Below are 53,728 nucleotides of genomic sequence, written 5' to 3' on the forward strand. Positions count from 1 at the left end.
TCGGCATCGACCTCGAGGACATGGCGGCCTTTTCCGGGCTGTCTGTCCCGGACTTCATCGAGGCCCACGCGGCGCCGATCTACACGGTGATGATGATCGGTTTCCTGCCCGGGTTCTCCTATCTTGGCGGGCTCGACCCGCAGCTCCAACGCCCGCGCCGGGATGTTCCACGGCTCAAGGTGCCCGCTTCCTCGGTCAGCATCGGTGGCGCCCAGACTGCAATCGGGAGCATCGAGTGCCCGAGCGGCTGGCATCTGATCGGGCGGACGCCCGCAATTCCCTTTCTGCGCGGGCGCGATCCGGTCTTCCTGTTCGACGCGGGCGACGAGATCTGCCTGCGCCCGATGGCGGTCTCCGACTGGGACAGGCTCGCCGCCCGCGCGGCCGAGGGTGACGCCGTGGTGGAGCGGATCGCATGAGCCACCTCGTGATAGAACAGTGCGGGCCGGGTACCACCCTGCAGGATATCGGCCGCGAAGGATGGCGCCGGTTCGGGATATCGACGGCGGGGGCAATGGACCGGCTTTCGCTGGCGGTGGCGAACGTGCTGGTTGGCAACCCGGGGGGAACCGCCGCCATCGAGCTGACGCTCGCCGGAGCCCGTTTGCGGGCGGAGGGCGGCTCCGTCCTGATCGCCGCCGCGGGTCCGGGCGTCACTCTGAGTGTCGCTGGGCGCGAGATCCCGGAGGGCCAGTCTGTCCTGCTGGAAGAGGGAGCGGTGGCCCGGGTCTCGCCGGTTCGTGGTGGGGTCTATGGTTATGTCGCGGTTGCGGGCGGCTTCGACCTCGGGGCCGAGATGGGCAGCCTGTCGGCCCATGTCCGCTCCGGTGTCGGCGGCGCGCTGCTGCAGCCGGGCGCGTGCCTTTCCCTTGCCGGAGGAGGGGCCGAGCGCCCCCTTGCGATGCGTCCGCTTCCGGTGCCCGAACAAGGGCCGATCCGGGTGATGGCGGGCCCGCAGCAGGACTGGTTCACCGAGGATGCATTGGCGCGGCTTACCGCGACCGAGTGGACGGTCAGCCAGCGATCGGACCGGATGGGCCGATTTCTCGAGGGCGCCGAGGTGGCGCCGAACGAGGGGTCGATGGTGTCGGACGGCGTTCTGCCCGGCAGCATCCAGGTGCCACCGGCGGGCCAGCCGATCATCCTGATGCGGGATTGCCAGACGACAGGAGGCTATCCGAAACCCGCAACGGTCATCAGCGCTGACCTCGACCGGCTGGCGCAGATCCCGGCAGGCGCGCAATTGCGACTGGTTCAGGTGGACCGGGAGGAAGCGCTGGCCGCTCGAGCTGCCGCCGAACGGGTCCTGTCTGGGTTCGCGGCGGAACCCGTGGCAATGACGCCCGACACCAGCCTGCTACTGCGCGAGAACCTGATCAGCGGCGTCTGGTATCCGGGTGAAGATTAAGACTAGTCAGCGTCTTGCTGGGCGTATGTGATGTTCCGCGTGAGGAATGCCTTCGGCTGATCTACAGCCGCAGCATCCGGTCTTTGTCCGTCGGTAGGGCCCGCTTTCGTGGGGCGATCAGCCAATCGTCGAGGCGACTTCGAACCCGGCTTCCATCAGCCCCGCGCGGAGCTTGCGGGCGGTCTCAACCGCGGTCGGCCCGTCTCCGTGAACGCAGACCGAGTCCACGCGGCCTTCGAGGACCTTGCCCGAGGTCGAGACGATGCGGCCGGTGCGCGCCATCTCGCGGACACGGGTCAATGCCTCGTCCGGGTCGTGCACCATCGCGTCGGGCCGGCTGCGCGGGGTGAGGTTGAAGCTGTCTGCGTAGGTGCGGTCGGCGTAGATTTCGAAGATCGGCTGCAGCCCCAATTCTTCTGCGGCGTCTGCGGTGGGGCGGCCCGGCATGACCATGTAGGCAAGTCCGGGATCCACGGCACGGATCGCGCGGCCGACGGCCATCGCCATGTCGGCCTCGTCGTTGATCGCGTTCCCGAGCGCCCCATGCGCCTTCACATGGGTCATCGGATGCCCCTCCAGCGCGCAGATCCCCGCCAGCGCGCCAACCTGGTAGGCGACCAGGTTCTCGACCTCGCGCAGCGTGATGCCGGGCATCCGGCGCCGCCCGAACCCGTGCAGGTCGGCAAAGCCGGGGTGCGCGCCGACGGCAACGCCGCGGTCGCGCGCGGCGGCCACGGTGGAGCGCATGATTTCAGGGTCTCCGGCGTGAAACCCACAGGCAAGGTTGATGGTGCTGACGATCTCCAGCATGGCGGCGTCGTCGCCCATGCGCCAGGGCCCGTAGCCTTCTCCGAGGTCGGCGTTCAGATCGATGCGCATGGGGAGCCTCCGTGGTGAGCAGGGCTATCTGAACCCGCTCGTGTCCCGCTTGTCAAACCACCCTAGCGTCGGCGCCGCAGGGCGCCGGTCAGCGTCGTTGCGGCAAAGATCACGGCGGTCACGCAGACGATGCTGGGGCCGGTGGGCGTGTCGAAATGGTATGCGGCCCAGAGCCCGCCGAGCGCCGAGATCGCCCCGATGCCCGCAGCGACAAGGGCCATGGCCTCGGGCGTGCGCACCAGCGGACGCGCGGCGGCGGCAGGAATGACCAGCAGGGCCGTGATCAGCAGGATGCCGACGACCTTGATCGCGACCGCCACCACAAGGGCGAGGGCAAGCGTCAGTCCGAACTGCTCGCGGCGCGGGTCGATGCCGCTCGCGCGGGCGAGGTCGGGGTTGAGCGTCGCGGTCAGCAGGGGAGACCAGCGCCAAAGGGTCAGGGCAAGGACAACCGCGGCGCCGCCCCAGATCACCCCAAGGTCGCCCCGCGAGATCGCGAGGATGTCACCGAAGAGGAAGGACATCAGATCGAGGCGGACATCGGCAAGCAGGGTCACCGCGACCAGCCCCGCAGCAAGCGCGGTGTGCGCCAGCACGCCAAGGGCGGTGTCCATGCCGTAGCCGCGCCCGGTCAGGCCCGAGACCGCGCTCGCCATGACAAGGGCGGCGACCAGCACCATCGGCAGGACCGGAAGCGAGAAGGCCAGCGCCAGCGCGACGCCGAGGATCGCGGCATGGGCGGTGGCCTCGCCAAAATAGGCCATGCGCCGCCAGACCACGAAACAGCCGAGCGGAGCCGCAGCGATGGCGACACCTACGCCTGCAAGGGCGGCACGGACCAGAAAATCGTCGAGCATCAGGAGGCATTTTCCCGGGAGTGGTCGTGATGGTGGTGGTCATGCCCATGACCGTGGTCATGATTATGCCCATCGTGATCGTGATCGTGATCGTGATCGTGGCTATGGCTGTGCTGGTGCCGGTAAAGCGCCAGTGTCCCGCGCGTGCCAGAGCCGAAGAGGGCCCGGTACTCGGGTGCGCTGGCAACGATCTCGGGCGTTCCCTGACAGCAGATGTGCCCATTGACGCAGAGCACCCGGTCGGAGGCGGCCATGACGACGTGCAGGTCGTGGCTGACCATGACTACGGCGCAGCCCAGTTCGCTGCGAACTTCCTCGATCCGTTCGTAGAAGGCGGCAGAGCCGGGCTGATCAAGCCCCTGCGTGGCCTCGTCCAGCAACAGGACATGCGGACGCTCCAGCAGGGCGCGGGCCAGCAGCACCCTCTGGAACTGCCCGCCGGAGAGATCCGCCATCTGCCGGCCCGCAAGGTCGGGCACGCCGGCCTTGTCGAGCGCCGCCGCGCTCTCGGCCTGACCGACCCGGCTCGGCAGCGACAGGAAGCGGCGCACGGTCATCGGCAGGCTCGCGTCTATGGCAAGGCGCTGCGGGACGTAGCCGATCCGCAGCCCCGGCATCCTGCTGACCCGTCCCTCGGCCAGGGGAACGGCACCGATCAGGGCCTTGAGGAAGGTCGACTTGCCAGAGCCGTTGGGGCCGACGATGGTCACGATCTCGCCGGGTGCGATGGAGACGAACATGTCCCGCAGGATGGTGTGCCCATCCAGCCTGATGGTTACGCCCGTCGCGTCGATCAGCGGGGTCGTCATGCGGCCTCCGCGGCGCAGGCGGGGCAGAGGCCCTCGGCCTCGACCACCACCTTCTCAATGGTAAAGCCGGTGGCCTTGGCGGCCTGTCCCAGCTTGCCGTGCGACAGTTCCGCCTCGGATTCGGCCACGGCCTTGCAGGTGCGGCAGATCAGGAAGGCAGGAACGTGGTCGTGGTCGATGTGCACGCAGGCGGCATAGGCATTCAGCGCTTCGATCCGGTGCGCCAGCCCGTGTTTCACGAGGAAATCGAGCGCGCGATAGGCGACGGGCGGCTGCGAGCCGAGCCCTTCGGCCGCAAGCTGTTCGAGGATGTCGTAGGCGCCCATCGCCCGGTGATCTTCCAGCAGCAGTTCAAGGACGCGGCGGCGGATCGGGGTAAACTGCAGCCGCCGTTCGGCGCAGATCGCCTCGGCCGAACGCATCGCATCGCTGATGCAGCCCTTGTGATCATGGGTTTCGAACCCGTTCGCGGTCATGGCTGGCCTCCATGTGTCTTCAGGGGTTGATATGTTATAACATAGCAATTATCAAGCCCGGCATCACCTTCCGTTCTGGAGAAAATCATGCGTCTTGCAACCCTTTGTTCCGCCCTGCTGTTGGGGGCCGCTCCTGTTTGCGCCGAAACGCCGCGCATTGCCACGGATATCCTGCCGGTACAATCCCTGGTGGCGATGGTGACCGGGGATCTCGCCGAGCCGGAAGTGGTCGTAGCGCCGGGAGCCTCGCCGCACAGCTTTGCCCTGCGCCCCTCGCAGGCCCGGGCGCTGGAACAGGCGCAGCTCGTGGTCTGGGTCGGGCCCGAACTGACGCCCTGGCTGGAGAAGCCGGTGACGACATTGGCGACCGGGGCGCAGGACCTGCGACTGCTGCACGTGCCCGGCATCGAGACGCTGGCCTTCCGCGATATCCTTGCCGGTGAGGAGGAGGACGATCACGATGACCACGGCGAGGAGGGTCACGACGATCACGACCACGTGGGGCACGACGATCACGACCACGAAGCGCATGAAGGTCACGAGCATCACCACCATGTGGGCGATACAGATCCGCACGCATGGCTGGACCCGCGCAATGCCGCCGTCTGGGTCGGCGCGATCGCCGAGGCGCTGGCCGGAATCGACCCTGAACATGCAGAGACTTATCGCGCCAACGCCGAGGCCGCCGCTGCGGAGCTGACGGCGCTGGATGCAAGGCTGGCAGAGCAACTCGCCGGGGCCGCCGATGCACGCTTCATCTCGTTCCACGACGGGTTCCAGTACTTTGAACATCGCTATGGCCTGACCTCGGTCGGGACAGTGGCGCTGGGCGATGCGTCCGACCCGAGCCCGGCGCGCATTGCCGAACTGCGCGAGAGGGTTGCGGCAACCGGGGCAAGCTGCGCCTTTCGCGAACCGCAGTACAATGATCGCCTGCTGCAGACCGTGTCCGAGGGCCAGTCGCTCGGGTTCGCCGTGCTCGACCCGCTCGGAAGCGAACTGACGCCCGGCGCGACGCTCTATCCGGACCTGCTGGAGGCAATGGCGACGGCCGTCGCCGCCTGCGCCAAGTAATCCGCTGCGCGGTCGGCGGGGTGGGCGCCCTCAGGGGTGCCCGTCCGCGTCCTCTCCGCAGAACAGCTCGTAGACCACCTTGAGGATGCGGCGCGGCTTGTCATCGGCAAGGCGGTAATAGATCGCCTTGCCTTCGCGGCGGGAGGTCACCAGACCTTCAAGTCGCAGGCGCGACAGCTGCTGCGAGACGGCAGCCTGCCGCGCCGAAAGCAGGTCCTCCAGCTCGGTCACCGACTTTTCGCCCGAGACGAGATGGCAGAGGATCATCAGCCGCCCCTCATGGCTGATCGCCTTGAGGAAGTTCGACGCCGCAGTCGCCTTCTCGAACATCTGGTCGAGGTCACCATCTGCCGGATCTGTCGGAAAACGGGGTAGGGCGCTGGTCATGCGTGCTCCTCTGCGCGCAGTCGGAGATCGAGTTGGGCCTGTGGGAGTGCTGGTATCAAGCAATCCACAACGTAATTCGAATATCTGAATGTTTCAAGCTGCGCGGCGGGCCGGGGGTCACGCGTTGCCCGATCCGACCCTTCGCCGCCCGCATCTTGAAGTCATCCCGCAGGCACAATTTCGCGATCGCTCAAGGACTGTCGCTGGCGTGGCAACATCACCGGAGCCGGGAGGGACTTTCTCGTCTCGTGGTTAACCCCGGGCGGATGGATCGCCCGTGCCCCCCTTGCAGCCCCCTCGGCCCGATACTAAGATTCAGGAAACGCTTCCTCGGGTATCCTCCCACTACTCCAAAAAAGAGCAGGCCTGCCACATGTTCGATCCAGTAGAAACATATATGAACCTCGTTCCGATGGTGGTCGAGCAGACCAGCCGTGGTGAGCGCGCCTATGACATTTTCTCGCGCCTGCTGAAGGAACGGATCGTGTTCATCAACGGGCCGATTCACGACGGGATGAGCCACCTCGTGGTGGCGCAGTTGCTGCACCTCGAAGCCGAGAACCCCTCGAAAGAGATCAGCCTCTACATCAACTCGCCGGGTGGCGTGGTGACCTCGGGCCTTTCGATCTACGACACGATGCAGTACATTAAGCCCAAGGTTTCAACGCTTTGCATCGGTCAGGCCGCCTCGATGGGCTCTGTCCTGCTGGCAGGCGGTGCCCCGGGTATGCGCTTCTCGCTCCCCAACAGCCGCATCATGGTGCACCAGCCCTCGGGCGGCTACCAGGGGCAGGCGTCGGATATCATGATCCACGCCGCCGAGACCCAGAAGCTGAAGGACCGGCTGTACGATATCTACGTCAAGCACACCGGTCAGACCAAGGAAGCCGTCGAGAAGGCACTGGACCGCGACAACTTCATGTCGCCGGAAGAGGCCAAGGACTGGGGCCATATCGACGAGATCGTCTCGAGCCGCGACAAGGGCGACGACGACAAGAAGTAGGTCTGCTCGAAATAGGTCGCTTTCCGCAACTGTGATGGGCGGCGACCTATTTAGCGATTGTGGACCCCGGGTGGCTGTCTTAAGCTGGCCGGAAAGCAGGGATACCGGCCCCGTATATGGGGCGAAACGGGACATCGAAGCCGAAAGGTAGACTATGGCAACGAATTCAGGCGGTGACAGTAAGAACACCCTCTACTGCAGCTTCTGCGGCAAGAGTCAGCATGAAGTTCGCAAGCTCATTGCCGGCCCGACGGTGTTCATCTGTGATGAATGCGTCGAACTCTGCATGGATATCATCCGCGAAGAGACCAAGGCCTCCGGGCTGAAGTCCACCGACGGTGTGCCGACCCCGCGCGATATCTGCGACGTGCTGGACGATTACGTGATCGGCCAGTCCACCGCCAAGCGGGTGCTGTCGGTTGCCGTGCACAACCACTACAAGCGTCTCGACCACGCCCAGAAGGCGGGCGCGGACATCGAACTGGCCAAATCCAACATCCTGCTGATCGGCCCCACCGGCTGCGGCAAGACGCTGCTGGCCCAGACGCTTGCGCGGATCCTCGACGTGCCGTTCACCATGGCGGACGCCACCACGCTGACCGAGGCCGGTTACGTGGGCGAGGACGTTGAGAACATCATTCTCAAGCTCCTGCAGGCCAGCGAGTACAACGTCGAGCGGGCGCAGCGCGGCATCGTCTACATCGACGAAGTCGACAAGATCACCCGCAAGTCGGAGAACCCCTCGATCACCCGCGACGTGTCGGGCGAGGGCGTGCAGCAGGCATTGCTCAAGCTGATGGAAGGCACCGTGGCTTCTGTTCCGCCGCAGGGCGGTCGGAAGCACCCGCAGCAGGAATTCCTGCAGGTGGACACCACGAACATCCTCTTCATCTGCGGCGGCGCCTTCGCGGGCCTCGACAAGATCATCGCGCAGCGCGGCAAGGGCTCGGCGATGGGCTTTGGCGCCGATGTGCGTGACAACGACGAACGCGGCGTGGGCGAGATCTTCAAGGACCTCGAACCCGAGGATCTGCTGAAGTTCGGCCTGATCCCGGAATTCGTCGGCCGTCTGCCGGTTCTGGCCACGCTGGAAGATCTGGACGAAGAAGCTCTGGTCACCATCCTGACCGAGCCGAAGAACGCCCTGGTCAAGCAGTATCAGCGCCTGTTCGAACTGGAAGACACCGAGCTGACCTTCACCGACGACGCGCTCAAGGCGATTGCCCGCCGGGCAATCCAGCGCAAGACCGGTGCTCGGGGCCTGCGGTCGATCCTCGAGGATATCCTCCTCGACACCATGTTCGACCTGCCGAGCCTCGACAGCGTGACCGAAGTGGTCGTGAACGAAGAGGCCGTGACCTCCGACGCCGCGCCGCTGATGATCCACGCGGACAACGAAAAAGGGTCGGCCAGCGCAGGGTAATCCCGGCAACAGGCTGACGAAATGAGAGAGCGGCGCCCGAAAGGTCGCCGCTTTTTCGTTGGGTGAAGATCGCTGCGAGTGGATTTATGAAGCTATGTCGCTGGTCTGTTGCCGCGGCTATTCGAACACGCAATTGAAGTCGCGTCTCACCGCCAATTGGATAAAATGCTTGAGCATTTGCGCGGACCTGCAATGATCCAAACAATATATTCGCAGTGTGATAATCCGAAGGGCCAGGGAATTGAGGCGAATTACTTTATTGCCGCTTATTATTCTTTCTGGCGCTGGTCTCGGGTACTCCCTGTGCGGGGCACTAATGACCAGAACGGACCGGGTCGATGCCGCGGTAGAGCTTTTCGAGGAGAACTGCCTGACGCTCGTGACCTCTCCCGGTGCGCACCCAGCGCCAGAGATTCCACGCATCGAGAAGATCCCGGGGTACGATCTGTGGGGCGATCCGGAGTCGCAGTTCGTTCTCTACAGGGATCGGCGTGAATGCAGCATTACCGATACGATGAAGGCGCTTTCAGAGGAAGACCGGCAACGGTTTGACGCGAAGATGGCCGCGCTCATCGAAGAGCGGCTTCCCATGCTCGATCCGGACCAGAATTACAGCACCGCTCTTGCGAGTTGGGACATGGCGAAGTTCTGGGCGATCTATGAGTTCGGAGACCAACGACGCTGGGGCGTGGCGCTCAATCGGCCGGGCAAGGGGGGCGGCGATGAGGACACGTCCGTCGTTCTCTTTCTTCCGGGAAGTTCAGAGGTTTAGCTGCGTCTGACCGGAGACTCTTAGGGGATAGCGCGAGCCTACCTAATCCGCGCGAAATCGGAACTTTCTTCCTCTGGCCCATGCCCCCAGCAAGCCTGCGGATAGGCTCCCTGACAATGACAGTCCTTGCTTGGCTAGTCCCGCAGGGCCGCCACCGCGCGGATTTCAACCTTCAGCTCCGGACGGCTAAGCCCCGATATTCCGATGATCGACCAGGCCGGATAGGGGGCTTTGATATATTTGCGTTTCGCCTCCATGAAGTCCGGCATCGTATTCTCGATATCGACGTGGTAGCTGGTGACATCGACCAGATCCTCCAGCCCAAGCCCCGCGATCCGCAGAAGTTCTTCGACCCGTTTCAACGCCCATTCGGTCTGGTCGGCGACACTCTCAGGGGCGGTGCCATCCGGTCGAGCCCCGACCTGTCCGGAAATGAAGAGAAACCCCTTTGATTTGACGGCGGGCGAAAAGCCGTATTTCTCAAAGGCGGCGCGGTAGCCGTCGAACATTTCATTCCCGGGCGGTATTTCGAGAACTTCTGATGCCACGTGTCTGTCCTTCATCTTGAGTGCGGTCCGGCGAGCCGACACGCTATCCATTGGCCGGAGGTTCGGCAACCGCGACTGGCGCGCGAAGCGGCAGACGAATTGCCCGTTGTCCAGCCAAACCGTGCGCGTCCGGTCCGCGAGACCTCGCGCTCTCTTTACAGGTCCGCATGTTCCTTGGCATCACCTCTCCAGGAATTCCCCGCGAAACAGGAGCACGACCACGATGATCAGACGCATTCACTCCGGGGGCCCTTTCGAGGCCAAGATCGGTTACTGCCGAGCCGTCGTGGCCGGTGGCTTCGTCCACGTGGCGGGCACCGTGGGGCAGGGCGACGACGTGGTGAGCCAGTGCAAATCGGCACTCGAGATCATCGGCAAGGCGCTGGAGGAGGCGGGCGCGAGCTTTGCCGATGCGGTACGAGTGAACTACTACCTGCCGGATGCGGCCGAGTTCGAGCCCTGCTGGCCGATCCTTTCCGAAACCTTCGGGGCCAACCCGCCGGTTGCGACGATGATCGAGTGCAATCTCATCGACCCGAAGTTCCGCATCGAGATCGAACTCACCGTGCTGGCGCCGCAAACCTGATCCGGCGGGTATCTGCCGCTGCGGAACGCCGTTTCGCAAATTGACGTAGCGTCGATTCCCCAACTGCGTTTCCCCGCCCTAACGTGGCGTCACGTCCCGCGACTCTTTGGAGGAGGAGAGGTGGGGCGTGGAACTGGACAGTCGTGGGAGGAAACCATGTCCATATTGAACTACGCCGCGCGCGGCGCGTTGGCGCTTGCGCTGCTGGCGGCGCTCGGCGCGCCCCTGCGGGCCGAAGGCTACAAGGTCGAGGTGTTGGTGCCGGGATCGGATTTTCACGGTGTGCATGGCCTCGGTATTGGCCCGGACGGGCAGATCCTCGCAGGCAGCGTGATCGGCCAGACGCTCTACACCGTCGATCCTGCCAGTGGCACGGTCGGCATCGAGGTTGCCCCGCCGGACGGCATGGCTGATGACATCGCCTTTGCCCCTGATGGCACGATGGCCTGGACCGGCTTCCTGACCGGCGACCTCTTCGCGCGCAAGCCGGGGGGCGAGATCACCAAGCTGGCCTCAGGCCTGCCGGGCATCAACTCGCTGGCCTACCGCTCGGACGGGCGGCTCTACGCGACGCAGGTGTTCCTCGGCGATGCGCTCTACGAGATCGACACCACCGGTCAATCCGAGCCGCGCAAGATCATCGAAGGCATGGGCGGCCTCAACGGGTTCCAGTTTGGACCCGACGACAAGATCTATGGCCCGCTCTGGTTCAAGGGGCAGGTAGTCAAGGTCGACGTCGACAGTGGCGAGATCGAGGTGGTTGCCGATGGCTTCAAGGTCCCGGCTGCGGTCAACCTAGATTCCAAGGGCAACATCTGGGCGCTCGATACCGCGCAGGGGCAATTGGTCAAGATCGACCCACAGAGTGGCGAGAAGGAGACCGTGGCCCAGCTCAGCACGTCGCTCGACAACCTTGCGATCAACGACAAGGACGAGATCTTCGTGTCGAACATGGCCGACAACGGGATCCAGCAGGTGAACCCCGACACCGGCGAGATCCGGCAGATCGTCAAGGGTCAGCTTTCGATGCCCGGCGGGCTGGACCTCGTCGCGGACGAACAGGGCGAGACCCTCTACCTCGCGGATCTTTTCGCCTATCGCACCATCGACGTGGCCACCGGCGAAGTGACCGACGTGGCCCGAATGCATTCCGATCACCTCGAGTACCCGATCAACGCGCGCGCCAAGGGCGACCATGTCGTGCTGTCGAGCTGGTTCACCGGCACGGTGCAGGTCTTTGACCGCAAGACCGGCGAGAGCCTCAAGTTGCTCCACGGCTTCGCCGCGCCGGAGGACGCGATCGAACTGGAGGACGGCAGCCTTCTGGTGCTGGAGATCGCGACCGGCAAGCTGCTGCGGGTCAGCGGAGAGGAAGGGGAGACGCGCGACGTGGTGGCCGAGGGGCTGGTGGTGCCGGTCGGCATGGTGCTGGACGGTCCGTCGGGCGTCTTCGTGACCGAGGCCGGAGCAGGAAGCGTCAGCCGCATCGACCTTGCCACCGGCGAGAAGCTGACGCTCGCGTCGGGCCTCGCCATGCCCGAAGGGCTCGATACCGGGCCGGACGGCCTGCTCTACGTTGCCGAGGTCGGGAAGAAGCAGGTGATCTCGATCTCGCCCGAGAACGGGGCGGTCTCGGTGCTGGCGACGGACCTGCCGATCGGGGCCCCGGCGCCTGCGGGCATGCCGCCGACCTCGATGACCACGGGCATCGCCGTGGGCGGGGATGGGACCGTTTACGTGACCTCGGACATCGAGAATGCCGTCTACAAGCTCAGCCCGATGTAATTGAAAACACTTTGCGGTTCGTCGCCTGCGGGCGGCGGGCCGTACGCGCTGCGGGCTGGACGTTTCCCTGCAATTGGTCCATATCCGGTACAACGACTATCGGAGGCATTCATGGGAATCCTGAATACGTTGCTGCGTGGAGTCACCTGGTGGCACGGGCAGACCCTGAACACCCAGCTTTTCACCTGGCGCAAGGGTAAGAAGGTGGGCGAGGACACTCAGGGTAACGTGTTCTACCACAATGCCGACGACAGCAAGCGCTGGGTCATCTTCAACGGCGAGGTCGAGGCGAGCCGGATCGACCCCGACTGGCATGGCTGGCTGCACCGGACCTTCAAGGAGCCGCCGACCAGCAAGCCGCTGGCGCACAAGCCTTGGGAAAAGCCGCACCACGAGAACCTGACCGGGACGGCGATGGCCTATGCGCCCGCAGGCTCGCTGCGCATGGCGAAACCGGCCGACCGGGCCGACTACGAGGCATGGAGCCCGGAATAACTCCGGACCTGCCCTTATCCTTACACCTGAGACGAAATCGGAGCTGGCCTGATGGCGACTCACAACACCACCGAAGTTCTGGTTGGCGGTGCGGTCCTGGCCGCGGCGCTTGCCTTCGCATTCTATGCCACGCAGGTCACCGGGGTTACCCGCTCGACCGTGGGCTATGACCTCAACGCATCGTTCCGTTCGCTCGAAGGCGTGTCGGTCGGCACCGATGTGCGTCTGGCCGGGGTCAAGATCGGCACCGTTTCGGGCGTGGACCTGAACTCGCAGACCTACCGGGCCGAGACGCGGCTTTCGGTACAGCAGGGTATCGAGATCCCGGATGACAGCTCGGCGGTGATTTCTTCCGAGGGCCTGCTCGGCGGCAACTTCGTCGAGATCATGCCCGGTGGCTCCATGACCTATTTCGCACCGGGTGACGACATCGAGGACACCCAGGGCGCCGTGAGCCTGATTTCCCTGCTGGTTCAGTTCGTTGCCGGCAGCGGCGGGGACAAGGAACAGTGATCCGCGCGCTGGCAGCCGCTGCTGTCCTGCTGACCGCCCCGGCGGTGGCGCAGGACCAGGGTGCCGAGCGGGTGGCCTCGGGGCAGGGCGCCGTGCTGCGCGGCCTCGACAAGGTCAGCGGGCAGACGGTCGATGTCGAAATCTACTCCGGTGGCGGTGCCGCGGTTCTCGGGCTCGAGGTCGAGATGGCGGATTGCCGGTACCCGGTCGATAACCCGACCGGCGACGCCTTTGCCTTTGTTACCGTGCACGAGACCGAAAAGCCCGACATCCTGTTCCGCGGCTGGATGATTGCCTCGGCCCCGGCGCTGAACGCGCTGGACAACAGCCGCTACGATGTCTGGGTATTGCGCTGTATCACGTCCTGAGCTGTGGGGATGGCAGGGCCGGTAAAGTCGGCGCTGCGCCCGATCGCCTCGGCCAGGCGCTGACGATACTCTGACCGGCTGATCTCGACCGCCCCCAGCGACGCCAGATGCGCCGTGATGAACTGGGTGTCGAACAGCGTGAACCCTGCAAGCCTGAGCCGGTCCACGAGATAGGCGAGCGCGATCTTCGAGGCATCGGTGCGGCGCGAGAACATGCTCTCACCGAAGTAGGCGGCCCCGAGCACAACGCCGTAGACCCCGCCGACCAGTTCCTCCCCCTCCCAGACTTCGAGCGAATGGGCATGGCCCAGCCTCTGCAGCGCAAGGTAATGCGCCCGGATTTCGGCGTTGATCCATGTCTCGGCGCGATCCGCGCAGCCGTCGACCACCCCGGCAAAGTCCTCGTCGATGGAAATGCGGAAGGGCATGTGCCGCATCCGGCGCGCAAGCGAGCGGGAGATGCGGAAGCCGGTCAGGGGAAAGACCCCGCGGCGGCGGGGATCGACCCAGAAAATCTCGTCGTCGTCACGCCCCTCGGCCATCGGAAAGATGCCGTTGGCATAGGCGCGCAGGAGGATTTCAGGGGTCAGTTCGGTCATGGCACACGTGCGCCGGGCCGAGGCCCGGCGCGTCCGGTGCGACCCGGCAGCGGGGTCAGCCCTCTGCCAGGTTGGTTTCCAGCCAATGTTCCAGCCAGTGGATGTTGTAGTTGCCGGTCAGGATGTCCTGCTCCTGCAACAGCGCGTCGAACAGCGGTACAGTGGTCGATACGCCGGGCCCGTCCACGATCAGTTCGCCAAGGGCACGGCCCAGTCGGGCCAGCGCCTCGGGACGGTCGCGGCCATGCACGATCAGCTTGCCGATGAGGCTGTCGTAGTAGGGCGGGATGGTGTAGCCGTCATAGAGGGCGCTGTCCATCCGGACGCCAAGGCCGCCAGGGGCGTGATACTGGGTGATCTTGCCCGGGCTCGGAGCAAAGTTCGGCAGCCGCTCGGCGTTGATCCGGACCTCGATGGCGTGGCCGTTGATCTTGAGGTCGTCCTGCGTGAACGACATCGGCAGGCCTGCTGCCACGCGGATCTGCTCGCGTACCAGGTCCACACCGAAGATGCCTTCGGTCACCGGGTGCTCCACCTGAAGGCGGGTGTTCATCTCGATGAAGTAGAACTCGCCGTTCTCGTAGAGGAACTCGATGGTGCCCGCGCCGATGTAGTTGATCTTGGCCACGGCCTCCGCGCAGGTCTTGCCGATCCGCGCGCGTTCCTCGGGGGTGATGCAGGGGCCGGGAGCCTCCTCGAACACCTTCTGGTGTCGACGCTGGAGAGAGCAGTCGCGCTCGCCCAGGTGCACTGCATTGCCCTTGCCGTCACCAAAGACCTGTATCTCGATGTGGCGGGGCGTGGTCAGGTACTTCTCGATGTAGACTTCATCGTTGCCGAAGTTGGCCTTGGCCTCGGACCGGGCGGTCTGGAAGGCGCGTTCCATATCGGCTTCGGTCTTGGCGACCTTCATGCCCTTGCCGCCGCCGCCGGCGGTGGCCTTGATGATGACCGGGTAGCCGATCTCGGCGCCGACCGTCTTGGCGGTCGCAAGATCGGGCACGCCGCCGTCACTGCCCGGCACGCAGGGCACGCCGAGGGCCTTCATGGTGTCCTTGGCGGTGATCTTGTCGCCCATGATGCGGATGTGTTCCGCCGTGGGGCCGATGAAGGTGATGGCGTGATCCTCGACGATCTGCACGAAGTTCGCGTTCTCGGAGAGGAAGCCATAGCCCGGGTGGATCGCCTGTGCGCCGGTGATCTCGCAGGCCGACATGATCGCCGGGATCGAGAGATAGCTGCGCGGGCTCGGCGGGGGGCCGATACAGATCGACTCGTCAGCCATGCGGACGTGCATCGCGTCGGAATCGGCGGTGGAGTGCACGGCGACGGTCTGGATGCCCATCTCGCGCGCTGCGCGCACCACGCGAAGGGCGATTTCCCCGCGGTTGGCGATCAGGATTTTGTCAAACATCTGATGGCCTTACTCGATGATGACGAGGGGGGTGCCATATTCGACCGCGGCGCCGTCCTCGACCAGGATGCGCTTGATCTTGCCCGAGCGCGGTGCCGGGATGTGGTTCATCGTCTTCATGGCTTCGACGATCAGCAGGGTGTCGCCCTCGTTGATGCTGGCACCGACCGAGATGAAGGAGGGCGCGCCCGGTTCGGGCTGCATGTAGACCGTGCCGACCATCGGCGAGGTCACAGCGCCGGGATGGCTGGCCGGGTCTTCGCTGACGTCTGCGGCTGCGGCAGGCGCTGCCGCGGGGGCGGCGGCCGGTGCTGCGGCGGGAAGCGCGGCGGCGGCCATCTGGACCGGGGCCGCGACGGGGATGATCCGGCTGACGCGCACGTTCAGGCTGTCGTCTTCGCCGTAGTCCCGTTTGACCTGAAGTTCGGTCAGATCGTTTTCGCGCAGCAGTTCGGCCAGGGCCTTGATGAACGCCACATCCGAGTCGTGTTTCTTGTCCGTCATGATGTCCTCGACCGGTTCTGCTCGACCTATCTGGTGCAGGCCTTTCACTGGTTCCCGCTTATAGGGCAAGGAAACCCTTGTGAAAAGCATCGTTCCTCCTCCCAGATAAGGCGGATGGAGTGGATTGCGAGCGGCTTTGACCAGATCGCGCGGGAAAGGGCAACCACTCATTGAGTTGATCGCGGACCGCGAGAGGGCTTAGTCTCGCCTCCGGGGAGGACGAAACATGAATTTGAGCCATTGGCTGCACCGGCAGGCGGGGCGCGATCCGGGGCGCCCGGCGCTCTATCTTGGCCGCGAGCTGGTCGCCGACTACGGGACCTTTGCGGCGCGCGTCTCGGCGCTTGCCGAGTGGCTGCGGCGCGAAGGCGTAGGACCCGGCGACCGTGTGGGACTGTTCCTGCAGAACTGCCCCGAGTACCTCGTGATTTTCTACGGGATCCTGCACGCCGGGGCGGTCGCCGTGCCGATCAACGCCAAGCTGCACGGGCGCGAGGCCGGCTACATCCTCGGCGATGCGGGTGCGGCGCTGGTGTTCACATCGGGCAAGGAGGCCGACGTTCTGGCCGAGGCCGATGCACCGGGCCGCCGTGTCGACGTGAACGGTCCGGAGTTCGCGGCGGCGGTGTCCGGTCCGGCGGGGAGCGATCCGGTGGATCGGAACCGGGATGCGCTGGCATGGCTGTTCTACACCTCGGGCACCACAGGTCGGCCCAAGGGCGTGATGATCACGCATGGCATGCTGATGACCATGTCGCTGGCCTATCTCGCCGATGTGGATGCGGCGACCGGGGAGGATACCGCGCTCTACGCCGCTCCGATGAGCCACGGGGCCGGCATCTACAACATAGTGCATGTCCTTGTCGGCGCGCGCCACGTCTGCCCGCCGTCCGGGGGATTCGACCCCGCCGAGATCTTTGACCTCGCTCGCCATTTCGGCCGCGTTCACATGTTCGCGGCCCCGACCATGGTCAAGCGGATGACCGGGGCGGCGAAGGCCGCGGGCGTTAGGGGCGAGGGGCTGCGCACCGTGGTTTATGGCGGTGGGCCCATGTACCTCGCCGATATCGAGGAAGCCGTTGCGCACTTCGGTCCGGTCTTTGTTCAGATCTATGGTCAGGGCGAATGCCCGATGGGGATCTCGGCGCTCAGCCGGGCAGAGGTCGCCGACCGGAGTCATCCGAACTGGCGCGAAAGGCTCGCCAGCGTCGGGCGTGCGCAATCCCCGGTCGAGATCAGGATCGGAGATGCCGAAGGGCAGGCGCTGCCCGCAGGCGAGATTGGCGAGATCATGGTGCGCGGCGACGTGGTAATGCCGGGCTACTGGCGCAACGAAGCTGCCACCGCCAAGACGCTGGTCGATGGCTGGCTGATGACGGGCGACATGGGCCTGATGGACGCCGACGGCTATGTCACCATGCGCGACCGCTCCAAGGACATGATCATCTCGGGCGGGTCGAACGTCTATCCGCGCGAGGTGGAGGAGGTGCTGCTGACCCATCCCGGGGTGCGCGAAGTCTCTGTCGTCGGCAGGCCCCACGCCGACTGGGGCGAGGAGGTCGTCGCCTTCGTGGTGGGCGAGGCCGCCACGGGCGAACTGGACCGCCTGTGCCTGGACAATATCGCGCGCTTCAAGCGGCCCAAGGACTACGTCTTTGTCCCGGAACTGCCCAAGAACAACTATGGCAAGGTGCTCAAGACCGAGCTTCGGAAGCAACTGTCCGAGGGCATGCTGAGCGAAACGCCGGGCTGAGCGGGTCATATCGCTGCGGGCGGGGATGACACCGGCCTTCCGCTATCAGTGCTCCTCCAACTCCTTCGCCTGCCGCTCAAGGAGTTCCATGATCTTGCGCTGCATTGCCGTGGGCGGCGCCTCGACCGATTGCTCCTTGCCGAGGCCGAGGTCGAAGGAAAAGCCGTCCGCGCCCTCGGAGACGGTGGCAACCTGCCGTGCCGCGGTGTCCTGCATCATGTCCGCGGGTAGGGAGGCAGGATGGCCCGTGGTTTGCGGTGCCTGGATCGGCACGCCATAGGAAATGTTCATTCGTCTGCTCCATGTCGAATACCGGAGCCCACACCCGATCCGTAGTCTTGGGGCCAAGAGGTTAACAAAACGCGAAAAGGCGCAGCCCGCGCCGCGCCTTTTCCACCTCATTTTGCCTTAAAAGCAGGAGGCCGGAGCAGAGCCGTCAGATCGCCAGGTATTCCGCCCGCAACTCGGCATTCTGCAGGACTTCGGAGGCGGTCCCGTCGAACACCACGCTGCCGGTGTCGAGGATCACGGCGCGGTCGGCCAGTTCGAGCGCGCGGACGGCGTTCTGTTCGACAATGATCGTGGTGATGCCAAGTTCCTTGATGGTGACCAGCGTCTTCTCGATCTCGTCGACGATAACCGGCGCCAGCCCCTCGTAGGGCTCGTCCAGCAGCAGGACCTTGAGGTCACGGCACAGCGCCCGGCCGATGGCCAGCATCTGCTGCTCGCCGCCCGAGAGCGTCACGCCCTCCTGCTTGCGTCGCTCGCCAAGGCGCGGGAACAACTCGTAGATGCGCTCGATCGACCAGCCGATCGGCGGGGCGATCTGGGCAAGCTGGAGGTTTTCTTCGACCGTCAGCCCGGGAATGATGCGGCGGTCTTCGGGAACGAGACCAAGGCCCGCGGCAGAAGCCTGATGGCTCGCCATCGTGTGCAGCGGCTGGTGATCCAGCCAGATCTCGCCGTGCTTGAGTTCGGGGTCGCCCACCCGCGCGATGGCGCGCAAAGTCGAGGTCTTTCCGGCCCCGTTGCGCCCCAGCAGCGCGAGAATCTCGCCCTCGTGCACGTTGAAGTTCACGCCCTGCACGATGTAGCTCTCGCCGTAGTAGGCGTGGATATCCCAAACCGAGAGGAAGGCCGGGGCGGTCGCCGCCTGGTTCGAGTGCTTGGAAAAGTCTGGTTTGACATTCATGGTCTGTGCTCTCCCGCCCCGGACTTGCTCCGGGGCCTCGTGGTTTGGGTCGGGGCCCCGGCGCGGGGGCCGGGGCGGGGTTTGGTTTCGTCCCCGGCGCGGGAGCCGGGCCTAGCGTCAGGCGCTCTCGCCGAGATACGCTTCGCGCACCTTCGGGTGGCCCTTGATCTTTTCAGGCGTGTCCTCGACCAGCGGCGAGCCCTGGGCCAGCACGGTGATGCGCTCGGCCAGCGAGAACACCACGTGCATGTCGTGCTCGATGATCGCGATGGTGATGTCGCGGGTGTCCTTGATCTGCTTCAGCAGGTCGATGGTGTTGTTGGTGTCCGCCCGCGCCATCCCGGCGGTCGGTTCGTCGAGCAGCAGGAGCCGGGGCTCCTGGCTGAGGCACATGCCGATCTCGAGCCGCCGCTTGTCGCCGCGCGACATCGAGGCCGCGTGCATGTTGCGCTTGTCGATCATGTTCATGTCCTCGAGCATGTGCTCGGCGCGTTCGATGATGTCCTTCTGCTTCACGATCGAGGTCAGCGCGTTCAGCTCAAAGGCACCGTCCCGCTTGGCAAAGCAGGGGATCATCATGTTCTCCATCACCGTCAGGTCGCCGAAGATCTCCGGCGTCTGGAACACGCGGCTGATACCCATCTGGTTGATCTCGTAGGGCGCGCGGCCCAGCACCGACTGGCCATCGAACATGACCGAACCGGTGTCGGGGATCAGCTTGCCCACGAGGCAGTTCAGCAGGGTGGACTTGCCCGCGCCGTTCGGCCCGATGATGGCGTGCACCGAATGCTCGGCGATCGATAGGTTGACGTCGCTCAACGCCTTCAGCCCGCCGAACCGCTTGTTGACGTTCTTGACTTCGAGAATGCCCATCACGGTCTCCTTACTCGGCAGGGGTGGACTGGGTTTCGGTCTTGGCGTGCTCCTCCTTGCGGGACTTGCCCGCGAGGAGACGCCAGAGGTGCTGTCCGCCCTGCACGAGGCCACCGGGGAGGAAGGTCACCACGAGCATGAACAGCAGGCCGAGGGTCAGGTGCCAGCCGGGTCCGACGAAATGCTCAACTACCCAGATCACCGCGCTCTCCATCCCGTCGGGCAGGAAGCCGAACCACTGGTGCAGCACGCCCTCGTTGATCTTGGAGAAGATGTTCTCGAAGTACTTGATGAACCCTGCGCCCACGACCGGCCCGAGCAGGGTACCGGCGCCGCCGAGGATGGTCATCAGCACGACCTCGCCCGAGGCGGTCCACTGCATGCGCTCGGCGCCTGCCAGCGGGTCCATCGTCGAGAGGAGCCCACCGGCCAGACCGGCGTACATGCCCGAGATCACGAAGGCGGCCAGCGTATAGGGCCGGGTGTGGAGGCCCGTGTAGTTCATCCGCTGCTGGTTGGACTTCACCGCGCGCAGCATCATGCCAAAAGGCGAGCGGAAGATGCGGACCGAGACGTAGAACGACAGCATCAGGATCACCGCGCAGAGATAGTAGCCCGCGTTGAAGGTGAAGAGCCAGCTGCCCACCTCCAGCTGATAGCTCGAGCGCATGGCGACACCAAAGAGATGCGGCACCTCCGGCGCACTGGCAGAGGCGAGGATCTGCGGGTCGGAGGCATAGACCTGCAGCCCGGTCTCGCCGTTGGTCAGGTTGAAGTTGGAGCTCGGGTTGCCAAGCACCGAGTAGGCGAGGTTGTAGGACATCTGCGCAAAGGCCAGCGTCAGGATCGAGAAGTAGATGCCCGACCGGCGCAGCGAGATGAACCCGATCACCACCGAGAACAGCCCGGCGACGATCACCGAGAGGATGATGCCGGGGATCACGTTGTAGCTCAGCAGCTTGAACATCCAGACCGCCGAATAGGAGCCGACGCCGAGGAAGGCGGCGTGACCGAAGCTGAGATAGCCGGTCAGGCCGAAGAGGATGTTGAAGCCGATCGCGAGGATCCCGTAGATCGCAAAGCGCTGCATCAGGTCGGGATAGCCCGCGTTGAACTGCGCCATCGCGCTGCCTTCGGGGAAGGGGTTCAGGATGAAGGGCGCCAGCAGGGCCAGGGCCGCGACAACCAGCATGAGCGTGGTGTCTTTCTTGTCGAGTCCGAGCATGGGTTACTCCTCCATCACGCCCTTGCGACCCAACAGGCCGCGGGGCCGGGTCAGCAGGATGATGATTGCCACAAGGTAGATGATGATCTGGTCGATGCCGGGCAGGATCGACTTGATCTCGTTCATCGAGGCGAAGGCCTCGAGGATGCCCAGCAGGAAGCCTGCGGCGACGGCACCGGGCAGGGAGCCCATGCCGCCGACCACGACAACGACGAAGCTGAGGACCAGGAAGTCCATCCCCATGTGGTAGTTTGGTGAGTTGATCGGCGCGTACATCGCCCCGGCGAGGCCCGCCACCGCGGCGGCGAGGCCGAACATGATGGTAAAGCGGCGGTCGATGTTGATGCCCAGCAGGCCGACGGTCTCGCGGTCCGCCATACCGGCGCGCACGACCATCCCGAAGGTGGTGAACTGCAGGAAGGCAAAGACAGCGCCGATGATGACGGCGGCGAAGGCAAAGTAGACCATGCGCCAGTAGGGGTAGATGATCACGTTGGGATCAAAGCCCAGCAACTGGCCGAAATCGAAGGAGCCTCGGAACGCCGCGGGCGCGCCGGTGGGGATCGGGTTGGCGCCGTAGTAGTGCTTGACGATCTCCTGCAGCACGATGGCGAGGCCGAAGGTCACGAGGATCTGGTCGGCATGGGGGCGCTTGTAGAAGTGCTTGATCAGCCCGCGTTCCATCACGTAGCCGATGATCAGCATCACCGGGATCGCCAGAAGGATCGACAGCGGCACCGCCCAGTCGACGAGACTGGCGCCGACATCGGGGCCGAACCAGGCCTCCACGTAGTGCGTCTTGATCTTCATCGGCTTGCCGAGGAAGTCGGTCTTGGTCGGATCGACCGTTTCAAAGCTGAGGGTCAGCAGGCGCTGCATCGTGACCGCGCAGAAGGCGCCGATCATGAAGAGCGCCCCGTGGGCGAAGTTGACCACGCCGAGCGTGCCGAAGATCAGGGTCAGCCCGAGCGCGATCAGCGCATAGGCCGAACCCTTGTCGAGCCCGTTCAGGATTTGAAGGATGATTGCGTCCATCGGTCCCCACCTGGAATGTGAGTTGTCAGAGTCGGTCCGCCGCCCGCATCAGCCGGGGACGGTTGCAGGATGGGTTGGGCCCATCCTGCTCCGGGTCTCGTGGATGGGATGGGGCGGTGCCCCATCCGTGTTCTGGTTCAGGCGCCGGGGTTGCACTGGCCGAGTTCGCCACCGGCGAACATCGGGTGATCCGGTTCGTACCAGACCTGTGCCACCGGGGTGACCTCGACGATTTCCACCAGGTGGAATTCGTCCGAGGGGTTTTCGGCGCCGCGCACCACCAGAACGTCCTTGAAGCACTGGTGATCCGCGCTGCGGTAGAGGGTCTGGCCATTGCCGAGGCCGTCGAACAGGAAGCCCTTGTTCGAGTCCGAGCTGATGCCCGGCAGCGAGCTGTCGCCGGCAACCAGCGCCTCGCCCACGGCGCAGGGGTCGAACGAACCCGCCCGTTCCACGGCGTCCGCATAGAGCAGGGTCTGGGCATAGCAGGTCTGTGCGGCCTGGCTCGGCGGGAAGCCGTACTTGGTGCCGAAGGACTGCACGAAGGCCTTGGTGCCCTCGTCTTCCAGTTTCCAGTCCCAGTTCTGCGAGCCGACGATACCGGCGATGTTCTTGCCCGCACCCTTGGCCATCAGCTCGGAGTAGAGCGGCACGACGATTTCGAAGTTCTTGCCGTTCACCTGCTTTTCACGCAGGCCGAACTGCACGGCGTTGGTCAGCGAGTTGACCATGTTCCCGCCGTAGTGGTTCAGGACCAGCACGTCGGCGCCAGAGTTGATGACCGGCGCGATGTAGGAGCTGAAGTCGGTCTGGGCGAGCGGGGTCAGCACGTTGTTGACGGTCTGCCAGCCCATGGCCTCGGTCGCGGCCTGGATCGATTCCTGCTGCGTCCAGCCCCAGGTGTAGTCTGCGGTCAGGTGATAGGCGCGGCGCTCTTTCCCGTAGAGTTTTTCCAGCACGGGGGCGAGGGCGGCGGCGGACATGTAGGCGTTGAAGAAGTGGCGATAGCCGTTCGCTTTCTTGTCCTTGCCGGTGGTGTCGTTCGAGTGGGTGAGACCCGCCATGAAGATCACGCCGGCTTCCTGGCAGAGGCCCTGCACGGCCACGGCAACGCCCGAGGACGAGCCGCCGGTGATCATGATGGCACCGTCCTTTTCGATCATCGACTTGGCCGATGCGCGGGCGGCGTCCGACTTGGTCTGCGTGTCGCCGGTGACGTACTCGACCTTCTTGCCGAGGATCCCGTTCCCTTTCAGCGCCTTGGAGCTGAAGGTGTTCATCATGCCGCCGTCGCCTTCACCATTCAGGTGCTCGACGGCCAACTGGTACGCCCGCAGTTCGTCCGCGCCTTCGTCGGCATAGGGGCCGGTCTGGGGTACGTTGAAGCCGAGAGTAACGCTGCTGCCGGTCGGTTCGTTGGTATAGGCCGAGGCGGATGAGGCGGTGAAAATGGTTGGCAATGCGACACCGGCGCCCGCAATGGCACCGGTTTTCAGCATGCCACGCCGCGTGACATCTGTCTTGGACATGAAAATCCTCCCTTTTGTGAAACGCAAGGCGACGCTCCTCAACGACGCATTGCTGGCACTTCTGTGCAAATCGAAGTGTTGGGCAGGGTGGAAAATTTCGCAATAAGCTACTTGATTTTAACGATATTTCTGTAAACAAATAAACAGGGGAGAGAGGGTTTCTGTAAATACACTTATATCGCAGCGCAGAAAGCCTTTGAAATAAAAGGATAAGGAGGAGGAATGCCGCGTGACAGCCTCACCGGAAGCCGGATCCGCGAGCGGAGGCTGATCTCTGGCCTGCGCCAGGCCGACCTTGCAAAGCAGATAGGTATCTCGGCCTCCTACCTCAACCTGATCGAACACAACCGCCGCAGAATCGGCGGAAAACTACTGCTCAACATCGCCCGGGTGCTCGGGGTCGAGCCCTCCATGCTGACCGAGGGGGCGGAGGCGGCGCTGATCGCCACGCTGCGCGAGGCGGCGGCGGATGCGGGCGCGGTCCAGGCCGAGACCGATCGGGCCGACGAATTCGCCGGGCGCTTTCCGGGCTGGGCCGAAGTGCTGGCACTGGGCTATCGCCGCATCGCGACGCTGGAAAACACGGTGGAAACCCTGTCGGACCGGCTGACCCACGACCCACACCTTGCGTCGTCCTTGCACGAGGTCCTCTCGACCGCCGCCGCCATCCGGTCGACCGCGTCGATCCTTGCCGAGACCGGCGAACTGGAGGCCGAGTGGCGCGACAGGTTCCACCGCAACCTGAACGTCGATAGCCGGCGTCTGGCGGAGAGCAGCAAGGCGCTAGTCCGTTATCTCGACGACAGCGAAAGCGGCGAGGCGCGACGGGGCGTGCCACGGGAAGAGGCGGAGGCGCTTGTCGCGGCGCGCGGATACCATTTCCCCGAGCTCGAGACCGGAGCCGAGACCCCGGAGGAGGTCGTCGCGGCGGACCGGGGTCTTGCGTCGAATGCGGCGCGGCACATCGCGCGGGATTTTCTGATCCAGTATCAGAGCGATGCAACGGACCTGCCGCTTGCTCCCTTCAGCGAGGCGCTCGGTCGGCTGGGGCCGGACCCGCTGGCGCTCGCCGCAACGCTCGGCGCGGGCATCCCGCAGGTCATGCGGCGGCTCGGCGCCATGCCCGAGGCGCTGGTGCCGGGTGGCGTCGGTCTTGTGATCTGCGACGCTTCGGGCAGCGTGCTGTTCCGCCGGAACGTCAACGGCTTTGCCATGCCCCGGTTCGGGGCGCCATGCCCCCTCTGGCCTCTCTACCTCGCGCTGTCCCGCCCCTTGGTCCCGGTGCGCCGCCGCGTCGTGCAACTGGGCCGGTCCGCCGCGCAGTTCGACTGTGTGGCCTATGCCTGGCCACAGGGCGTGTCGGGTGCGACCGAGGACCCGCTCTATCAGGCAGGGATGCTGATCCTGCCCGTTGCCGCAGGTGACACGAACGAAAGCACACCGAGAGAGGTCGGCAGCAGCTGCCGGGTCTGCCCGCAGCAGGGCTGCCCGGCGCGGCGCGAGGCCTCGATCCTGCGGGCGGAGTTCTGAGACCGTACACCTTATGCTGCAGAGCGGCTCAATCGCGGAGCGCGGTACCAAAGAGTTTTGACAGGGCAAACGGCGCGGGTCTAGATTGCTCCGACCCCGGCACCGTCCGCCGGGGTCCTTGGGGGAGGAAGGACGAACATGGGCCGAAGCGTTCTGCTGATAGAGGACGAGCCGAACATCATAGAAGCAATCCGGTTCCTGCTGACGCGGGATGGCTGGGAGGTCGATACCCATTCCGACGGGACGGATGCGGTCGAGAAGGTGCGGGCGGGACGGCCCGACCTCGTGATACTGGACATGATGCTGCCGGGGCGGAGCGGCATGGACATCCTGCGCGACCTGCGCGGCATCGACGACCTGAAGACACTGCCAGTACTGATGCTGACCGCACGCGGGCAGGCCCGTGACCGCGAGATGGCGGAAAAGGCAGGCGTCAGCCGGTTCATGACCAAGCCGTTCTCCAACGCCGAGGTCATGACTGCCGTGCGGGATCTCGTGGCGCAGGCGTCAAAGTCATGAGCGAGGGCGCCGGGGAACCGCCGGGCGCCAAGGTGGTGTTCCTCGAACGCCAGAGCTATCGCCGTCGGCGCCTGATGGATGCGGCCCGGCTCTTGCCGCTGCTGGGCGCGGGTCTGTTCCTCGTACCCCTGCTCTGGCCCGAGGCGGAGGGCGGGCCGGAAGGCGAGGCGGTGACGATGTCGAGCGCCTTTCTCTACGTCTTTGGCTGCTGGGCCGCGCTGATCGCGGCGGCCGCCGTCTTCGGGCTGAGCGCCCGGCACTGGGGACGCTCCGAAGGCATGGGCGGCCAGGGGCGGGACTGATGGCCTCGCTGAACCTGCTCCTGCTGGTCTGCTTCGGTTACGTGGCCCTGCTGTTCGGGGTCGCCTTCGCGGCGGATCGAATGGCGGCGAAGGGGCGCAGTACATGGCTGCGCTCGCCATTGGTCTACACCCTGTCGCTGTCGATCTACTGCACTGCCTGGACCTTCTACGGGGCGGTTGGCTACGCCGCACGGTCGGGGCTCGAATTCGTCACCATCTACCTTGGCCCGACGCTGGTCATGGTCGGCTGGTGGTGGGGTCTGCGCAAACTGGTCCGCATCGGGCGCAGCCAGCGGATCACCTCCATCGCCGACCTGCTGTCGTCGCGCTATGGCAAATCCAACGTGCTGGCGATCGGGGTAACCATCCTCGCCGTGATCGGCGTAACCCCTTACATTTCCCTGCAACTCCAGTCCATTACGTTGTCTTTCTCAATCTTTGCAGAAGCTGACCCGACGCGCGGTTACCACGAGGATTCGAGCGTGATATGGGTTGCCGCCGGGCTGGCGGTCTTTGCCATCCTGTTCGGCACGCGCAACCTCGACGCCAACGAACGCCACCACGGCGTTGTCATGGCCATCGCGCTGGAGGCGGTGGTCAAGCTTGTGGCACTGCTGGCCGTCGGCATCTTCGTGGTCTGGGGGCTCTCGGGCGGCGTGGCCGGGACCCTGGCGCGCATCGACGCCTCGCCCATCGGCCACTGGCGCGTCGATGGCGGACGATGGACGGCGATCACCTTCCTTGCCGCCGCCGCCTTTGTCTGCCTGCCGCGCATGTTCCAGGTGATGGTGGTCGAGAATGACGACGAGCGCCACCTGCGCACGGCGGCATGGGCGTTCCCATTCTACCTGCTGCTGATGAGCCTTTTCGTAGTTCCCATCGCCGCGGTCGGGTTGGACCTGATGCCGGCCTGGGAGAACCCCGATCTCTTCGTGCTGACGGTGCCCCTGAGCCAGGGGCGCGAGGGGCTGGCGATGCTCTCCTTCATCGGCGGTTTCTCGTCGGCGACGTCCATGGTGATCGTGGCAGCGATGGCGCTGTCGACCATGCTTTCGAACCACGTGGTGATGCCGATCTGGCTCTCCTCCCGCAAGCAGGGCGCGTCGCAGTCAGGGGATGTGCGCAAGGTCGTCCTGCTGGCCCGCCGCGTGGCCATTGGCGGGATCATGGCGCTTGGCGTGCTCTACTTCCAGCTCTCGGGCGGCGGCGCTGCGCTGGCCGCCATCGGCCTGATCTCATTCGCCGGGGTGGCCCAGATCCTGCCCGCGCTGGTCGGCGGGCTTTACTGGCGCGGCGCGACCCGGACGGGGGCGCTGGCAGGGCTGGGCATCGGCTTTGCCATCTGGCTGTTTTCGCTGCTGCTGCCGGGGCTCGGCAACGGCCTCCTGTCCAGCAAAGTCATGGCAGAGGGGCTCTTCGGCCTCGGCTGGCTGCGCCCGCACGCACTGTTCGGGATCGAGGGGCTGGACCCGATCGTGCATTGCGTCCTCTGGAGCCTCACGCTCAACACGATGGTCTTCTGCATCGTCTCGCTGGCAAGTTTCCCAAGCCCGCTGGAGCGGCTGCAGGGCGCCCAGTTCGTCAACATCTACGACCACTCCGCCGGCCCGCGCGGCTGGACCGGTTCGGTGGCGCAGAGCGAGGACCTGATGGTCATGACCCAGCGTATCCTCGGCGCCAAGGACGCGCGCGCGCTGTTCCAGCGCGAGGCGGCGCTGCAGGGGGGGCGCGGCCATCTGCCCGAGCCCACGCCAGCTTTCCTCGAACGCCTCGAGCGCCAGCTCGCCGGATCGGTCGGGGCGGCCACGGCGCACGCCATGATCGGGCAAATCGTCGGCGGCAGCTCGGTCTCGGTGCAGGACCTGCTGGCGGTCGCCGATGAATCCGCGCAGATGCTGGAGTATTCCAGCAAGCTCGAAGCGCAGTCGGCCGAACTCAGCCGGACCGCCGGAAAGCTGCGCGAAGCCAACGAAAAGCTGACGCAGATCTCGTTGCAGAAGGATGCGTTCCTGAGCCAGGTCAGCCACGAACTCCGCACCCCCATGACCTCGATCCGGGCCTTCTCGGAGATCCTGCGCGATACCGAGGGGCTGTCGCAGGAGGAAAAACGCCGGTACGCGGCGATCATCCACGACGAAGCGGTGCGCCTGACCCGGCTGCTGAACGACCTGCTGGATCTCTCGGTTCTGGAAAGCGGGCAAGTGAGCCTGAACGTAAGTTCCGGCCCGCTGTCGCAGGTGCTCGACCACGCGGTGTCCTCGGCTCTGCCGGGCGATGGCCGCGCCCTCACCATCCATCGCAATCGCGAAGGCGAGGAGATGACCCTCCGGTCCGACCTCGACCGGCTGGCACAGGTTTTCATCAACCTCATCGCCAACGCGCAGAAATACTGCGATGCAGACAAGCCCGAACTGCGGATCGAGACAAGGGTCGAGCATGATCGACTGCTGGTCGATTTCATCGACAATGGCAGCGGTGTTCCCGTGGACTCGCAGGCGCTTGTCTTCGAAAAATTCGCCCGCGTCGGTGCCGAAAAGGCGGGCGGGGCGGGGCTCGGCCTCGCCATCTCGCGCGAGATCATGGAACGGCTGGGCGGCGATATCCGCTACCTGCCGGGGCAGGGTGGCGGCGCGTTCCGCGTGGTGCTGCCCGGACGGGGCAAAATGGCCGCCGAGTAGAGCGGGTGTAAAGCGGATCGTAACCATCGCCGCTTAGACCGGCCTGACAGGCAACCCCGGAGCCGGGCCGGAGGCGATGGCAGCGACAGGACCGATATCAGCGAAGCAGCGCAAGATGGCTGCGGGCCGCGAGGCTGCGCCATCGGGCGGTCGCTCGGCGCTGGCGGCGCTTCGGCTGGGTCTGGCGCGTGCCGCGCGGGACGAACTGGGGATGCCCGTCCTCGTCATCGGGGCGACCCGGTCGCGCGTCGCGCAGGACGGGCTGGAACAGGTGATGGGCGACGAACGTCTGCTGATCCTGCTGGACGGGCCGGAGGGGCGGGTCGGGGCGGCGGACCTTGACCGCAGCTGCATCGCCGCGCTGATCCAGCATCAGACCACCGGGCAAGTCACCTCGGCCGAACCGGCGGACCGGCCCTTCACCAACACCGATGCAGCCCTCGCAGCCCCATTGCTGGACGCGGCAATCGAACGGGCCTGCGCGCTGACGGAACTACCGGATGAAAAGCTGCTGCTGGGTGGCTTTCGCTTCGGTGCGCGGGCGGCCAACCTCAGGGCTCTCCAGCTGGCCGTCGATGCGGCCCGGTTCCGCCTGTTCGACCTGACGCTCGACTTTGCGGGCGGGGTCCGGCAGGGCAACCTCCGCCTGCTGCTGCCCGAACCCGAGGTTGCCGAGACGGGCGAACTGCCCGCCGGGGCGGACCGGATGGAGCGCGTGGTCGGCGCCGCGCGGGCCGAGCTCACGGTGAACATCGGCCGGCTCCAGCTCTCCCTGACGGAGCTGTCGCGGCTCGCGCCCGGGGCGCTGTTGCCGCTGGAGGAGCCGCTGCTCGACCGCGCCGAGGTGCTGACCATCGAGGGCAGGCAGGTCGCGGCGGCCCACCTCGGTCAGGCCGGCGGGTTCAAGGCGATCCGGCTCCTGTCGGCGCCAGTGGTCCGGGGGGGCGTGCCGCAGGGCTTCGAGCCCGGCGCGCCGCTGCCCGGTGCGGAAGATGGCGGGATGCCGCCAGGGGATTTCCCTGCGCTCGCGACGGACACGGCGGACTGGCCGGGCGACGAGGCCCCGGCGATGTCCTTGCCCATCAACGACGATCAGGATTTCGGGCTGGACGACCTCAGCCCGGAGGACGCGGCACAGGAAATCACCGAACTCGCAGGGCTCGGCGATGATGTTCTAACGGGAGAGGGGGGAGAGGCGGACTGGCCCGCGATGGGCGAGGGCCTGCCGGCCCTGCCCGAAGAGGAATGACCGCTCAGCCGAGGGTGGCGAACTGCTGGATCAGCGGCCGCAGGTGGTCGAGCTGGTAGCCCGCGTTCGCGGTGGTCTCCAGAATATCGTCCGCCGACATGCTCGGTGCCTGACCGAGTGCCCAGACCACCGAACAGCGGGTGCCGGAGGCGCAATAGGCAAGGACCGGACCTTCGGAGCCTTCGATCATCTCGCGCTGACGCGCCACGTTCTCGGGCGTCATGGTCTGATGGGTCAGTTCCAGCACCTCGAAGCGCAGACCCTGCGCCTCGGCGGCTTCGCGCATCGCGGCGGCCTGAAGGCTGGAGGGCACCTCGGCATCGGGCCGGTTGCAGATCACGGTGGTGAAACCCGCCTCGGCCGCTTCCCGAAAGTCGTCGGGAGCCAGTTGGGGCGAAACGAAATAGCGGGGGGTAAGCTGATGTGCGTTCATGGCAATTCCTTAAGCCGCCGCCGGGGTCCTGTCCAGCCGCGCCGTGATGGTCGGTGCGAGTCCCATGCCGATCAGCATGGCCGCGAGGAAGACGAAACCGCCCCAACCGCCGTAGGACAGCGAGGCGAGCGAGGGGCCGGGGCAGAGCCCGGCCAGCCCCCAGCCGACCCCGAACAGGACCGAGCCGATCACCAACCGATTGTCGATATCCGCGCGCGGTGCCTTCGGGAACTCTCCGCCCACCACCGGGCGACGGCCGATGGTCAGCCGCCAGGCGATGGCCATGGGGATCATCGCCCCGCCCATCACGAAGGCGAGTGTCGGGTCCCACTGGCCGAAAACGTCAAGCCAGCCCTGAACCTTGGTGGTGTCGGTCATGCCGGAGATGAACAGCCCGGCTCCGAAGAGGCCGCCGGAGAGCAGTGCAAGGAGAATGCGCATCAGATGATCCCCAACCCGTGACGGAACAGAACGATGCTGAGCCCGCCTGCAAGTATGTAGAAGACGGTCGCCACGATCCCGCGCAGCGACAGCCGCGATATGCCACAGACGCCGTGGCCCGAGGTGCAGCCGTTGGCGATCCGCGTCCCGATGCCCACGCAGAGCCCGGCAGCGACGAGGACCAGCCAATTGCCGGTGACATGGGTGGATTTGTCCGGCGCAAACAGCAGCATCAGCACCGCCGGCACCGCGATCAGCGCGGCGATAAAGGCGATGCGCTCGGCGGCATTGGCTCGGCCCGAGCCGTCGACCAGTCCGCCGATGATCCCGCTGGCACCCATCACGCGGCCATTGCCAAGGAGGAAGACCGCCCCGGCCAGCCCGATGATGAGGCCGCCGATCAGCCCGAGTATCCAATCCTGTTCCATCTGTTACCTTCTGTCGTAAGTTCTGCGAAACCGGCAGTCAGAGCTTGTTGACCGGCAGCTTCAGGAAAACGTTGCCCTTTTCGTCCGCCGGGGGCATCTGGCCCGCGCGCATGTTCACCTGCAACGACGGCAGGATGAGGCGCGGCATCCCGAGCGTCGCATCGCGGGCATCGCGCATGGCCACGAAGTCCTCGATCGGACGGCCCTTGCCGATGTGGACGTTCAGCGCCTTCTGTTCGCCCACGGTGGTTTCCCAGGCGTACTGATCGCGGCCCGGTGCCTTGTAATCGTGACCCACGAAGATGCGCGTTTCGTCGGGCAGGGCGAGGATCTTCTGGATCGACGCATACATGGTCGCCGAGGAGCCTCCGGGGAAATCGCAGCGCGCCGTGCCGAAGTCGGGCATGAACAGGGTGTCACCCACGAAGGCGGCGTCACCGATCACGTAGGTCATGCAGGCAGGGGTGTGGCCCGGCGTATGCAGAACGTCGCCGCGCAGCTGGCCGATGTGAAAGCTGTCGCCCTCGGTGAACAGGGCGTCGAACTGCGACCCGTCCCGCTGGAACTCGGTGCCCTCGTTGAAGATCTTGCCGAAGGTGTCCTGCACCACGGTGATGTTGGCGCCGATCCCGATCTTGCCGCCCAGCTCTTGCTGGAGGTAGGGCGCGGCGGACATGTGGTCGGCGTGGACGTGGGTTTCGAGAACCCATTCCACCTTGAGGCCTGTCTTCTTCACGTAGGCGATGATCTCGTCCGCGGAGGCGGTCGAGGTGCGTCCCGACGCCTGGTCGAAATCCAGCACGCTGTCGATGATGGCACATGCGGTGCCCTGCGGATCGCGAACGACGTAGGAGGCGGTGTTGGTGACCTCGTCGAAAAACGCGGTCACTTCGGGTTTGATGGACGCGGTCATGCGACTCTCCCTCGGCTGTGTGACATACACATAGCATTTTATGAATATGTTTCAAGCGGCGATTCTGAGAGTGGCACGGGCTCCCTTGGCGCGTGTGCGGCGACATTTCGCCTGAACCAGAGGCAGAGCGGTGTGAACTGCCTGAAATCGACGCATGAAATCAGTCGGATGAGCGAGGGCGGGGCGAAATTCGGCCGGTGGGCGATTCACCGCAAGGTGAGGGGTGGTTCCTGTGCTATGGTCCATCCCGCAGGGGCTCATGCCAAGAGGGGAGGCTGACATGACCGATCAAGACCTGTCTCAAACCGCACGACAACTGGAGGCCAGGATCATCGCCGCCAGTGCTGCCAAGAGGCTGGAACTCCAGCCGCAGTTCAACCGTGTGCTGGAGCGCCTCGCGCGCAACGGCGAACATGTTCCGGCAAGGCTACGCAATCTGAACGCCGTGCTGCTGGACGAGGCCATCGAAGACCGTTTCGACAATCTGCCGATCTGATCGAACGTCACCCGGCCGGTGCGGTCAGCTCAGGATCGCTCCGGCCACGACCATCATCAACCCGAGAACCGAGACGAAGAGGGCGCCGAGATTGATCGGCAGCACCCGTGCGAGCACCGCGCGGAGCTGTTCGTCGGTCAGGCCGGCGCGGCGCGCCTTCATCACCTTGAGGATGCACCAGATCACGCCGGCAAGCCCCGCGAGCGAGAGGGCCGCTCCGACCCAGATCACGATGTCCAACATGCCCGAATACTCCGTTTCCGACTGAGAGCCGCCTAACGGATCGCGCGGCATCGCGCAACCCGGCCCGCCAGAGCAACTGAGACTTGCAGCGCGTCCGGGCGGGCGCTATCCGGCTTGGAGCGCAAGAGCAAACGCCGAGGTAGGATACATGGAAACCGATTTGGGAAATGCAGAGAAGGTCACCGCGGACCGTCTGCGCAGCTTTGTCGAGCGGATCGAACGGCTCGAGGACGAGAAGAAGGAAGTCGCCGAGCAGATCAAGGAAGTCTTCGCCGAACTGAAAGGCGAGGGGTTCGATGCCGCCGCGATCCGGACGATCGTGAAGCGCCGCAAGCAGGACGCCGACAAGCTCGCCGAGCAGGAGGCCGTGCTCGACCTCTACATGTCGGCTCTCGGCATGGTCTGAATTCAGAGCCGGGTACGGTCATCCGTGCCCGGCGCTACCCGCTGCCGAGCCCGCCTAGGGCTCGATCAGGCGGACACCCGGGATCGTCCGTATCTCGGCCACATCGACATCGTAGAGCGCGGTCAGCTCCGAGACCAGCGCCTCGGTCCAGCCCTCAAGGTCCAGTTCCTCTTCCATCGCCTCGAGATCGGCATACTTGTCGAGAAAGGCGGTCATGACCTGCCGCTTCTTGCGCTCGCTGGTCGCCGGATGCTCGTTCAGATAGGCCCGGAACCGCCGCATCCCTTCCTTCGACATGATATCCCGCAGGATATCGAAGGCACCGATGATCTGCTCGCCCTCCGCCAGCCCGGCCATGTCGCGGATGATCTGCCCCCAGATCAGCGGAATGTCCTCGTGACACCAGACCGTCAGCGAGAGTTCCGGCAGTTCGTTCCGTATCCGGCGCAAAAGCTCCGACCAGCGCAGGTATCGTGGCGGGTTGTCCGCCAGGATGTTCTCGCGCTGCTGTTCGTTGGCCTTGCCGAGGATATTGGGCACGAAGGTCGCGGGATTGCGGATCGCCATGAAGATCTCGATCCGGTCGCCCGAGAACAGCTGGGTCAGCTGGTGCAGGCGCAGCGTCGCCTGCGGATAGAGCTGCCCGTCGCCAAGCGCGAAGCGGGGAGACCCGAAGAAATTCGCGTTGGAAAGGATCAGGCGGTTTGCCTTCTCGTCGTCGAGGATGGCGTCCACCAGCACGTCGCGCGCATCCTCCGAAGGTTGCGCCTCGTCCAGCGCCCCGAAGGCATCCTTCAACAGCGTGCGGTACTTGCCGGGCCCCGGCACCGCGATGCCGCGTTGCGAGAAATCTTGCTTGTTGTTGAGAAGGCATTTCAGCAGGCGCTCGTCATCGGTGTGATGCGCACCTGTGTGGAAAATCACCTGCATGGTCTCGTCGCCGCCCCGGACGTGGTCTTGTCGTCCCGGGTTACCGGCTCGGCCCCGGGCAGTCAAACACCAAGGTCTCCCGCGACCTCCGCACCCCCGCCACGCCCCGGCACATCCCCGCAACCACCGGACATTCCCCTTGCAGCGCGCGCGCAGAGACAGTAATCGGTCTGCCAAGGCCCCTATAGCTCAGCTGGTAGAGCAACTGATTTGTAATCAGTAGGTCCGCGGTTCGAGTCCGTGTGGGGGCACCATTAATCCAATGAAATCAGAGTCTTGCGTAAATCTTCGCGCCCATCGTGTCTTTGCGCATGGGAAAGTAGCCGCATAGTAGCCACTTGGATTCAACAGACGATTTGTGCGCTGGTGACTCGAGGGCGGTAACTCACCCCATCCAATCGTACGGGCCGCTCTTCGGTTGGCGATTCTCTTGGAAGGCGCGGTCGGCTTCCTCTTTCCGCTCGCGGTTCTCCTTCTCTTTGTCACTCGGTCGAAGAGTGATCGGTATCTTGAAATGAACCCTGCTCACATGCTCATCGGCCTTTGCGATTTCCCCCTGCGCTCCAAGCTCCACCGAGAGGACCTTAATACCGCCCTTGCCACCTACTGATTTCTCGGAACTCGCGGAGACAGCCACATCAAATTCGATGTCCTGCACGCGCCGATAAGTGTAGTTTCTACTCTCAGGACTGTATGTTGTGTGATTGTTTAGTGCAGAGGGAGGATTTATCAGGATTTCCTTCTCGGTATACCTTTCCTGCAACTCGCTGGTTGCATCCGCGATAGCTGAGATCGTTTCTTGAATAAATTCTTTAAGATCCATGTCGCTCCTCACAACTTTGCAAGGCACAATGCTACATACTGAGAGTTAACTTGGTAAGACTGGTTCCAGTCGTCTTTCTCAAAAAGATAGGTTCCACTTGTCCAGCACTGGGAGCAATTGGTCCAGCTCAACGAAATAGTCGCGCCTTAGCGGTTCGTCTTTGCAGTGGCTTGCCAACTGGCGAAGTCGGAAAATTTCGGCAGTTGTCGCTCCATTCCTTAGGAGGGCTCCGAGGTGATGTGTCGTTGCCCAGAAAATTAGATCGGCCATCGCTTGTCTCAGCTCGTCATGTGTGGCGTTGGGGCCGGGCAGGGGAGGCCGGTTGCTCTGGATCAGGGCCATGGCTGGTCATTCCTTATCTCTAGGTTGTTGCCGTCGATCAGGCAAAGATAGCGAATGGTGCAGCCAGCCGTATCGGCGTTGTGGATTTCCGAAACCTGAAAGAAGACACCGCCGAGCTTGATGTATCGCCGCTCAGCGGGCGTGACTTCGGCTATCACAGTGACAAGGGCCTTGCCCTCATAGGCTCCTAGGCCGGTGAAGATTTCCCGTTCTCGGGCAAGGTCACGATAGCCGAAAGTGGACTCTGCAAAATCCCAAGCGAACATCCCGTTTTGCTTTACGGGCTTGCCGTCCTCGTCATGGGCTTGCTCGTAGAGCAGGGCCTCTTTCCAAAGGAAACTGTTGCGTGCGGCTCGTTTCATCATCTGGACGGGGGACAGGTCATTTCTAGGTGGCACTGGATTGGCTCCGCTTAGCTTGCTCTGGCTCGCGCTTGGCCTTGGACATGGGCAGCGCGAGGTCCGTCCAGCCGCTCAGCTCCATTGCGATATGCAGAGGAACGCCAGCCGTGACGAGAACGCCCACGGCACGGGCTCGGCCCGCTACATCGGCGCTCAACATGCTGTCGATCGACACGGCCCCTACGTTCAGCTTGCGCCGCAGCTCGGGCAGGAGCTGCTTGGACAGCGGCAGGACCGTTTGCAGCGCAAAGAGGCGGTAGCCCTCGCGCATGGCCCCAGCATTGCCGTTAGCGGTCATAAGGGTCGGAGGAATGCCGCAGCCGGTCAGCATCCGGTTGGCAAGGTCTTGGGTAAAGGTGTTGATGTCCAGCTTCTGCAGGTCGGGGGTCAGCTCCACCCGTCGCCACTCGGCACGGTCCCCGCCGGTATGAACGGCGTGATCAGCCTTGGACGTGATCGCCACGAGAGAGCCGCCTTGCAGGCCAGACAGGGCCTTGGCCTTCTCGGTTGCTTCGATGGTGGACGGGAAGGGCAGGAGGCCCTTGCCAGCCATCGGCATGGCCCCGGAGATAGCGTTTTCAATCTCGGCCAGCAGGACACCGGAAAGGCCCATCATGCGGAACGGGGACCGGCCCCGCCAAGGCTGAGCTGGATCCGGGTTGATCACGAGTTTCAGCACCTCGCCCTCTAGGGCGCGGACGGACTCGGTATGGTTGGGATGGACGATATGCAGGTGATACCAGCCGTTGCCCAGTTCGTCCCAGTAGGCCACTGGGACCAATTGCAGCTCCGAGCCGTCGAACCGGATATGCCAGCAGCTTTCCCCCCGCAGGACGAGGTCTTGGCCGATACGGGCCAGCACGTCACCGGGCAGGGGCTCGGGCTGGATTTCCAGCATCGAGAATGCCGACTGCCAGTAATGCACCGCCGTCTGCACCGTGGCAGAGAGGGCAACGTCACCCTCGGCCAGAAGGCCCTTTCGCCGGTTCTCGATATACGTATGGGTCACCACCGGAAACGCGGCGCGCTGTTCCATCTCGGGACCGGGTTTGGACTTGAAGGGCCACATCAGAAGCGCACCTCGCTGGAAAGCATGGCGGCCGCACCGGACCCGTAGAACAGGCCATAGAGCTGTTCCTTGGACCACGCGCTGTCACCGGCGGATTGGCTTCGGAACTCGCGCAGAACGGGGTTGGTGACGGCCATATAGAGGGCGAGCTTGTAGGCCGCCTCCGATACCTGGCTACCGATTGGCGAGGCCGGAATGGCATCGGTAAGGGTTAGCCGGTAGATCGAGCCGCCTTGTAGCTCTACCTCGCCCAGATCGGCGATGTACTCGGCCCCCGTGTCCTCCAACCAAGTGCCGTTGCGGAGATACTCGACCGTCAGGGCAAGCGGGTAGGGGTAGCTCGGCCACCGGAACACATGCGTGGCGTAAACGCGGGTGATCAGCTTGCCAGCCGAGACAGCTCGATACGTGCGGCCCGTGTAGGTTTCGATCATGGACCACGCGGTTTCCAGCAGATTGGCGGAGCTGGCCTCAGAGATTCCGGCCTCGTCCGCCAGCTCGGCCACCCGGTCGGAATTATAGCCGCTATAGGAAAGGGCCATTTCAACGGAGAGAACATTCATGGCAAGAGTACCCGGTGTTCGCCCGTGCAATTGTTTGCACGGATCATGTCCCGAAGCTCGGCGGCGCTTTCCTCGTAGGCGGGGCGGGTAACTAGGCTCAGCTCATAGAGCACGAGGTGGTTAAGCCGCCGGATCATGACGCCGGGGTTACCTTCCTCGGGCACCAGTTCCTCGGCATTGGGCACCACGTCTTTGGGCGGTACCCGGAAGCCGGGGGAAACACCCTTGACCAGACCAGCCCCCACGAGGGCCAGAGCATCGGCCACGTGAGAAACCTTCTCGGCCCCGGCGGGGATTACCGCGCGGAACTCAAGGGCCGTTTCGCTATCGGCCAGCTCAAGCGTCTTCGACTTTTTGGACGCAAGAGGCTTGTCGAACGAATGGCCGAACAGGAGGTTGATTTCCCGCGTGGCGTCCGAGAGCGAAAATTCAAACGCTCCCGGAGCAATGGTTTCCTTGCGGACTGTGCCCCGGTCGGCAAGCACCGCAAGGGCGAGGTAAGGGAACTTGCCCACGATAGCGGGCAGGCCCCCCTGTTGCCGCACCTCTAGATCAGATGCGGCCCAGATGGTGCGGGTTTCCATGATCAGGCCGCGACCTCGCCTTGGGCCACGTTTTCCAGCTTGAGGAAATGCGTAGACAGGCGCTGAACCAGAATGTCCGTGAAGCTGAAAATGGTCAGGGCCAGCTTGCCGGTCTTCGACTCCGAGTAGGGGTCAACGATCAGCTCGGGAGCCCCCCACGTGGGCGCAAAGGCAACGTTGTCGGTAACCCCCAGGTACATCGAGCCCAGCACCGGAGCCGAGCCGGAAGTTGTTGCGACTTGGTTGCTAAACGCCACGCCGGGGATCTGCTTTTTCAGCATGTCCAGCTGGGTCGCACCATCGCCGAAAGACTGGGCCAGCAGGTCGCCCAGCATGAAGGGCAGGCCCGCAACCTTGACGCCCGAAAGGTCGTTCAGCTTGGCCGAGCTCATGACATCCGTACACTTGCGGATCAGGGTAGGGTAGCTGATGACAGCGGCCTCAAGGTCGATCACTTGCCCGCCGGTCAACAGGGTGTTCAAGCCGGAAGGCTGGTTGCCGGTCCCGGTGCCTTGGAAGAAAGCAAGGTCCATGCCCTCGCGCAGCAGCTCGGAAAGATCGCGGCGCAGGGTGATTTCAAGGGCCGAGTTTTCCCGCACCGCTTGGCGGCTCAGCAGGTACCGTGCGGTCAGGGTGTGAATCGACGGTTCCTTGACGGTCGTGGTGATCGCCGCAGCGTCGGCGCCCTCGCCTTCACCAACCCACGAGGCAGAGGCCCCGGCGGTCATTTCGGGGAAGCGGGGCTTGCCGGTAACCTGCAGGGCCTTCACCCCGAACTTGGCGGCGGCGGACCGTTCAAACAGCCGTTCAAGGGCCTGCATGGTCGGGCGGCTGGCGAGGTCACCGCCGGAGCCGGTCGTGGTCGGGATGGTGGCATCATCGCGGGTTTCCAGAGCTTCAAACGGGAACATGACGCCCCGTTGCGCCTTGCCGTGGCGCTGTTCCAGCTCCGCGCTCACCTCGGCCTCGCGGCCCGCCAGAGCTTTGCCGGACTCCATTGCGCCGACAACGGCGGACAGGCTGAAGGAACGGCACTCGCGGCTGAAGTCGGTTTCGCTCTTGTCTGCCACCTTGATCTTGGCGCGCTCGGCATCTTCCAGCACGATAGCGGCCCGCAGCTCGATTTCTGCGCCTTGGTAGGCATCGGTCAGGGAGCGCAGCTCGGTGCGGCCCTCGTCCGAGACCGTTTCGGCCTTCTGGATTTCAGCCATACGCTCGCGGCGCTTGGACTGCTCCAGCTGAATTTCTTGGGACTTAAGCATTCTTCTTCCTTTCATGGTTTATGAAGTTGTCTGTTGGGGTGGCTGGCACCGGAGCTCATTCACGGCAGCGAGGTAGGAAGCTCTCCCTCTCACCCTCACTCTGCGAAGTGGGGCGCGCGGACGCGTGACATGCGCCGCAAACCGCGCGGCATTCGTCTTCTTGGAGTGGCAAGATTTGCAGAGGTACTGCACGTTGGTGAGGTCGAACGGATCAATCCCGGCGGCCTCGCAGTCCTTGCGGTCTATGATGTGATCGCAGTCGCCGGACATGCCCACGAACTTGCGGCAATGCGCGCAGCGATACCCTGCGCGATGTGCCACCCTGCGGCGGCTGTACCGCTTCCAAGTGTGGGTGCTGATGGTGCTTTTGTCGCTCATATCACCGTCACCTCGTATTCAGGCGGCGGGGCATCGGAGTTTGAGATGTATGCGGAGCAGGCCAAGACGAGGCTTTGGGCCACGTCAATGCGGGCGTGGGGGTGGCTCTTGTCGAGTTGCATCGAGCCGGTAGCCGCGACCTTGACGTCCGCCTCTCCCATGGAAGCCTCAAGCAGGAGAGACCGTTTCAGCTTGGCCTTGCCGGACAGGAACATGCGGCGGGTTGCTCGGATATCGTTGTCGCCGTCTTTGGGGCCGGTGCCCCGGTACTTGAGCGGCCAGACCAACTTTGCCCGTGCCATGGCTGTGCGGCACTCGGCATCTCGGTATCGGTCGCAGGACAGGGACAGCACGGGGTGCGGACCGATCCGCTTTGCCAGCTCTTCAAGGAACTCGGCCACGTCCGTTACCGCGCCGGAGGTTTCGAACAGTTCTCCCCGCGCGGCACAATCCACCCACGTTGTGCCTACCATGTCGCGCTTGCCTCGCGCGTAGAGGTCCAGCTCAGCAGAGGGGAAAGCCCCAAGCGTCTGGATCACGCCCGACTGTTCAAAAACGATGGTTGCGGCGGTCATCGACGCGGAGCCGCCCAGATCGAGCCCGACGAAACAGCTTTCCCCAGGTATCGGCTTGGCTTCCTCGTCATAGGCCCGCGAGAGGGTTTGGTACTCAAGCAGGAGCTGACGCGTTGGGGATAGCGGGGCATTGAGTTGCCATACCTGAAACTCAACCGTGGACCCGCTCTTGGCCGCTTTCTCGTAGGCGTCCTCCATGAACCGGCGCGACTTGATCTTGCCAAGGCCGGGGTTGGCCTTGGCCCATACCTTCGGGTCGGCGGGGTCATCTTCCTTGTCAGCGGCATAGAGGTGCACCGCCGTCCGCCGGTCGGGGTTGTTGATGATCTCGTTGTATTCGGGGGCATCGCCTCGGGTGCCGGTCAGTAGCACCGAGCCATCCCGGGCGGCGGTCGCGTCGAACACATTTTGGAGCGTTTCGGATTGGCGCGGCAGTAGGCCCGCCTCGTCCACAATGGCGAGGTCGAGATCTTGGCCGTGCCCCTGTGTCTTGGAGCCGGTCAGGATTGCGAAGTGTCCGCCCTTGGGGCCACTCAGATAGCCGGGGGCAGGGGTCTTTCGCAGCTTGAGGTCATCGCGCTCTACAGCCTCTAGCAAGGCTATGGCGTTTTGCGGAACGATCAGCGCATGACCCTCAGTCGGGGCTGTGATCGCGCCTCGGAAGTTGGGCAGAAAGATCGGGCTGTCTTCACACATACGGCCCAGCACCAGCGCGGAGGCGAGCGTTGTCTTGCCCAGCTTTCTGGGGGTGGAAAGCACAGAGGTCCGGAAGAGCGGTCCCCCGTCCTCCGGATCGCGCGCCAGATGGTCCTCTAGGAAACCCAGCTGAAATGAGTGCAGGAGGAGGGGCTGTCCTCGGCTAATCCCGGCGGGGACAATGAAGCTGTCCGCAAGCCACTCTGCCAGCAAATCTGCATCCGTGGTCGGACGCTTTTTCTTGAGAGTCTTGGACAGTTTCAGGGTCACGGGCAGGCAGCTCCACAAAAGAAGCTCGCTACCGTCCGTGGTTCTTGCGAGAGGTTATAAGAAAAACTCTTCGTGGCGGTCGGTCAATATGTCCGACAGCGCTTCAAGGTAAGTTCTTCAGGATTTGGTATGGTCTAGGATACCAGTTCTGAGGAAAACGCCACCGTCACCGCAGAAGGGGTCAAACGAACTCTGCCTAATTCAGTGGTCCCCGCCTTCACCGGTAGTTGGGCGGCACCTCTTCCTCCCCAACAGGGTTCCCTAACTTCGTTGCTTTAATCGTCGTTCGAATCCACGCTCCGTTTGGAATTCAAAATCGCGTTGATAGTCGTAAGAGGGGCGGTTTCGGTTGACGATAAGGCCCACCACATGGCACACTTAGGTCGTTACTCCTGTGTTTGCGATGCTATCGCTGCACATGTGATGGGCCCCGGTCGCCGGAGCCAGAAAGGGAGGGGTGTTGGAGCATCCCTCCTTTTGCACGAATCACTCTACTGTATTTGTCACCGTTATCACAATGTGGATATGTGTGGAGATATCCCCACATATTGGGGGGACCTAAGAATAGGCGGCTCGAATTAGTTGCTACGAGGTTGCACAGTAGCTCCCGACCCACCGCCTAGCCCTGTGCTCTTTAGTACTCCTCAAGCCAACTTTCGTCAGGGACATTACCTACTGCTATCGCGTCTCGATAGTATGGTGTCAGCCCAGATATCGCCCGATGGAGGGCATACTCAGGGTAATCCCCTACAGGATTATTTGTCCGATATGCATCCGTTTGGAGAGGGGTTTTGATTGCGTGTGAAACCCGAAACTCAGTCCGTTGGTTGTCCAACTGTCGCGCCAAGTTGATTGTAACATTAGTGGTCAGGACACCAACGCGAACTACAAAGACGCCTCGAGACTTGTCTTCGTGAACCACGGTGATGTCTTCATCATCTAGGGCCGTTTCAAATGTATATGCCATCTTAATTTCTCTCTCTCGGATTTTCGAACATAGCAAACATCTCGAAGAAGGGTGAGCTTTCGAAGAAAGGCACCAGTTCTCTTTTCTAGTTCTTAGCTCTTGATCTTAGTCTTGATCAGTATGGAGCAGTTCTGCGCCGTCGCATGACGCAAAATTGCGCGGTCAAAGAGCGCACCTCTGCGCTGTCGAATGGCGCAGATTTGCGCCGTGCTCACAACGGAACCCATGCTTTGCCTTCCTTGCTTTCGATGAAGGCTTCGTGGCTGGCTTTCCAGATTTTCGTGCAAACATTTGCACAGTCGCTGTCCGAGAAAGCCGCCGAACTCACCACGTTCTTATGCCAAAGAGCGATTTCGATCTTCGTCGTCTCAGACCCGATCCACAGCGGAAACCACTTAGAGAAGAAGCGCGAAAAGTCCCTCACAAGCTCTTCGGGTCTGTTCAACTTGTAGTAAAGGACCGGATGTTGCAGTGCTTGCAGAAGCTTGAACGCCTCATCTGTGAGGCGATAGCTGTTGGGTTCGCTCATTCCCCGCCGAGCTCGGTATACCACGTTCGCTTTTACAAGCGCTTGTAGCTCCCGCTTGACCTGATGCTCCGAGAGTCCCAGTTCAGCGGCCAGCTCCGCATGTGTTGCCCAGGTGTAGCGGTATCGCCCAAACTTAGGGTCGTTCTTTCGTTTGTGCCTCACTTGGCCCGCATGAAGGCGCCAAATAAGGTGTCGGATCACTAGTCGTGTCGTTAGGTTCGGGGACTTTCCGAAGTCCCGTGGCACAAGAACCGAAGCGGCAAGGCTTTGGTTTGGCTCTCCGCCAAACAATGAAAGACTGTAACGTGGACATACTTCTGAATGGGGCCATTCGGGCTCTGATACAAAATCTAAGTCCTGCATGGTCTCGCCCTCATTCCACGCGACAAGAGGCAAGGTAGGTGTCGATGTCCGAAGGTCGGTACTTAACCGTTCGATGGCCAATTCGATAGAATGGTATCTGAGGGGGAGTTCCGTTTGCCTCCGCAGTGGTGCGGTCGCGCTTAAGTATCTCGTAGGAGAGCGCTCCTCCGGAATACTCTATTGCTTCTCTGGGGGACAGACTCGGTCGTTCGGATTCGCTATGAGTAGTATTGCTGATCGGGGCCATGTTGGGGCCTCCACGTTTAGGGTTTCACCATGCGCGCAGTGCGCTTCTTCTGGTGACCGCCTCTCCGCAATCCAGACCCACCGCAGCAGGCGTGGAAGGCATCGAGATTCCCTCCGTGGAACGATCATTGGAGCTATTTAAATATTCTCATGATGGGACAAGTCAAGCGGTAATGGTATTAGAGCGATAAAGCGTCGATTTCATTTGAAATGCGTTGAATTTCGGGTCGTAAGCGCTCGGGGTCATGTATGATGTAGCCGCCAGTCACGTCGCCATCGGTCACATGATTGAGGAGGTGCTTAATTGAGTAGTGGGGAATGCCTAACCGTTCCGATAGAGTGCTGAATGTTCTTCGCAGGTCGTGTGCTCGCAGTGGCGCTCCATAGGCGTTTCGGAATGATGCTAGGCTCTTTCTAGGATCTCCCAAAGGGGCTTGCCCCCAGATGTAAGGTCCTTCGCCGTATCGTTGTCTGAGTAATAAGAACATGCGCTCAACTTGTTCACTCATCGGCAACCAATGGTCGCGGTGGTTCTTAGTGTCTCGGAATACGAACATCTGGTGTTCCAGATCGACGTCTTGCCAGCGCAGATTGGATATCTCAGATCGACGTGCGCCTGTCCTAGCAAGTAGCTCAAAGTAGATCTTGAAATCAAAGGATTGAACCGACTCCAAGGCTGAAAAGAAGCGACCGAAGTCCTTGACGTACTCCTGCCGTCGCACCGGCTTGTGCATCTTCTTGAGCGCGGAGATACGCTGGGTAGGGCACTCTCTTAGGATCGGGTTTCCATCCTCGTCAGCATACGCATGGCGTGTGAAGTTCCAGATTGAACTGAAAGTTCGGACAGCGAGGCTGGCGGATGCCTTGCCGGATGTGACTGAAATATGATCGAAGCGCACCACCGTGTCATTTGGTGTGATCTCTTGCAGGGGGCGGTCGAGCCAGTCTGAGAAGTGCCTCTGTAAGACACGCTCGTAGTCGTATCTCGTCTTTGGTCGTAGTTCTCTCGCGCGGAAGAATGCTTCGGACGCCTGTGCTAAGGGTATGGCTTCTTTCCGGGCCCGCTTCCGATCTGCGTTCCTGTCGATGTTGTCTGCCATCTCTGCCATCGCCTTCTTGGCGAGCTTTCTGGCCGTCTCGATGGGAATTTGATCTGCTGATCCTAGCGTTACTCTACGCTTCTTCCCGCCAGTTCGTCCCTCACAAAAGTAGGCTTTGCGAGTCGTTCCGACACGTAGCCCAAAGCCTTGGAGCTTTGTGTCGTAGATCAACTGTTGTCCCTCGTCAGTAAGGGGAAGGTCTCTCACGTACTGAGCGGCGAGAAAGGCGCGGGTCATAGCGTCCACCTAGGTTGCTTGGTTGTAGTAGCCAAAAAAGTAGCCACCGTATCACCCAGAGTAGCCAGTATAGCTGCGGAATGGAAGGCGCTTGGATGTTGTTTAGTGCGTTGATTTATAATGTTTTATAGCCGTTTCACTCCAAAAGAACCGGTATGGCATGGAATGATGTTCGCCTATGAAATCTAATTTGTAATCAGTAGGTCCGCGGTTCGAGTCCGTGTGGGGGCACCAGAATCAAAGAACAAACTTCCCTCGAATAGGCTGCAACTCCGTCCGAAGCCCAGCAACGCTACGGCCCACCACAGCCCCCCACCTCCTACCCACTCTTCCACAGCCCCATCACCGCGCTCGTGAGGGACTCGGCGGTGAAGGGTTTCGACACGATGGTCGCGGAGGGGAACTTCGCGAGGGACTCCGACTGGCTGCCGTAACCGCTGGCGAGGATGAAGGGCACGTTCTTCGATCTCAGCACCTGGGCGACGGGCAGGCTGGTTTCCGCGCCGAGGTGGACGTCGAGGACGGCAAAGCTGTGCTGGTGCGACTCGATGATGCGCAGGGCTTCGGCCACGGTTGACGCGGTGTGGACGTTGTCCACGCCGAGGTCTTCGAGGATGTCGGAGGCGTCCATCGCGATGATCATGTTGTCTTCGACGATGAGGGCGGTGCCGGAGAGCGATGCCGAAGCGTGGGCGGGGGCAGGGGCCTCGACCGGTACGGCGGGAACCTCATGCGCCTTGATTTCGGTCACGAAGCGCTCGGGGATGTGGAACTCTGCCTGCAGCCCCATCAGCGCGAACTGCATCGACGCGCGGCCCTTGAGTTCGAAGGGGATCGACTTTTCGATGATCGTGGTGCCGAAACCGCGGCGTTCCGGCGGCTTGACGGCGGGGCCGCCCGTCTCGCTCCAGGCGATCCTGACCATGCCGCCCTCGGCCTTGTCGACCTCGACGGTGACGCGGCCATGCGGGGCTGAGAGCGCCCCGTACTTGACCGAATTGGTGACCAGTTCGTGAAACACCAGCGCGATGGTCGAAAAGGCCTCCGGCGCCAGCTTGATCGGCGTCCCGAGAATCGAGACGCGCTCGCGGTCCTCGTTGAGGTAGGCCTTGAGCTCGATATTCACCACGTCGGCAAAGGCGATGGGCGACCATTCGGTCTCGGTCAGCTGGTCGTGGGCCTTGGCCAGCGCCTGGATGCGGCCGTCGATGGCCGATGAGAATTCGTCGATCGTCCGCGAGGATTTCCTGGACTGCGCCACCAGCGACCGGATCAGCCCCAGCACGTTGCGCACCCGGTGGTTCAGCTCGGCGATCAGCAGTTCCTGCTGGTCCTGCGCGCGCTTGCGTTCGATGTTCATCTCGTCCGAGAGCTTCAGGACCACCTCCAGAAGCGTCACGCGGATCGCCTCGGCCGCGCGCAACGACGTCGGCGACCAGCTGGCGCTGCGGTTGGCGACGTCCTCCTTCCAGACCTCGAAACTCTTGCGCGGGGTTAGGCGGGCGCCGAAGCTGCCGACCTCGACGGGTTTGTGCGGGTTGCCCGCCCAGGTCACCTGCCGTGCAACCTCGGTGCGGAACAGCACGATGTAGTCCCGGGGCAGGCGCGAGATGGGGATGGCGAGGATGCCCGCGCTGCTGTCGACCGCGTGGGCCATTGAGGGCAGCCGCGCGACGAGGTGGTCGGTGGCATAGACCCGCGAGGCCGCCGCTGTGTTCAGGAACCGGACGATGGTCTGGAAATCCTCCTTTTCGGGGGTCACGCCGATGGTCACGTAACGGTCCCCGAGGTAGAGCGCGATCCCGTCATAAGGGATCACCTTTCCGATTTCCTTGGCGATGCCGCGGAATCCGGTGGCAAGGTCGTCCCCCGAGCTCAGGCTCATCATCAGCCGGTCGTGCAGCTTCTGCGCGCGCCCGATGGTCTCGGAGACCTCGCGCGCTTCGCGTCGCTCCAGCTCGTAGGCGTAGAACTGGGCCAGCAGCTCGATGGCCGTCCGCCGCTCGTAGTCGACGTAAAGCGGTTCACGGTGATGGCAGGCAAACAGACCCCAAAGTTCGCCCCGGATGATGATCGAGACCGACATCGAGGCGCGGACCTTCATGTTCCGCAGGTATTCGAGGTGAATGGGCGAGACCGCGCGGGTCACGGCCAGAGAGAGGTCGAGCGGCTCGCCCTCGGGGCTGAACTGCGGATAGATCGGCGAGACGTCGTCGTCCACGTCGGCAATCAGCCGCAGATGGTTGCGCTTGTAAAGTTCGCGGGCCTGCCGCGGAATGTCCGAGGCCGGGAAATGCAGGCCCAGGTAGGTCTCGGTATCCGTCTCGGCCTTTGCCTCGGCGATGACGGTGCCATCGCCCTCGGGGCCGAATTGGTAGACCATGACTCGGTCGAAACCTGCCAGTTCCCGCAGTTGTCGTGCCGCGGCCTGTGATACGCCCAGCAGGTCCTTTTCGGCGGCGACCCGGCGCATCATGGGTGTCACGATCGCCAGTTCATCATGCTGGGCGCCGCGCGACTTGGCCTCGAATTCGAGGATGAAGCTCAGGTTGGACTGATGGGCGCTGATGTCGTAGAGCCGACCGTCCCCGAAGACGTCCATGCCGAACAGCCGCATGACCGCATTCTCGTGCGAATTCGCCCCAAGCCGCTGGCGCAGCCGTTCGATGGTCTGCGCGGGGAGGAAGGTTTTCAGCGGCAGCCCGATCATCTCCTCGGCTTCAAGGCCCAGCACCTGGCCGCAGTTCTTCGAGGCGTGCTGGACGATCCAGTCCGCCGAGATCGCGACCAGACTGCCAAAGGACTGCACGTTGCCGAGAATGTGGATCGGTTCGCGATCGCAGTTGGTCAGGTCAACCGGCGTATCGGTCGGAATATAGGTCTCGTTCATTCTGTCTGGAACTCGTGGGCTGAGAGGGTCTGATCGGCCGCGGCAAGGAAGATGTCGAAGACGCGCGTGCTGTCGGTCAGGATCCTGTCGTGCAGGTCCCCCTGTGGCGGGTTGGCGGCGATCCGGGCAAGGAAACCCCGCCAGGACGCAATGTCCGGTTCGGATTGGAGGACGCCGGTCCGATGGGCGTCGGGCAGGGCCTTGCGGATGAAGGCAAGGCCAAGCTGCGAGCCGAGCATCACGTAGGCCACCGCGTCCGGATGAAGATGGTCCTCGGAGGCGGTTGTGCCCGCGGTGGTGCCGGAAGCCTCTCCGGTCGACCGGGTCAGGTACCCCGTCGCCTCGGCCGCCTGTCCGCCGCATGCGGCCAGAACCCGGCCATTGGCAATCTCGTGAATGCGTTGAAAGGCCGTTCGGCCCCGAACGGTCGACAGGTCGATCGCACCGATCCGGTCATCGAGCCTCCGGTGCTGCTCGGCGGTCGCCTCGCGTAGTTTCGACCTGAATTCGTGCGCCGCCCTTTCGCCAGGGGGTTCTAGCATCGACTGTCTTTCGGTGTTGATCGTGTCATCTCGTGCCCGTGCCTCGTCCGATTTGCTTAACGTCCGGGACGCGGAAAGGTTCCTCGATAATCTCTCACGAAGAAAGATTATTTACCACGTGAGAATTTTCACTCTTCGTGTTCACCTCAGGGGCGAGCGGACCTCCCCGGACACTACCTTTCCAGCGGTGTACCGCTCTCCGGACCACTGACCCTATGCCGGCGCCAGTGCTGCCTCAGGTCGTCGGGCAGGGTCATCGGATCGAAGGGTTTGGCGATGACGGCGAGGGCGCCGAGCGTCGTCAACTCGTCCAGCATGTCGCGTTCGACGCAGGCGGTGAGGAAAATCACCGGAACGTCCCCGAACCCGGCGATGTCGCGAAGGTCGCGCCAGATGGACTCGCCCCTGACGCCGGTGTTCATCACGTCCAGCAACAACAACTGCGGCCTGAAGCCGGGGGCCGCCGTCAGCGCGTCTCTCGCGGTCCTGCACTGCAGGAGGTCGAGCCCCCCGAGATGGGAGAGCGCGATGTAGACGACAAAACGAATGTCCTCGTTTTCTTCGATGTGAAGGATTCTTTCGAGCATGCCCGCCTCTTGTTCTTGGAGAGGTGTTCATTGGTCCCGCCGGCCAGGGTCGTCTGGCCGGCGGGTGGCATGTGGGGCCGGGCAACCGGACCTATCTGCCGTGGGGGAGGGAGTGCATGTGTCAGAGCCGCCTTCGGGGCTCGCCTGATGGGTACTGGCTTGGTCTCATGGCCTGTGGTTCCTGACTGCTCCCTCAAAACCTGTCGGGGCGTAGGGGGCGGTGCAATTCCCCAGAAATGGGGAATACCGGCTCCCCCGGCACCGGGTTAGGCAGGGGAGGCCCCGGCCAAGGGGGCGCGAACCGTCCTGACGACCAGAGGTGCCCGATACGCAATGACGCGAGCCATTCAGCTACGCTCTGATCACGGTTTCGGTTGCCCTCCCGAAACCTGTCCCTAAAATCGGATCACCTTGTGACGAAGGGGGCTTCGACATGACGTGTCTGACCGCAGGAGCCATTTCGCGGCGCCGGATGGTGCTGGGGCTCGGGCTTTCGGTGGGCATGTCCCCGCTGGGGACCCGCGCCGGGGCGCGAGGGCTCCTGGTCCTGCGCGACACCGCCGGGTCCGAGATCACTCTCGGCGAAGACGACTTCGGCGACCTGCCTTGGCAGGAACTTTCGACCCATACGGCATGGACCGACGGTCTCCAGCGGTTCGCGGGGCCCTACCTGCGCGACGTCCTGCTGCTGACGGGTCGGACTCCCGCAGAACTGGCATCACGACGGTTGCGGATGCGGGCACTGAACGACTTCGAGATCGAAATGCCCGCGCGCGATGCCTGGGAACATGGCCCGATCCTCGCCCGCGTCAGGAACGGCGCACGGATGCAGGTCCGCGACAAGGGGCCGCTCTGGCTGGTCTATCCCCGCGACGGATACCCGGAACTGCAGGACATGCGGTTCGACGAGCGCTGGATCTGGCAGCTGTGCGAGATTGATATCCGTTGATGGCCCGCAGTTCGTTCCTCGTGGCGGGGGTCACCATCACCGTGTTCGTCGCGATCTTCGTCTATGCGCTGGTAGAATTGTTCAACATCCAGCAGACGCTGGACAGCGCGCTGGGAGAACGCAATCTCTGGGCAACCACACAGGCCGAGCGCGAACTCTACCGCTTGCAGGCCGCCCTCGCGACAACCGAAGACACGGAGGAGGGCCGCGACCGCGTCGCGTTCCAGTTCGACCTCCTGCACAGCCGCATCGCGCTGCTCGGCGAGGGGCCGCAGTTGCGGTTCCTCGAGGAGATCGGCGAGGCCGAAGACATCGGGATGGCGCAGTCGGTCCTCGCCCGCCTCGACCCGGCGCAGTCCCTCATGGATGATGTCGCCCGGTCGGCAGACCTGCAGGACGATCTCACGGCCCTCTCCGACGTCCTGCGGCGCCTGTCGAACCGGACCATGCTGGCCGAGCGGCAGTGGCGCGCCGACTACAGCGACCACCAGAAATCGGCGATGAACCTGCTGCTGGCCGCCGTGTCGGGGGCCTTCCTGACCGGGCTGGCGATGGCCTTGCAGCTCCTGCGCTACGCGCGCGGCTCGGACCTTGCGCGGCGTGAGCTGGTACAGCATCAGGCCATGCTGGAGGAAACCATCGCGCAGCGCACCGGCGAGCTCGAAACCGCGCTGACCTTCGAGCGACGCGCGCGCGACGTCTATCGCAGCTTCGTGGTGATGGTATCCCACCAGTTCCGCACGCCGGTCTCGGTGATCCACATGATCGCCCAGCGGCAGCTGCGCGCCGAGGACCCCGCCGCGCCCGATGTCCTGAAACGCAAGTTCGAAAGCATCCTGAGCGCCGCGGAGCGCCTCGAACGGTTGCTGCGCGGCATCCTGTCTCCGGTGAACCTTGCCGAGGAACAGATGTGCCCCGCGCTGCGCCCCATCGACATGAACGAGGTCGTGCGCAGCGCGCTGGACCAGACCGCCGAGGCCCACCCGTCGTACCGGCTTTGCGGTGAGCTGGCGGAGGAGGCGCTTGCCGTCGATGCCGACCCGGTGCTGCTGGAGCAGGTGGTGCTCAACCTGCTGGGCAACGCAGTCAAGTACTCCCCGGCAGAAGCCGGGGTCCGCGTGCTAACCCGCAGTCTCGGAGACGCCGCCGAGCTGCGTATTATCGACCGGGGAGTCGGAATTCCCGAACAATCCCACTCCGCAGTGTTCGAAAAATTCTATCGCGCCTCGAATGCTCAGATGCTCCCGGGATTTGGAATAGGACTTAGCCTATCGCGGGACATCGTCGCGCTGCATTCGGGCGAAATCAGCTTTCGTTCGTCAGAAGGTGTCGGGACCGAGTTTATTGTGACCTTGCCATTCGGGAAGATTAGCCAGGATGAATCCATCGGAAATAAATGCGGAAATTCTGTGTATTGAAGATGAAACCGCCCTGCGCGAGGAACTCTGCGAAGAACTGGCGGGGCAGGGTTACCGGGTGCTGGCCGCAAGGAGCAGCGACGAGGCCGAGCGCCTGCTGGCAACATGCCGCCCCGATATCATCCTCTGCGATGTGATGATCCCGACGAAGAACGGCTTCGACCTGCTGCGAGACCTAAGACACGCGGGGCTGCTCTGCGAACACACCGCCTTCATCTTCCTCACCGCCCTGTCCGACCGCGAGCCGCGCCTGACCGGCCTGCGTTGCGGAGCGGACGATTACCTGACCAAGCCGATCGACCTCGACATCCTGAACCTGACGATCCGGAACAAGCTGGCGCTGGTCCGGCGGCTGCGGCAGGCGCGGCCCGAGGAGGCAGAGAGGCCGGATGTCCACCTCTCCCCGCGCGAAAGGCAGGTGCTCGGGCTGCTGGGGCAGGGCGAGAGGACCAGCTCGATCGCGTTCCAACTGGCGATCTCCGAACATACGGTCAACCAGTACATCAAGGAACTTTACAGGAAATTCAACATCAACAGCCGGGTCGAGGCGGCGAGGGTCGCCGCAGCCCTGGGAGCCGGCAGCTGGCCGCAGGACCCCTAGCTGGATAGCCAACCGCGACCGCCGCGTCAGCCCTTGGCGTCGGCGGGCTCCCGGACCCTGCGGCTCTGCCGGTCGTCGGAGGAGCGTTCGAGGTTTTCCACAAGGTGCCGGGTGGTCGCCATCATCAGCTCAAGCTCGTCCGGGGCCAGCCCGTCCGCGGCCTGCCGGAACACCCGGCGGCGCACCGGCAGCATCTTCTCGAACAGGTCGCGGCCCGAGGGAAGCAGGTGCACCTCGAGGATGCGCCGGTCGTCCTTGCGGGGCACCCGCTTGAGCAACTCTTCCTTTTCCAGCTGTGTGAGCAGGTGGCTGAGCGCGGTCCTCTCGATCTGTGTATGGGCCGAAAGCTCGGTCACCGTTATCCCCGAAAGCTCGGCGAGAACGGACAGCGTGCGCCATCGCGCCACCACAGCTTTACCTCCACCCATTGCGACAACGAACTCCTGATTGGCGCGCTCTTCGAGGATGCGCAACCAATACAAGATAGAACTGCGAAATGAGTCCCCTTCGATCTGCATTTCCGATGTCTACTTTATTAGCCTCTCTCCTTCCAATTTCGGTACCTCATTTCCGAGTGTTTTGGGAAGGAAATTCACGCAGTAATTGCGATTACCCCGCGATAAGTTGGCAATTACGTGCAAACAAAGCGTAATTTTCGGCGTTTGTCTGCCGTTGCCGCTGTTCGCGCAGCTTCCCGCGCCGGTCCGGAGCCCGGACCACGAGTCGGTGGCATGCTCTGAACGGCAAGACCCTGACCGGTCCCGGGGGCGTAAACCACTCGTTCAGATATCTGCGCCATAGATGACGCGAGAGTGACCCGATTCAGCCGCGAGGGGATGAGATGCCGCCCATTGTCCGACTGTTCCTTGTTTGCCTGCTTGCCTTCGCCCTGCCGGACGGGCTGGGGCCCGCCCGGGCGGCGGATGTCCAGATGACGGCGGCCGAGGCCAAGCGAAAGATCAACCTCGCCGGGCGTCAGCGCATGCTGTCGCAGCGGATTTCCCTGCTGCTTTGCATGTCCGAACGCGGGATTGCCCCCCACGCGAACCGGGCGGCTGCGGCCAAGGCGATCAATCTCTTCGGTGCCACCCTGGCCGGGCTCCGGCACGGCGACCCCGATCTCGGTCTGCCGCGCGAGTATCAGCCCGAGGTTCTGGCCAGTCTCGACGCCGTCGATGCCGCCTGGACCGAGTTTTCGGACGTTGTCGGTGCATTGCTTGCGGGCGGCGGGGAGGGGCTCCCGGCGCTCCAGTCCACCAACCTCGTGCTGCTGACCCGGATGAACGACTCGGTCGGCGTCATGGAGCGCAGCTATGGAGAGGGGCTGGTGCATCCGGACCTCGCCCGGGTGATCAACCTCGCGGGTCGGCAACGCATGCTGATCCAGAGGGCGGCCAAGTCCTCTTGCCTCGCGGCCTCGGGCATCGCTGCGGCGGAAGAACGTGCGGAGACGGATGCGACCATCGCCCTGTTCGAAGCCTCGCACCAGCAGCTGGTGTCGGGCGATCCGGCCAACGGCGTGATCGAACCGCCGGACGAGTTGATCTGGGATCAGCTGTCGGTCGTCGAAGGGCTATGGCAGGAGGCCCGGCCCCTGATCGACGCGATGGCAGGTGGCGCCGGTATCTCGTCGAAGGAAGAGGCTCGCCTGCTGACGCTGACGACGCAGGCGTTGAACGCGATGAACGATGCGGTCTGGATGTACGAGAATTTCTGAGGCGCGAGGTGGCCGAAGACCGCAACGACCGAATACCGAGGCATCTCCCCGGTAGCCTGAGTCCCGGGCCCAGCATCTCTCCTTCGTAGAAGCGGCGCTTCCCTTTCGGCAGGGGGATGCTACCGGCCCCGGTCTGGCACCCGCATTCGGCCGAATGATGCGCTGACCAGCGCCCGCTTGCGCCGATCCGCCGATTCCGGGTTGATCCCCCCCAATCCCCAATTTAGTAAGGCGCAAATTCATCAGGCTGCCCTCTGGCGGCCTGTCACTTTATGCGAGGAAGCACATGCAAGTCACCGAGACCCTGAATGACGGTCTGAAGCGCGGATACGCGATCACGGTTACGGCCGTCGAGCTGGACGAGAAGGTCAACGAGAAACTGGCCGAAGCGCAACCCGAGATCGAAATGAAGGGTTTCCGCAAGGGCAAGGTTCCGATGCCGCTGCTGAAGAAGCAGTTTGGCCAGCGCCTGCTGGGCGAAGCCATGCAGGAAACCATCGACGGCGCAATGTCCAAGCACTTCGAGGACAGCGGCGACCGTCCG

The 53,728-nt window shown here is 63.6% G+C and carries 59 protein-coding genes and 1 tRNA gene (2 of these 60 only partly in view); 25 read left to right on the forward strand and 35 right to left on the reverse strand.

Features of this window, described 5'->3' with window-relative positions:
• Positions 1 to 419, forward strand: the 3' portion of a protein-coding gene (pxpB, locus tag DDT93_RS01290; protein ID WP_109463980.1) for a 5-oxoprolinase subunit PxpB. Its footprint begins 301 nt before the window's first position; the window shows 419 of its 720 coding nt (coding positions 302-720); its start codon lies beyond the left edge, outside the window; it ends in the stop codon at positions 417 to 419.
• Positions 416 to 1,408 (forward strand): 5-oxoprolinase subunit C family protein, encoded by a 993-nt coding sequence (locus tag DDT93_RS01295; RefSeq protein ID WP_109463981.1) that lies wholly within the window; start codon positions 416 to 418, stop codon positions 1,406 to 1,408. The genes pxpB and DDT93_RS01295 overlap by 4 nt, the downstream gene beginning before the upstream one ends.
• Positions 1,409 to 1,525: 117 nt before the next feature.
• Here DDT93_RS01295 and DDT93_RS01300 read toward each other — a convergent pair whose 3' ends face one another.
• The 4 genes from DDT93_RS01300 to DDT93_RS01315 form a co-directional block, all read right to left on the reverse strand.
• Positions 1,526 to 2,287: a LamB/YcsF family protein gene (locus DDT93_RS01300; protein WP_109463982.1), complete on the reverse strand. Its 762-nt coding sequence runs from the start codon at positions 2,285 to 2,287 to the stop codon at positions 1,526 to 1,528.
• 62 nt (positions 2,288 to 2,349) lie between these two features.
• Entirely contained in the window at positions 2,350 to 3,144 is a 795-nt protein-coding gene (locus DDT93_RS01305) for a metal ABC transporter permease (RefSeq protein ID WP_109463983.1), read from the reverse strand.
• Positions 3,144 to 3,953, reverse strand: a complete 810-nt coding sequence (locus DDT93_RS01310; RefSeq protein ID WP_109463984.1) for a metal ABC transporter ATP-binding protein — start codon at positions 3,951 to 3,953, stop codon at positions 3,144 to 3,146. Before DDT93_RS01310 ends, DDT93_RS01305 begins: the two co-directional genes overlap by 1 nt.
• Entirely contained in the window at positions 3,950 to 4,429 is a 480-nt protein-coding gene (locus tag DDT93_RS01315) for a Fur family transcriptional regulator (protein ID WP_109463985.1), read from the reverse strand. The genes DDT93_RS01310 and DDT93_RS01315 overlap by 4 nt, the downstream gene beginning before the upstream one ends.
• A gap of 87 nt (positions 4,430 to 4,516) precedes the next feature.
• Here DDT93_RS01315 and DDT93_RS01320 point away from each other — a divergent pair, with 87 nt between their 5' ends.
• Positions 4,517 to 5,503 carry a zinc ABC transporter substrate-binding protein gene (locus DDT93_RS01320; protein ID WP_109463986.1) on the forward strand — a complete coding sequence of 329 codons (987 nt, stop codon included), beginning with the start codon at positions 4,517 to 4,519 and terminating at the stop codon, positions 5,501 to 5,503.
• Between the two features lie 30 nt (positions 5,504 to 5,533).
• Here the strand turns inward: DDT93_RS01320 and DDT93_RS01325 are convergent, their stop codons facing one another.
• Complete coding sequence (locus DDT93_RS01325) at positions 5,534 to 5,890, reverse strand: ArsR/SmtB family transcription factor (RefSeq protein ID WP_109463987.1); 357 nt, start codon at positions 5,888 to 5,890, stop codon at positions 5,534 to 5,536.
• A gap of 373 nt (positions 5,891 to 6,263) precedes the next feature.
• On the opposite strand from DDT93_RS01325, the gene DDT93_RS01330 reads away from it, so the two are divergent.
• The 3 genes from DDT93_RS01330 to DDT93_RS01340 all read left to right on the forward strand — a co-directional run bounded on the left by DDT93_RS01330 (position 6,264) and on the right by DDT93_RS01340 (position 9,088).
• Positions 6,264 to 6,893, forward strand: a complete 630-nt coding sequence (locus DDT93_RS01330; RefSeq protein WP_109463988.1) for an ATP-dependent Clp protease proteolytic subunit — start codon at positions 6,264 to 6,266, stop codon at positions 6,891 to 6,893.
• A 154-nt stretch (positions 6,894 to 7,047) separates the two neighbouring features.
• Positions 7,048 to 8,316, forward strand: coding sequence for an ATP-dependent Clp protease ATP-binding subunit ClpX (clpX, locus tag DDT93_RS01335; RefSeq protein ID WP_109463989.1), 1,269 nt, complete (start codon positions 7,048 to 7,050; stop codon positions 8,314 to 8,316).
• 316 nt (positions 8,317 to 8,632) lie between these two features.
• A complete protein-coding gene (locus DDT93_RS01340; RefSeq protein WP_109463990.1) occupies positions 8,633 to 9,088 on the forward strand; it encodes a hypothetical protein in 456 nt (151 codons plus the stop codon).
• Between the two features lie 134 nt (positions 9,089 to 9,222).
• Here the strand turns inward: DDT93_RS01340 and DDT93_RS01345 are convergent, their stop codons facing one another.
• The gene (locus DDT93_RS01345) at positions 9,223 to 9,636 is read right to left on the reverse strand and encodes a RidA family protein (protein ID WP_232825345.1); all 414 of its coding nucleotides are present in this window, start codon (positions 9,634 to 9,636) and stop codon (positions 9,223 to 9,225) included.
• 223 nt (positions 9,637 to 9,859) lie between these two features.
• Between DDT93_RS01345 and DDT93_RS01350 the strand changes: the two genes are divergently transcribed.
• From DDT93_RS01350 to DDT93_RS01370, 5 genes are all read left to right on the forward strand, one after another.
• Entirely contained in the window at positions 9,860 to 10,222 is a 363-nt protein-coding gene (locus DDT93_RS01350) for a RidA family protein (protein ID WP_109463992.1), read from the forward strand.
• 156 nt (positions 10,223 to 10,378) lie between these two features.
• Complete coding sequence (locus DDT93_RS01355; protein WP_109463993.1) at positions 10,379 to 12,007, forward strand: Vgb family protein; 1,629 nt, start codon at positions 10,379 to 10,381, stop codon at positions 12,005 to 12,007.
• 111 nt (positions 12,008 to 12,118) lie between these two features.
• Positions 12,119 to 12,502, forward strand: a complete 384-nt coding sequence (locus tag DDT93_RS01360; protein WP_109463994.1) for an NADH:ubiquinone oxidoreductase subunit NDUFA12 — start codon at positions 12,119 to 12,121, stop codon at positions 12,500 to 12,502.
• Positions 12,503 to 12,553: 51 nt separating this feature from the next.
• On the forward strand, positions 12,554 to 13,015 hold the full coding sequence (mlaD, locus tag DDT93_RS01365; RefSeq protein WP_109463995.1) for an outer membrane lipid asymmetry maintenance protein MlaD: 462 nt from the start codon (positions 12,554 to 12,556) through the stop codon (positions 13,013 to 13,015).
• Complete coding sequence (locus DDT93_RS01370; RefSeq protein ID WP_109463996.1) at positions 13,012 to 13,383, forward strand: DUF2155 domain-containing protein; 372 nt, start codon at positions 13,012 to 13,014, stop codon at positions 13,381 to 13,383. Before mlaD ends, DDT93_RS01370 begins: the two co-directional genes overlap by 4 nt.
• Here DDT93_RS01370 and aat read toward each other — a convergent pair.
• The 3 genes from aat to accB are packed head-to-tail and all read right to left on the reverse strand — an operon-like array spanning position 13,347 to position 15,900.
• The gene (gene aat, locus DDT93_RS01375; RefSeq protein WP_109463997.1) at positions 13,347 to 13,982 is read right to left on the reverse strand and encodes a leucyl/phenylalanyl-tRNA--protein transferase; all 636 of its coding nucleotides are present in this window, start codon (positions 13,980 to 13,982) and stop codon (positions 13,347 to 13,349) included. The two genes, DDT93_RS01370 and aat, sit on opposite strands and share 37 nt — an antisense overlap.
• Before the next feature lie 55 nt (positions 13,983 to 14,037).
• On the reverse strand, positions 14,038 to 15,396 hold the full coding sequence (accC, locus tag DDT93_RS01380) for an acetyl-CoA carboxylase biotin carboxylase subunit (protein ID WP_109463998.1): 1,359 nt from the start codon (positions 15,394 to 15,396) through the stop codon (positions 14,038 to 14,040).
• 9 nt (positions 15,397 to 15,405) lie between these two features.
• On the reverse strand, positions 15,406 to 15,900 hold the full coding sequence (gene accB / locus DDT93_RS01385; RefSeq protein ID WP_109463999.1) for an acetyl-CoA carboxylase biotin carboxyl carrier protein: 495 nt from the start codon (positions 15,898 to 15,900) through the stop codon (positions 15,406 to 15,408).
• 226 nt (positions 15,901 to 16,126) lie between these two features.
• On the opposite strand from accB, the gene DDT93_RS01390 reads away from it, so the two are divergent.
• Positions 16,127 to 17,653: an AMP-binding protein gene (locus DDT93_RS01390; RefSeq protein ID WP_109464000.1), complete on the forward strand. Its 1,527-nt coding sequence runs from the start codon at positions 16,127 to 16,129 to the stop codon at positions 17,651 to 17,653.
• A gap of 45 nt (positions 17,654 to 17,698) precedes the next feature.
• Here the strand turns inward: DDT93_RS01390 and DDT93_RS01395 are convergent, their stop codons facing one another.
• The 6 genes from DDT93_RS01395 to DDT93_RS01420 form a co-directional block, all read right to left on the reverse strand.
• On the reverse strand, positions 17,699 to 17,944 hold the full coding sequence (locus tag DDT93_RS01395; protein ID WP_109464001.1) for a hypothetical protein: 246 nt from the start codon (positions 17,942 to 17,944) through the stop codon (positions 17,699 to 17,701).
• Between the two features lie 145 nt (positions 17,945 to 18,089).
• Positions 18,090 to 18,845 carry an ABC transporter ATP-binding protein gene (locus DDT93_RS01400; protein ID WP_109464002.1) on the reverse strand — a complete coding sequence of 252 codons (756 nt, stop codon included), beginning with the start codon at positions 18,843 to 18,845 and terminating at the stop codon, positions 18,090 to 18,092.
• A gap of 117 nt (positions 18,846 to 18,962) precedes the next feature.
• Positions 18,963 to 19,718, reverse strand: a complete 756-nt coding sequence (locus tag DDT93_RS01405) for an ABC transporter ATP-binding protein (protein ID WP_109464003.1) — start codon at positions 19,716 to 19,718, stop codon at positions 18,963 to 18,965.
• A 10-nt stretch (positions 19,719 to 19,728) separates the two neighbouring features.
• Positions 19,729 to 20,943, reverse strand: a complete 1,215-nt coding sequence (locus DDT93_RS01410) for a branched-chain amino acid ABC transporter permease (protein ID WP_109464004.1) — start codon at positions 20,941 to 20,943, stop codon at positions 19,729 to 19,731.
• A 3-nt stretch (positions 20,944 to 20,946) separates the two neighbouring features.
• On the reverse strand, positions 20,947 to 21,978 hold the full coding sequence (locus tag DDT93_RS01415) for a branched-chain amino acid ABC transporter permease (RefSeq protein WP_109464005.1): 1,032 nt from the start codon (positions 21,976 to 21,978) through the stop codon (positions 20,947 to 20,949).
• Between the two features lie 137 nt (positions 21,979 to 22,115).
• Positions 22,116 to 23,507, reverse strand: coding sequence for a substrate-binding protein (locus DDT93_RS01420; protein ID WP_109464006.1), 1,392 nt, complete (start codon positions 23,505 to 23,507; stop codon positions 22,116 to 22,118).
• Between the two features lie 222 nt (positions 23,508 to 23,729).
• Here DDT93_RS01420 and DDT93_RS01425 point away from each other — a divergent pair, with 222 nt between their 5' ends.
• The 5 genes from DDT93_RS01425 to DDT93_RS01445 all read left to right on the forward strand — a co-directional run bounded on the left by DDT93_RS01425 (position 23,730) and on the right by DDT93_RS01445 (position 29,785).
• Positions 23,730 to 25,037: a helix-turn-helix domain-containing protein gene (locus DDT93_RS01425; protein ID WP_109464007.1), complete on the forward strand. Its 1,308-nt coding sequence runs from the start codon at positions 23,730 to 23,732 to the stop codon at positions 25,035 to 25,037.
• 138 nt (positions 25,038 to 25,175) lie between these two features.
• Positions 25,176 to 25,556 (forward strand): response regulator transcription factor, encoded by a 381-nt coding sequence (locus tag DDT93_RS01430; RefSeq protein WP_109464008.1) that lies wholly within the window; start codon positions 25,176 to 25,178, stop codon positions 25,554 to 25,556.
• A complete protein-coding gene (locus DDT93_RS01435; RefSeq protein WP_109464009.1) occupies positions 25,553 to 25,858 on the forward strand; it encodes a hypothetical protein in 306 nt (101 codons plus the stop codon). Before DDT93_RS01430 ends, DDT93_RS01435 begins: the two co-directional genes overlap by 4 nt.
• A complete protein-coding gene (locus DDT93_RS01440) occupies positions 25,858 to 28,536 on the forward strand; it encodes a sensor histidine kinase (RefSeq protein WP_109464010.1) in 2,679 nt (892 codons plus the stop codon). Before DDT93_RS01435 ends, DDT93_RS01440 begins: the two co-directional genes overlap by 1 nt.
• Before the next feature lie 115 nt (positions 28,537 to 28,651).
• Positions 28,652 to 29,785 (forward strand): FliM/FliN family flagellar motor switch protein, encoded by a 1,134-nt coding sequence (locus DDT93_RS01445; protein WP_109464011.1) that lies wholly within the window; start codon positions 28,652 to 28,654, stop codon positions 29,783 to 29,785.
• 4 nt (positions 29,786 to 29,789) lie between these two features.
• Here the strand turns inward: DDT93_RS01445 and DDT93_RS01450 are convergent, their stop codons facing one another.
• The 4 genes from DDT93_RS01450 to DDT93_RS01465 are packed head-to-tail and all read right to left on the reverse strand — an operon-like array spanning position 29,790 to position 31,988.
• Positions 29,790 to 30,218 carry a TIGR01244 family sulfur transferase gene (locus DDT93_RS01450; RefSeq protein WP_109464012.1) on the reverse strand — a complete coding sequence of 143 codons (429 nt, stop codon included), beginning with the start codon at positions 30,216 to 30,218 and terminating at the stop codon, positions 29,790 to 29,792.
• A 9-nt stretch (positions 30,219 to 30,227) separates the two neighbouring features.
• Positions 30,228 to 30,659, reverse strand: coding sequence for a DUF6691 family protein (locus tag DDT93_RS01455; protein WP_109464013.1), 432 nt, complete (start codon positions 30,657 to 30,659; stop codon positions 30,228 to 30,230).
• The gene (locus DDT93_RS01460; protein WP_109464014.1) at positions 30,659 to 31,087 is read right to left on the reverse strand and encodes a YeeE/YedE family protein; all 429 of its coding nucleotides are present in this window, start codon (positions 31,085 to 31,087) and stop codon (positions 30,659 to 30,661) included. Before DDT93_RS01460 ends, DDT93_RS01455 begins: the two co-directional genes overlap by 1 nt.
• A 37-nt stretch (positions 31,088 to 31,124) precedes the next feature.
• Entirely contained in the window at positions 31,125 to 31,988 is an 864-nt protein-coding gene (locus DDT93_RS01465; protein WP_109464730.1) for an MBL fold metallo-hydrolase, read from the reverse strand.
• A gap of 292 nt (positions 31,989 to 32,280) precedes the next feature.
• Here DDT93_RS01465 and DDT93_RS01470 point away from each other — a divergent pair, with 292 nt between their 5' ends.
• Positions 32,281 to 32,496, forward strand: coding sequence for a hypothetical protein (locus DDT93_RS01470; protein ID WP_109464015.1), 216 nt, complete (start codon positions 32,281 to 32,283; stop codon positions 32,494 to 32,496).
• A 24-nt stretch (positions 32,497 to 32,520) separates the two neighbouring features.
• Here DDT93_RS01470 and DDT93_RS01475 read toward each other — a convergent pair whose 3' ends face one another.
• Entirely contained in the window at positions 32,521 to 32,739 is a 219-nt protein-coding gene (locus DDT93_RS01475) for a hypothetical protein (protein WP_109464016.1), read from the reverse strand.
• Positions 32,740 to 32,887: 148 nt separating this feature from the next.
• On the opposite strand from DDT93_RS01475, the gene DDT93_RS01480 reads away from it, so the two are divergent.
• A complete protein-coding gene (locus tag DDT93_RS01480; protein ID WP_109464017.1) occupies positions 32,888 to 33,145 on the forward strand; it encodes a DUF2312 domain-containing protein in 258 nt (85 codons plus the stop codon).
• Positions 33,146 to 33,199: 54 nt separating this feature from the next.
• Here DDT93_RS01480 and DDT93_RS01485 read toward each other — a convergent pair whose 3' ends face one another.
• On the reverse strand, positions 33,200 to 34,075 hold the full coding sequence (locus DDT93_RS01485; RefSeq protein WP_109464018.1) for a hypothetical protein: 876 nt from the start codon (positions 34,073 to 34,075) through the stop codon (positions 33,200 to 33,202).
• A gap of 178 nt (positions 34,076 to 34,253) precedes the next feature.
• Here DDT93_RS01485 and DDT93_RS01490 point away from each other — a divergent pair.
• Positions 34,254 to 34,329, forward strand: a tRNA-Thr gene (locus DDT93_RS01490).
• A gap of 131 nt (positions 34,330 to 34,460) precedes the next feature.
• Here DDT93_RS01490 and DDT93_RS01495 read toward each other — a convergent pair.
• From DDT93_RS01495 to DDT93_RS01560, 13 genes are all read right to left on the reverse strand, one after another.
• Positions 34,461 to 34,898, reverse strand: coding sequence for a trypco2 family protein (locus tag DDT93_RS01495; protein ID WP_109464019.1), 438 nt, complete (start codon positions 34,896 to 34,898; stop codon positions 34,461 to 34,463).
• A 332-nt stretch (positions 34,899 to 35,230) separates the two neighbouring features.
• Positions 35,231 to 35,605, reverse strand: a complete 375-nt coding sequence (locus DDT93_RS01505) for a hypothetical protein (RefSeq protein ID WP_109464021.1) — start codon at positions 35,603 to 35,605, stop codon at positions 35,231 to 35,233.
• 22 nt (positions 35,606 to 35,627) lie between these two features.
• On the reverse strand, positions 35,628 to 36,710 hold the full coding sequence (locus DDT93_RS01510) for a phage portal family protein (protein ID WP_109464022.1): 1,083 nt from the start codon (positions 36,708 to 36,710) through the stop codon (positions 35,628 to 35,630).
• The gene (locus tag DDT93_RS01515; protein ID WP_157960061.1) at positions 36,710 to 37,273 is read right to left on the reverse strand and encodes a hypothetical protein; all 564 of its coding nucleotides are present in this window, start codon (positions 37,271 to 37,273) and stop codon (positions 36,710 to 36,712) included. Before DDT93_RS01515 ends, DDT93_RS01510 begins: the two co-directional genes overlap by 1 nt.
• On the reverse strand, positions 37,270 to 37,857 hold the full coding sequence (locus DDT93_RS01520) for an HK97 family phage prohead protease (protein ID WP_109464024.1): 588 nt from the start codon (positions 37,855 to 37,857) through the stop codon (positions 37,270 to 37,272). Before DDT93_RS01520 ends, DDT93_RS01515 begins: the two co-directional genes overlap by 4 nt.
• A gap of 2 nt (positions 37,858 to 37,859) precedes the next feature.
• Positions 37,860 to 39,119 (reverse strand): phage major capsid protein, encoded by a 1,260-nt coding sequence (locus tag DDT93_RS01525; protein WP_157960062.1) that lies wholly within the window; start codon positions 39,117 to 39,119, stop codon positions 37,860 to 37,862.
• Positions 39,120 to 39,137: 18 nt separating this feature from the next.
• Entirely contained in the window at positions 39,138 to 39,497 is a 360-nt protein-coding gene (locus DDT93_RS27130; RefSeq protein ID WP_109464026.1) for an HNH endonuclease, read from the reverse strand.
• On the reverse strand, positions 39,494 to 41,038 hold the full coding sequence (locus DDT93_RS01535; protein ID WP_157960063.1) for a terminase TerL endonuclease subunit: 1,545 nt from the start codon (positions 41,036 to 41,038) through the stop codon (positions 39,494 to 39,496). Before DDT93_RS01535 ends, DDT93_RS27130 begins: the two co-directional genes overlap by 4 nt.
• A gap of 1,178 nt (positions 41,039 to 42,216) precedes the next feature.
• Positions 42,217 to 42,534, reverse strand: a complete 318-nt coding sequence (locus DDT93_RS26350) for a hypothetical protein (RefSeq protein WP_157960064.1) — start codon at positions 42,532 to 42,534, stop codon at positions 42,217 to 42,219.
• Positions 42,535 to 43,322: 788 nt separating this feature from the next.
• Positions 43,323 to 44,480, reverse strand: coding sequence for a tyrosine-type recombinase/integrase (locus DDT93_RS01545; protein ID WP_157960065.1), 1,158 nt, complete (start codon positions 44,478 to 44,480; stop codon positions 43,323 to 43,325).
• Between the two features lie 319 nt (positions 44,481 to 44,799).
• Complete coding sequence (locus DDT93_RS01550; protein WP_109464030.1) at positions 44,800 to 47,370, reverse strand: HWE histidine kinase domain-containing protein; 2,571 nt, start codon at positions 47,368 to 47,370, stop codon at positions 44,800 to 44,802.
• Complete coding sequence (locus tag DDT93_RS01555) at positions 47,367 to 47,912, reverse strand: heme oxygenase-like domain-containing protein (RefSeq protein ID WP_109464031.1); 546 nt, start codon at positions 47,910 to 47,912, stop codon at positions 47,367 to 47,369. The genes DDT93_RS01550 and DDT93_RS01555 overlap by 4 nt, the downstream gene beginning before the upstream one ends.
• Positions 47,913 to 48,085: 173 nt before the next feature.
• Positions 48,086 to 48,499, reverse strand: a complete 414-nt coding sequence (locus DDT93_RS01560; protein ID WP_109464032.1) for a response regulator — start codon at positions 48,497 to 48,499, stop codon at positions 48,086 to 48,088.
• 433 nt (positions 48,500 to 48,932) lie between these two features.
• On the opposite strand from DDT93_RS01560, the gene DDT93_RS01565 reads away from it, so the two are divergent.
• The 3 genes from DDT93_RS01565 to DDT93_RS01575 are packed head-to-tail and all read left to right on the forward strand — an operon-like array spanning position 48,933 to position 51,467.
• Complete coding sequence (locus DDT93_RS01565) at positions 48,933 to 49,448, forward strand: hypothetical protein (RefSeq protein ID WP_232825346.1); 516 nt, start codon at positions 48,933 to 48,935, stop codon at positions 49,446 to 49,448.
• Entirely contained in the window at positions 49,448 to 50,866 is a 1,419-nt protein-coding gene (locus DDT93_RS01570) for a sensor histidine kinase (protein ID WP_109464033.1), read from the forward strand. Before DDT93_RS01565 ends, DDT93_RS01570 begins: the two co-directional genes overlap by 1 nt.
• Complete coding sequence (locus DDT93_RS01575; RefSeq protein ID WP_109464034.1) at positions 50,826 to 51,467, forward strand: response regulator transcription factor; 642 nt, start codon at positions 50,826 to 50,828, stop codon at positions 51,465 to 51,467. Before DDT93_RS01570 ends, DDT93_RS01575 begins: the two co-directional genes overlap by 41 nt.
• A gap of 26 nt (positions 51,468 to 51,493) precedes the next feature.
• Here the strand turns inward: DDT93_RS01575 and DDT93_RS01580 are convergent, their stop codons facing one another.
• Positions 51,494 to 51,895, reverse strand: a complete 402-nt coding sequence (locus DDT93_RS01580; RefSeq protein ID WP_157960066.1) for a MarR family winged helix-turn-helix transcriptional regulator — start codon at positions 51,893 to 51,895, stop codon at positions 51,494 to 51,496.
• 413 nt (positions 51,896 to 52,308) lie between these two features.
• On the opposite strand from DDT93_RS01580, the gene DDT93_RS01585 reads away from it, so the two are divergent.
• Complete coding sequence (locus tag DDT93_RS01585; RefSeq protein ID WP_109464036.1) at positions 52,309 to 53,184, forward strand: type IV pili methyl-accepting chemotaxis transducer N-terminal domain-containing protein; 876 nt, start codon at positions 52,309 to 52,311, stop codon at positions 53,182 to 53,184.
• Between the two features lie 286 nt (positions 53,185 to 53,470).
• Positions 53,471 to 53,728, forward strand: partial view of a trigger factor gene (gene tig, locus DDT93_RS01590; protein WP_109464037.1) — the beginning only. Its footprint extends 1,074 nt past the window's final position; 258 of the gene's 1,332 nt are visible here — the first part of the coding sequence; its start codon is at positions 53,471 to 53,473; its stop codon lies off the right edge, out of view.

The sequence above is a fragment of the Albibacillus kandeliae genome (genome assembly GCF_003116585.1).
Classification (GTDB): Bacteria; Pseudomonadota; Alphaproteobacteria; order Rhodobacterales; family Rhodobacteraceae; genus Albibacillus; species Albibacillus kandeliae.

Coding starts and splice junctions, on each gene's coding strand:
- DDT93_RS01310 (WP_109463984.1), bottom strand. CDS start 3,953: ATGACGACCCCGCTGATCGACGCGACGGGCGTAACCATCAGGCTGGAT.
- DDT93_RS01355 (WP_109463993.1), top strand. CDS start 10,379: ATGTCCATATTGAACTACGCCGCGCGCGGCGCGTTGGCGCTTGCGCTG.
- DDT93_RS01455 (WP_109464013.1), bottom strand. CDS start 30,659: ATGCGCATTCTCCTTGCACTGCTCTCCGGCGGCCTCTTCGGAGCCGGG.
- DDT93_RS01515 (WP_157960061.1), bottom strand. CDS start 37,273: ATGAATGTTCTCTCCGTTGAAATGGCCCTTTCCTATAGCGGCTATAAT.
- DDT93_RS01510 (WP_109464022.1), bottom strand. CDS start 36,710: ATGTGGCCCTTCAAGTCCAAACCCGGTCCCGAGATGGAACAGCGCGCC.
- DDT93_RS01405 (WP_109464003.1), bottom strand. CDS start 19,718: ATGGGCATTCTCGAAGTCAAGAACGTCAACAAGCGGTTCGGCGGGCTG.
- DDT93_RS01505 (WP_109464021.1), bottom strand. CDS start 35,605: ATGATGAAACGAGCCGCACGCAACAGTTTCCTTTGGAAAGAGGCCCTG.
- aat (WP_109463997.1), bottom strand. CDS start 13,982: ATGACCGAACTGACCCCTGAAATCCTCCTGCGCGCCTATGCCAACGGC.
- DDT93_RS01560 (WP_109464032.1), bottom strand. CDS start 48,499: ATGCTCGAAAGAATCCTTCACATCGAAGAAAACGAGGACATTCGTTTT.
- mlaD (WP_109463995.1), top strand. CDS start 12,554: ATGGCGACTCACAACACCACCGAAGTTCTGGTTGGCGGTGCGGTCCTG.
- DDT93_RS01400 (WP_109464002.1), bottom strand. CDS start 18,845: ATGAATGTCAAACCAGACTTTTCCAAGCACTCGAACCAGGCGGCGACC.
- DDT93_RS01575 (WP_109464034.1), top strand. CDS start 50,826: ATGAATCCATCGGAAATAAATGCGGAAATTCTGTGTATTGAAGATGAA.
- DDT93_RS01425 (WP_109464007.1), top strand. CDS start 23,730: ATGCCGCGTGACAGCCTCACCGGAAGCCGGATCCGCGAGCGGAGGCTG.
- DDT93_RS01395 (WP_109464001.1), bottom strand. CDS start 17,944: ATGAACATTTCCTATGGCGTGCCGATCCAGGCACCGCAAACCACGGGC.
- DDT93_RS01330 (WP_109463988.1), top strand. CDS start 6,264: ATGTTCGATCCAGTAGAAACATATATGAACCTCGTTCCGATGGTGGTC.
- DDT93_RS01475 (WP_109464016.1), bottom strand. CDS start 32,739: ATGTTGGACATCGTGATCTGGGTCGGAGCGGCCCTCTCGCTCGCGGGG.
- DDT93_RS01300 (WP_109463982.1), bottom strand. CDS start 2,287: ATGCGCATCGATCTGAACGCCGACCTCGGAGAAGGCTACGGGCCCTGG.
- DDT93_RS01480 (WP_109464017.1), top strand. CDS start 32,888: ATGGAAACCGATTTGGGAAATGCAGAGAAGGTCACCGCGGACCGTCTG.
- DDT93_RS26350 (WP_157960064.1), bottom strand. CDS start 42,534: ATGAGCGAACCCAACAGCTATCGCCTCACAGATGAGGCGTTCAAGCTT.
- DDT93_RS01320 (WP_109463986.1), top strand. CDS start 4,517: ATGCGTCTTGCAACCCTTTGTTCCGCCCTGCTGTTGGGGGCCGCTCCT.
- DDT93_RS01585 (WP_109464036.1), top strand. CDS start 52,309: ATGCCGCCCATTGTCCGACTGTTCCTTGTTTGCCTGCTTGCCTTCGCC.
- DDT93_RS01495 (WP_109464019.1), bottom strand. CDS start 34,898: ATGGATCTTAAAGAATTTATTCAAGAAACGATCTCAGCTATCGCGGAT.
- DDT93_RS01360 (WP_109463994.1), top strand. CDS start 12,119: ATGGGAATCCTGAATACGTTGCTGCGTGGAGTCACCTGGTGGCACGGG.
- DDT93_RS01350 (WP_109463992.1), top strand. CDS start 9,860: ATGATCAGACGCATTCACTCCGGGGGCCCTTTCGAGGCCAAGATCGGT.
- clpX (WP_109463989.1), top strand. CDS start 7,048: ATGGCAACGAATTCAGGCGGTGACAGTAAGAACACCCTCTACTGCAGC.
- DDT93_RS01470 (WP_109464015.1), top strand. CDS start 32,281: ATGACCGATCAAGACCTGTCTCAAACCGCACGACAACTGGAGGCCAGG.
- DDT93_RS01435 (WP_109464009.1), top strand. CDS start 25,553: ATGAGCGAGGGCGCCGGGGAACCGCCGGGCGCCAAGGTGGTGTTCCTC.
- DDT93_RS01460 (WP_109464014.1), bottom strand. CDS start 31,087: ATGGAACAGGATTGGATACTCGGGCTGATCGGCGGCCTCATCATCGGG.
- DDT93_RS01415 (WP_109464005.1), bottom strand. CDS start 21,978: ATGGACGCAATCATCCTTCAAATCCTGAACGGGCTCGACAAGGGTTCG.
- DDT93_RS01555 (WP_109464031.1), bottom strand. CDS start 47,912: ATGCTAGAACCCCCTGGCGAAAGGGCGGCGCACGAATTCAGGTCGAAA.
- DDT93_RS27130 (WP_109464026.1), bottom strand. CDS start 39,497: ATGAGCGACAAAAGCACCATCAGCACCCACACTTGGAAGCGGTACAGC.
- DDT93_RS01430 (WP_109464008.1), top strand. CDS start 25,176: ATGGGCCGAAGCGTTCTGCTGATAGAGGACGAGCCGAACATCATAGAA.
- DDT93_RS01315 (WP_109463985.1), bottom strand. CDS start 4,429: ATGACCGCGAACGGGTTCGAAACCCATGATCACAAGGGCTGCATCAGC.
- DDT93_RS01450 (WP_109464012.1), bottom strand. CDS start 30,218: ATGAACGCACATCAGCTTACCCCCCGCTATTTCGTTTCGCCCCAACTG.
- DDT93_RS01305 (WP_109463983.1), bottom strand. CDS start 3,144: ATGCTCGACGATTTTCTGGTCCGTGCCGCCCTTGCAGGCGTAGGTGTC.
- DDT93_RS01410 (WP_109464004.1), bottom strand. CDS start 20,943: ATGCTCGGACTCGACAAGAAAGACACCACGCTCATGCTGGTTGTCGCG.
- DDT93_RS01440 (WP_109464010.1), top strand. CDS start 25,858: ATGGCCTCGCTGAACCTGCTCCTGCTGGTCTGCTTCGGTTACGTGGCC.
- DDT93_RS01390 (WP_109464000.1), top strand. CDS start 16,127: ATGAATTTGAGCCATTGGCTGCACCGGCAGGCGGGGCGCGATCCGGGG.
- DDT93_RS01325 (WP_109463987.1), bottom strand. CDS start 5,890: ATGACCAGCGCCCTACCCCGTTTTCCGACAGATCCGGCAGATGGTGAC.
- DDT93_RS01295 (WP_109463981.1), top strand. CDS start 416: ATGAGCCACCTCGTGATAGAACAGTGCGGGCCGGGTACCACCCTGCAG.
- DDT93_RS01565 (WP_232825346.1), top strand. CDS start 48,933: ATGACGTGTCTGACCGCAGGAGCCATTTCGCGGCGCCGGATGGTGCTG.
- DDT93_RS01520 (WP_109464024.1), bottom strand. CDS start 37,857: ATGGAAACCCGCACCATCTGGGCCGCATCTGATCTAGAGGTGCGGCAA.
- accB (WP_109463999.1), bottom strand. CDS start 15,900: ATGACGGACAAGAAACACGACTCGGATGTGGCGTTCATCAAGGCCCTG.
- DDT93_RS01485 (WP_109464018.1), bottom strand. CDS start 34,075: ATGCAGGTGATTTTCCACACAGGTGCGCATCACACCGATGACGAGCGC.
- DDT93_RS01545 (WP_157960065.1), bottom strand. CDS start 44,480: ATGACCCGCGCCTTTCTCGCCGCTCAGTACGTGAGAGACCTTCCCCTT.
- DDT93_RS01570 (WP_109464033.1), top strand. CDS start 49,448: ATGGCCCGCAGTTCGTTCCTCGTGGCGGGGGTCACCATCACCGTGTTC.
- accC (WP_109463998.1), bottom strand. CDS start 15,396: ATGTTTGACAAAATCCTGATCGCCAACCGCGGGGAAATCGCCCTTCGC.
- DDT93_RS01525 (WP_157960062.1), bottom strand. CDS start 39,119: ATGCTTAAGTCCCAAGAAATTCAGCTGGAGCAGTCCAAGCGCCGCGAG.
- DDT93_RS01340 (WP_109463990.1), top strand. CDS start 8,633: ATGACCAGAACGGACCGGGTCGATGCCGCGGTAGAGCTTTTCGAGGAG.
- DDT93_RS01580 (WP_157960066.1), bottom strand. CDS start 51,895: ATGGGTGGAGGTAAAGCTGTGGTGGCGCGATGGCGCACGCTGTCCGTT.
- DDT93_RS01550 (WP_109464030.1), bottom strand. CDS start 47,370: ATGAACGAGACCTATATTCCGACCGATACGCCGGTTGACCTGACCAAC.
- DDT93_RS01445 (WP_109464011.1), top strand. CDS start 28,652: ATGGCTGCGGGCCGCGAGGCTGCGCCATCGGGCGGTCGCTCGGCGCTG.
- DDT93_RS01420 (WP_109464006.1), bottom strand. CDS start 23,507: ATGTCCAAGACAGATGTCACGCGGCGTGGCATGCTGAAAACCGGTGCC.